The sequence below is a fragment of the Frigoribacterium sp. AC759 genome (assembly GCF_979256015.1).
The window spans coordinates 1-57,080 of sequence record NZ_CEEDMT010000014.1 but is presented as its reverse complement, the minus strand read 5'-3'; the positions used below and the strand labels follow the sequence as shown (position 1 = coordinate 57,080).

Annotated in this window: 50 protein-coding genes, 1 tRNA gene and 1 pseudogene (1 of these 52 running past the window's edge); 12 read left to right on the top strand and 40 right to left on the bottom strand. The window is 71.4% G+C overall.

The features are described from left to right. The 10 genes from ACZ6JE_RS10925 to ACZ6JE_RS10880 form a co-directional block, all read right to left on the bottom strand. On the bottom strand, positions 1-673 hold the 5' portion of the coding sequence (locus ACZ6JE_RS10925; protein WP_464318940.1) for a DNA-formamidopyrimidine glycosylase family protein. Its footprint begins 317 nt before the window's first position; the window shows 673 of its 990 coding nt (coding positions 1-673); the start codon lies at positions 671-673; the stop codon falls past the left edge of the window. Between the two features lie 3 nt (positions 674-676). Further along, positions 677-1,405, bottom strand: a complete 729-nt coding sequence (rnc, locus tag ACZ6JE_RS10920; protein ID WP_192058346.1) for a ribonuclease III — start codon at positions 1,403-1,405, stop codon at positions 677-679. Positions 1,406-1,445: 40 nt separating this feature from the next. Beyond that, positions 1,446-1,649, bottom strand: a complete 204-nt coding sequence (rpmF, locus tag ACZ6JE_RS10915) for a 50S ribosomal protein L32 (protein ID WP_043593937.1) — start codon at positions 1,647-1,649, stop codon at positions 1,446-1,448. A gap of 99 nt (positions 1,650-1,748) precedes the next feature. Next, positions 1,749-2,309, bottom strand: a complete 561-nt coding sequence (locus tag ACZ6JE_RS10910; protein ID WP_308196261.1) for a YceD family protein — start codon at positions 2,307-2,309, stop codon at positions 1,749-1,751. 11 nt (positions 2,310-2,320) lie between these two features. After that, positions 2,321-4,576 carry a transglutaminase TgpA family protein gene (locus tag ACZ6JE_RS10905; RefSeq protein WP_464318939.1) on the bottom strand — a complete coding sequence of 752 codons (2,256 nt, stop codon included), beginning with the start codon at positions 4,574-4,576 and terminating at the stop codon, positions 2,321-2,323. Further along, positions 4,569-5,912, bottom strand: a complete 1,344-nt coding sequence (locus ACZ6JE_RS10900) for a DUF58 domain-containing protein (RefSeq protein WP_464318938.1) — start codon at positions 5,910-5,912, stop codon at positions 4,569-4,571. The genes ACZ6JE_RS10905 and ACZ6JE_RS10900 overlap by 8 nt, the downstream gene beginning before the upstream one ends. A gap of 2 nt (positions 5,913-5,914) precedes the next feature. Then, the gene (locus ACZ6JE_RS10895; protein ID WP_374231426.1) at positions 5,915-6,928 is read right to left on the bottom strand and encodes an AAA family ATPase; all 1,014 of its coding nucleotides are present in this window, start codon (positions 6,926-6,928) and stop codon (positions 5,915-5,917) included. Between the two features lie 107 nt (positions 6,929-7,035). After that, a complete protein-coding gene (coaD, locus tag ACZ6JE_RS10890; RefSeq protein ID WP_192058352.1) occupies positions 7,036-7,518 on the bottom strand; it encodes a pantetheine-phosphate adenylyltransferase in 483 nt (160 codons plus the stop codon). Between the two features lie 73 nt (positions 7,519-7,591). Next, positions 7,592-9,847, bottom strand: coding sequence for an ATP-dependent DNA helicase RecG (locus ACZ6JE_RS10885; RefSeq protein WP_464318937.1), 2,256 nt, complete (start codon positions 9,845-9,847; stop codon positions 7,592-7,594). A 66-nt stretch (positions 9,848-9,913) separates the two neighbouring features. Further along, positions 9,914-11,620, bottom strand: a complete 1,707-nt coding sequence (locus tag ACZ6JE_RS10880; protein WP_464318936.1) for an acyl-CoA dehydrogenase family protein — start codon at positions 11,618-11,620, stop codon at positions 9,914-9,916. A gap of 223 nt (positions 11,621-11,843) precedes the next feature. On the opposite strand from ACZ6JE_RS10880, the gene rsmD reads away from it, so the two are divergent. After that, entirely contained in the window at positions 11,844-12,419 is a 576-nt protein-coding gene (gene rsmD / locus ACZ6JE_RS10875; protein WP_243215515.1) for a 16S rRNA (guanine(966)-N(2))-methyltransferase RsmD, read from the top strand. A 33-nt stretch (positions 12,420-12,452) separates the two neighbouring features. Here the strand turns inward: rsmD and thiL are convergent, their stop codons facing one another. Further along, on the bottom strand, positions 12,453-13,472 hold the full coding sequence (gene thiL, locus ACZ6JE_RS10870; protein WP_464318935.1) for a thiamine-phosphate kinase: 1,020 nt from the start codon (positions 13,470-13,472) through the stop codon (positions 12,453-12,455). A 23-nt stretch (positions 13,473-13,495) separates the two neighbouring features. On the opposite strand from thiL, the gene ACZ6JE_RS10865 reads away from it, so the two are divergent. Beyond that, the gene (locus tag ACZ6JE_RS10865) at positions 13,496-14,023 is read left to right on the top strand and encodes a DUF3515 family protein (RefSeq protein WP_243215511.1); all 528 of its coding nucleotides are present in this window, start codon (positions 13,496-13,498) and stop codon (positions 14,021-14,023) included. 73 nt (positions 14,024-14,096) lie between these two features. Here the strand turns inward: ACZ6JE_RS10865 and ACZ6JE_RS10860 are convergent, their stop codons facing one another. The 6 genes from ACZ6JE_RS10860 to leuC all read right to left on the bottom strand — a co-directional run bounded on the left by ACZ6JE_RS10860 (position 14,097) and on the right by leuC (position 20,620). Further along, positions 14,097-15,230, bottom strand: coding sequence for a D-alanine--D-alanine ligase family protein (locus tag ACZ6JE_RS10860; protein ID WP_243215510.1), 1,134 nt, complete (start codon positions 15,228-15,230; stop codon positions 14,097-14,099). Between the two features lie 76 nt (positions 15,231-15,306). Continuing rightward, positions 15,307-16,320, bottom strand: coding sequence for an NAD(P)H-dependent glycerol-3-phosphate dehydrogenase (locus ACZ6JE_RS10855; RefSeq protein ID WP_192059231.1), 1,014 nt, complete (start codon positions 16,318-16,320; stop codon positions 15,307-15,309). 73 nt (positions 16,321-16,393) lie between these two features. Continuing rightward, positions 16,394-17,179, bottom strand: a complete 786-nt coding sequence (locus ACZ6JE_RS10850; RefSeq protein ID WP_464318934.1) for a lysophospholipid acyltransferase family protein — start codon at positions 17,177-17,179, stop codon at positions 16,394-16,396. Between the two features lie 7 nt (positions 17,180-17,186). Continuing rightward, positions 17,187-18,554, bottom strand: coding sequence for a UDP-N-acetylglucosamine 1-carboxyvinyltransferase (gene murA, locus ACZ6JE_RS10845; protein ID WP_192058363.1), 1,368 nt, complete (start codon positions 18,552-18,554; stop codon positions 17,187-17,189). Further along, positions 18,555-19,151: a 3-isopropylmalate dehydratase small subunit gene (gene leuD / locus ACZ6JE_RS10840; protein ID WP_192058365.1), complete on the bottom strand. Its 597-nt coding sequence runs from the start codon at positions 19,149-19,151 to the stop codon at positions 18,555-18,557. It abuts the gene before it with no gap. After that, positions 19,151-20,620 (bottom strand): 3-isopropylmalate dehydratase large subunit, encoded by a 1,470-nt coding sequence (leuC, locus tag ACZ6JE_RS10835; RefSeq protein WP_243215506.1) that lies wholly within the window; start codon positions 20,618-20,620, stop codon positions 19,151-19,153. Before leuC ends, leuD begins: the two co-directional genes overlap by 1 nt. 210 nt (positions 20,621-20,830) lie before the next feature. Here leuC and ACZ6JE_RS10830 point away from each other — a divergent pair, with 210 nt between their 5' ends. Together ACZ6JE_RS10830 and ACZ6JE_RS10825 are read left to right on the top strand one after the other, a co-directional pair. Next, positions 20,831-22,321 (top strand): outer membrane protein assembly factor BamB family protein, encoded by a 1,491-nt coding sequence (locus ACZ6JE_RS10830; RefSeq protein WP_464318933.1) that lies wholly within the window; start codon positions 20,831-20,833, stop codon positions 22,319-22,321. Beyond that, a complete protein-coding gene (locus ACZ6JE_RS10825) occupies positions 22,318-23,832 on the top strand; it encodes a PQQ-binding-like beta-propeller repeat protein (RefSeq protein ID WP_464318932.1) in 1,515 nt (504 codons plus the stop codon). Before ACZ6JE_RS10830 ends, ACZ6JE_RS10825 begins: the two co-directional genes overlap by 4 nt. Positions 23,833-23,931: 99 nt before the next feature. Here ACZ6JE_RS10825 and ACZ6JE_RS10820 read toward each other — a convergent pair. Next, positions 23,932-24,007 (bottom strand) — tRNA-Glu (locus tag ACZ6JE_RS10820). 237 nt (positions 24,008-24,244) lie between these two features. Here ACZ6JE_RS10820 and ACZ6JE_RS10815 point away from each other — a divergent pair. From ACZ6JE_RS10815 to ACZ6JE_RS10805, 3 genes are read left to right on the top strand one after another with little or no spacing between them, the layout of a single operon-like run. After that, positions 24,245-25,597, top strand: a complete 1,353-nt coding sequence (locus tag ACZ6JE_RS10815) for an MFS transporter (RefSeq protein ID WP_464318931.1) — start codon at positions 24,245-24,247, stop codon at positions 25,595-25,597. Next, complete coding sequence (locus ACZ6JE_RS10810) at positions 25,590-26,576, top strand: alpha/beta hydrolase (protein WP_192058373.1); 987 nt, start codon at positions 25,590-25,592, stop codon at positions 26,574-26,576. The genes ACZ6JE_RS10815 and ACZ6JE_RS10810 overlap by 8 nt, the downstream gene beginning before the upstream one ends. 40 nt (positions 26,577-26,616) lie before the next feature. Beyond that, the gene (locus ACZ6JE_RS10805; RefSeq protein ID WP_464318930.1) at positions 26,617-27,252 is read left to right on the top strand and encodes an MBL fold metallo-hydrolase; all 636 of its coding nucleotides are present in this window, start codon (positions 26,617-26,619) and stop codon (positions 27,250-27,252) included. Positions 27,253-27,351: 99 nt separating this feature from the next. Here the strand turns inward: ACZ6JE_RS10805 and serA are convergent, their stop codons facing one another. The 16 genes from serA to otsA all read right to left on the bottom strand — a co-directional run bounded on the left by serA (position 27,352) and on the right by otsA (position 45,602). After that, positions 27,352-28,941: a phosphoglycerate dehydrogenase gene (gene serA, locus ACZ6JE_RS10800; protein WP_243213512.1), complete on the bottom strand. Its 1,590-nt coding sequence runs from the start codon at positions 28,939-28,941 to the stop codon at positions 27,352-27,354. A gap of 116 nt (positions 28,942-29,057) precedes the next feature. Then, positions 29,058-29,441 (bottom strand): hypothetical protein, encoded by a 384-nt coding sequence (locus tag ACZ6JE_RS10795; protein WP_192058379.1) that lies wholly within the window; start codon positions 29,439-29,441, stop codon positions 29,058-29,060. Next, entirely contained in the window at positions 29,438-29,884 is a 447-nt protein-coding gene (locus tag ACZ6JE_RS10790) for a hypothetical protein (RefSeq protein ID WP_464318929.1), read from the bottom strand. The genes ACZ6JE_RS10795 and ACZ6JE_RS10790 overlap by 4 nt, the downstream gene beginning before the upstream one ends. Then, positions 29,881-31,020 carry a mannitol-1-phosphate 5-dehydrogenase gene (locus tag ACZ6JE_RS10785; protein ID WP_464318928.1) on the bottom strand — a complete coding sequence of 380 codons (1,140 nt, stop codon included), beginning with the start codon at positions 31,018-31,020 and terminating at the stop codon, positions 29,881-29,883. Before ACZ6JE_RS10785 ends, ACZ6JE_RS10790 begins: the two co-directional genes overlap by 4 nt. A 104-nt stretch (positions 31,021-31,124) precedes the next feature. Further along, positions 31,125-32,150, bottom strand: a complete 1,026-nt coding sequence (ilvC, locus tag ACZ6JE_RS10780; RefSeq protein WP_320479029.1) for a ketol-acid reductoisomerase — start codon at positions 32,148-32,150, stop codon at positions 31,125-31,127. An 89-nt stretch (positions 32,151-32,239) separates the two neighbouring features. Beyond that, a complete protein-coding gene (gene ilvN, locus ACZ6JE_RS10775) occupies positions 32,240-32,746 on the bottom strand; it encodes an acetolactate synthase small subunit (protein ID WP_192058388.1) in 507 nt (168 codons plus the stop codon). Then, on the bottom strand, positions 32,743-34,629 hold the full coding sequence (locus ACZ6JE_RS10770; protein ID WP_192058390.1) for an acetolactate synthase large subunit: 1,887 nt from the start codon (positions 34,627-34,629) through the stop codon (positions 32,743-32,745). Before ACZ6JE_RS10770 ends, ilvN begins: the two co-directional genes overlap by 4 nt. 131 nt (positions 34,630-34,760) lie before the next feature. Then, entirely contained in the window at positions 34,761-36,473 is a 1,713-nt protein-coding gene (gene ilvD / locus ACZ6JE_RS10765; RefSeq protein ID WP_464318927.1) for a dihydroxy-acid dehydratase, read from the bottom strand. A gap of 54 nt (positions 36,474-36,527) precedes the next feature. Further along, the gene (gene mnhG, locus ACZ6JE_RS10760; RefSeq protein ID WP_463463040.1) at positions 36,528-37,091 is read right to left on the bottom strand and encodes a monovalent cation/H(+) antiporter subunit G; all 564 of its coding nucleotides are present in this window, start codon (positions 37,089-37,091) and stop codon (positions 36,528-36,530) included. Then, positions 37,088-37,351 (bottom strand): MrpF/PhaF family protein, encoded by a 264-nt coding sequence (locus ACZ6JE_RS10755; RefSeq protein WP_192058396.1) that lies wholly within the window; start codon positions 37,349-37,351, stop codon positions 37,088-37,090. The genes mnhG and ACZ6JE_RS10755 overlap by 4 nt, the downstream gene beginning before the upstream one ends. Then, the gene (locus ACZ6JE_RS10750) at positions 37,348-37,968 is read right to left on the bottom strand and encodes a Na+/H+ antiporter subunit E (RefSeq protein WP_464318926.1); all 621 of its coding nucleotides are present in this window, start codon (positions 37,966-37,968) and stop codon (positions 37,348-37,350) included. The genes ACZ6JE_RS10755 and ACZ6JE_RS10750 overlap by 4 nt, the downstream gene beginning before the upstream one ends. Then, positions 37,965-39,596 (bottom strand): Na+/H+ antiporter subunit D, encoded by a 1,632-nt coding sequence (locus tag ACZ6JE_RS10745; RefSeq protein WP_192058400.1) that lies wholly within the window; start codon positions 39,594-39,596, stop codon positions 37,965-37,967. Before ACZ6JE_RS10745 ends, ACZ6JE_RS10750 begins: the two co-directional genes overlap by 4 nt. After that, a complete protein-coding gene (locus tag ACZ6JE_RS10740) occupies positions 39,593-40,171 on the bottom strand; it encodes a Na(+)/H(+) antiporter subunit C (RefSeq protein ID WP_464318925.1) in 579 nt (192 codons plus the stop codon). Before ACZ6JE_RS10740 ends, ACZ6JE_RS10745 begins: the two co-directional genes overlap by 4 nt. Further along, positions 40,168-43,170, bottom strand: coding sequence for a Na+/H+ antiporter subunit A (locus ACZ6JE_RS10735; RefSeq protein ID WP_464318924.1), 3,003 nt, complete (start codon positions 43,168-43,170; stop codon positions 40,168-40,170). The genes ACZ6JE_RS10740 and ACZ6JE_RS10735 overlap by 4 nt, the downstream gene beginning before the upstream one ends. A gap of 147 nt (positions 43,171-43,317) precedes the next feature. After that, complete coding sequence (gene otsB / locus ACZ6JE_RS10730) at positions 43,318-44,097, bottom strand: trehalose-phosphatase (protein ID WP_464318923.1); 780 nt, start codon at positions 44,095-44,097, stop codon at positions 43,318-43,320. Then, on the bottom strand, positions 44,094-45,602 hold the full coding sequence (gene otsA, locus ACZ6JE_RS10725) for an alpha,alpha-trehalose-phosphate synthase (UDP-forming) (protein WP_463463046.1): 1,509 nt from the start codon (positions 45,600-45,602) through the stop codon (positions 44,094-44,096). The genes otsB and otsA overlap by 4 nt, the downstream gene beginning before the upstream one ends. 122 nt (positions 45,603-45,724) lie before the next feature. Between otsA and ACZ6JE_RS10720 the strand changes: the two genes are divergently transcribed. After that, positions 45,725-46,732, top strand: a complete 1,008-nt coding sequence (locus ACZ6JE_RS10720; protein ID WP_464318922.1) for a magnesium transporter CorA family protein — start codon at positions 45,725-45,727, stop codon at positions 46,730-46,732. Positions 46,733-46,815: 83 nt separating this feature from the next. Next, positions 46,816-47,529 (top strand): annotated as a pseudogene (locus tag ACZ6JE_RS10715) (sugar phosphate isomerase/epimerase family protein); the annotation flags it as partial. A gap of 92 nt (positions 47,530-47,621) precedes the next feature. Here the strand turns inward: ACZ6JE_RS10715 and ACZ6JE_RS10710 are convergent. Next, positions 47,622-48,776 carry an SLC13 family permease gene (locus tag ACZ6JE_RS10710; protein ID WP_463463048.1) on the bottom strand — a complete coding sequence of 385 codons (1,155 nt, stop codon included), beginning with the start codon at positions 48,774-48,776 and terminating at the stop codon, positions 47,622-47,624. A 128-nt stretch (positions 48,777-48,904) separates the two neighbouring features. Here ACZ6JE_RS10710 and ACZ6JE_RS10705 point away from each other — a divergent pair, with 128 nt between their 5' ends. Beyond that, positions 48,905-49,081 carry a hypothetical protein gene (locus ACZ6JE_RS10705; protein WP_192058414.1) on the top strand — a complete coding sequence of 59 codons (177 nt, stop codon included), beginning with the start codon at positions 48,905-48,907 and terminating at the stop codon, positions 49,079-49,081. 87 nt (positions 49,082-49,168) lie between these two features. On the opposite strand, the gene ACZ6JE_RS10700 is transcribed toward ACZ6JE_RS10705, so the two are convergent. Beyond that, positions 49,169-50,383: a mechanosensitive ion channel family protein gene (locus ACZ6JE_RS10700; RefSeq protein WP_464318921.1), complete on the bottom strand. Its 1,215-nt coding sequence runs from the start codon at positions 50,381-50,383 to the stop codon at positions 49,169-49,171. Positions 50,384-50,443: 60 nt separating this feature from the next. Here ACZ6JE_RS10700 and ACZ6JE_RS10695 point away from each other — a divergent pair, with 60 nt between their 5' ends. Further along, on the top strand, positions 50,444-51,259 hold the full coding sequence (locus tag ACZ6JE_RS10695) for an alpha/beta hydrolase (protein WP_464318920.1): 816 nt from the start codon (positions 50,444-50,446) through the stop codon (positions 51,257-51,259). A gap of 26 nt (positions 51,260-51,285) precedes the next feature. Here the strand turns inward: ACZ6JE_RS10695 and ACZ6JE_RS10690 are convergent, their stop codons facing one another. The 4 genes from ACZ6JE_RS10690 to ACZ6JE_RS10675 form a co-directional block, all read right to left on the bottom strand. After that, positions 51,286-51,522 (bottom strand): hypothetical protein, encoded by a 237-nt coding sequence (locus ACZ6JE_RS10690; protein WP_192058420.1) that lies wholly within the window; start codon positions 51,520-51,522, stop codon positions 51,286-51,288. A 230-nt stretch (positions 51,523-51,752) separates the two neighbouring features. Then, positions 51,753-52,661 carry a glycine betaine ABC transporter substrate-binding protein gene (locus ACZ6JE_RS10685; RefSeq protein WP_243213535.1) on the bottom strand — a complete coding sequence of 303 codons (909 nt, stop codon included), beginning with the start codon at positions 52,659-52,661 and terminating at the stop codon, positions 51,753-51,755. Between the two features lie 65 nt (positions 52,662-52,726). After that, a complete protein-coding gene (locus ACZ6JE_RS10680) occupies positions 52,727-53,686 on the bottom strand; it encodes an ABC transporter permease (protein ID WP_463463053.1) in 960 nt (319 codons plus the stop codon). Beyond that, complete coding sequence (locus ACZ6JE_RS10675; RefSeq protein ID WP_192058426.1) at positions 53,683-54,987, bottom strand: quaternary amine ABC transporter ATP-binding protein; 1,305 nt, start codon at positions 54,985-54,987, stop codon at positions 53,683-53,685. Before ACZ6JE_RS10675 ends, ACZ6JE_RS10680 begins: the two co-directional genes overlap by 4 nt. Positions 54,988-55,476: 489 nt before the next feature. On the opposite strand from ACZ6JE_RS10675, the gene ACZ6JE_RS10670 reads away from it, so the two are divergent. Further along, complete coding sequence (locus ACZ6JE_RS10670) at positions 55,477-57,024, top strand: amino acid permease (protein WP_243213537.1); 1,548 nt, start codon at positions 55,477-55,479, stop codon at positions 57,022-57,024. Positions 57,025-57,080: the final 56 nt, after the last annotated feature.

Here is a 57,080-nt window from a genome sequence, read left to right as displayed (position 1 = left end):
CGACGCCGCTGAGCAGCCCCTGATCGAGCAGCGCCCGCTTGACGCCGGTGCGCCGCGCGAGCAGCCGCGTCAGCACCCGGTTCTCGTCGAACGCCGGGTCGAGAGGGTCTCGGGCGATGTGCGAGACCTGCTGCGGCACCCGTCGGACCCAGGCTGCCGCGGTCTCGTCGGCTGCGGACTCGCCGTCGGAGGTGGCGCCGCCTGCGGAGGCCGGAGAGCCGAGGAGGCGCGCTCCGGAGAACCCCGCAGGTCGCCCGTCGAGGGTGGGCACCGTGTCGTCGAGAGCCATCGAGCCGAAGATGCGCTGGTCGACGAAGGCGAGCCGGACCGGCCCGTGCGCGGGGCTCTCGACGTCGAGCCGGATGCGCATCAGGCGGTCGGGCTCGGCGTCGCGACTGCGGAGCAGCACCTGACCGCTCATGCCGAGGTGGGCGACGAGGGCGAGGGGCTGCTCGTGCGGCGCCGCGGGCTCGAAGGGGAACCAGAGGAACTTGCCGCGACGGACCGCCGCGTCGATCGTGCCGCCCACGAGCCGGTCAACGAAGGCGTCGGACGGACCGCGATGACGCTTGAGCGACCGGTGGTCGAGCACGTCGACACCGGTCACGACGGCGCCCGCGACGACGGGCTGCAGCCCGGCGCGGACGACCTCGACCTCGGGGAGCTCGGGCACCGCTCAGAGACCGTCGACCGGTGTGCTGAGTCGCGTCCACGCCTCGAGGGCCGCGGACATCTCGGCCTGCTTCTTGCTGCTGCCGATGCCGGTCGCGACGTCGTCGCCGCCCAGGCGGACGCTGGCGTGGAACCTCTTGTCGTGATCCGGGCCGCTGTCGCTGACGTGATAGGTCGGCATGCCGCGCCCGAGCGAGGCCGCGAGCTCTTGCAGACTCGTCTTCGGATCCATCGCGGCGCCGAAGCGGTCGGGATCGTCGAGCAGGGGTGCGATCAAGCGGAGGACGAGAGCGGTCGCCGTGTCTCCGCCGGCGTCGAGATAGGTCGCGCCGATGATCGCCTCGACCGTGTCGGCGAGGATCGAGGGCTTGTCGCGCCCGCCGGTCAGCTCTTCGCCCCGACCGAGTCGGAGGTGGTCGCCGAGACCGATGACACGGGCGGCCTCGGCCAGCGCCACCGTGCTGACGAGACTGGCGCGTCGCTTGGCCAGGTCGCCCTCGTCGAGATCGGGGTTCGCCGTGAAGAGCATGACCGTGACGGCCTGCCCGAGGATGGAGTCACCGAGGAACTCGAGACGCTCGTTGTTGGCGATGCCGCCGTTCTCGTACGCGTACGAGCGGTGGGTCAGCGCGAGATCGAGCAGTTCGGGTCGGATGTCGATGTCGAGGCGTGACAGCAGATCAGCCCGGTCGGCGCGGAGGCGCGACTCGGGCTGATCAGAAGTCGACGTCATCTCGACACCGCCGAGGGAGACGTGATCACGACGGGAGTGCTCAGACGTCGGCGACCTTGCGGCCCTTGTACTCCATGTACAGGGCGGTGCCGGCGCTGTCCTCGACGACCTTCGCGCGGTGCGGGAGGCTGTAGGTGACCTTGCCGTTCTCGATGGTCTTGACGAGCTGGACCGGCGTCGCCTTCCACTGCGAGCGACGGGCGTGCGTGTTCGAGCGTGACTGCTTCCGCTTCGGAACGGCCATGAGCATCTCTTCTCTCTTGCGGCTCCCCCGCAGGGGGCCTGGTCTGACTGGTGGGTGACGCGGTGGTGTGATGCGGCCCGGGGAGGCCGCCGGCCACCCCTACCGACGCGAGTCGGTGTCGGGCGAGCCCTCGGCAGGTGCCGATTCAGCCTGGAACCCGGTGAGTGCCGACCAGCGGGGGTCGATGTCCTCTTCGGGCTGGTAGTCGTGGATGTCTTCGATCCGTTCACCCGTGGCGGGGTCGAGTCCAGGACAATCCGGCCGACAGACCGGCTGGAAGGGCAGTGACAGAACCACTGCGTCTCTGACCACAGGTTCAAGATCCACGTGGTCGTCGTGAACCTGATAGTCAAAAGCTTCGTCGACAGCGTACGCGAAAAGCTCGGCGAAATCGACTTCCACCGGCTCGGAGAGCGGTTTCAGGCATCGGCTGCACTCGCCGGTCGCCGTGCCCGACACGTGCGTCGAGACCAGGATGCCGTCGTGCAGACCCTCGAGCCGCACGTCGAGGCGGAGCGGATCGCCCGCCGCGACCGAGATCTGGCCCTCGCCGAGCCGCTCGGGGACCACGACGTCGAGCGTGCGCTCGCGCATCTCGCCCGGGCGGTGCATGAGGTCGTACACCGGGAGCGTGTAGGGGGTCAGGTTGAAATGAGGCACGGGAGACGAGTTTACGCCGTCGACCCGGTCTTCGCAGGGGAGGTCGCGAACAGCGATCGCGGAGCGAACCGCGCGGCGAGGCGGTCACGCGCACTCGACGCCGAACGGAGGCCGTCGACCACGAGCCGGGCGTCCGCCCTCGTGCCGTCGGGGGCGGCGACCCCGCCGTACCGCTCGCTCTGCAGGGCGGCGACCAGGCGGTCGAGGGCGACCCGCGCCTCCTCGGTCTCCGGTCGTGACGAGAGTCTCGTGCGGAGGAGCGCCGCGGCCGCGGTCGGCGTCGCCCCCGATGGGACGTGCAGCCCCAGATCGGCGGCCGTGTCGACGACCTCGTGCCAGACGGCGAGCGCGACGTCGGGCGGCGGGGTGACCCATCGACGTCGGCGGCGCCCGGCACGGAGCGCCGAGGGCACGATCAGCACGACCGCGAGCAGCACGAGGGCGATCAGACCGGCCGAGCCGAGGCCGGGGCCGCCCGTGCCCGAGGCGGAGCCCGCGGCGGTCGGATCGGACGCGTCGGCGGACGGCGTCGCGGAGGGGGTCTGGGCCGGCGCGTCGTCGGCGGAGGGCGTGGGCGTCGCGGCGTCGTCGGCCGTCGGCGCGGCGCTCGGCTCGACACCCGTGGGCTGGAGGTACGCCTGCGGGCTGCCCAGGCCGACGGTCGGCTCGAAGGGCACCCAGCCGAGCCCCTCGAAGTACAGCTCGGGCCAGGTGTGCAGGTCGTCGCTGCTCACGCGACGCTCGGCCTCAGCCCCGAAGCCCGTGGACTCGCCGGGCAGGAACCCGACCGCGACCCTCGAGGGGATGCCGAGCGTCCGCGCCATGACGGCCATCGACGAGGCGAAGTGCACGCAGTATCCGCTGCGGACCTCGAGGAAGGTCTGCACGGCCTCGAGACCGCTGCCGTCGTAGCCCTGATCGACGGGGGTCTCCTCGGAGTAGGTGAAGTCGCCGTCTCGGAAGAAGTCCTGGAGGGCCACGGCGGCGTCGAAGTCGTTGGGGGCGTCGGCCGTCACCTCGGAGGCCAGCGCGATCACGCTCTGGGGCACCCCGTCGATCGAGAGGTAGTCGGCCATCGCGGTGTCGTCGCCGGCCGACGACGCGACGACCTGGTCGCGGGTGGGGTCGACCGGAGCGCTCTCGACCGTGTAGTCGAGGCCCTGCGTGCCGGTCGTCGTGCTGCGGACGGTCACCCCCGACTCGTCCACGACCTCCCACTCGTCGCCGAGGCCCTCGATGCGGGTGGCCGGCACCGGCACCGGCAGGTAGGGGCTGCGGAGAGCGCCGACGTCGATCTCGGTGGTCACGGCCCGGCGGTCGGTGGCCTCGGCGACGCCGGGAGCGGCCGGGAGCCGGTCGAGGGTCGCCTCCGGGTCGGACTCGCCCTCGGCGGGACTCCACGAGCGACCCGAGAAGTCGACGAGGTCGACGAGCTTCAGGTACTCGCCGTCGGCGTCGGAGGACCGGTAGGTCAGCACCGTGACCGGGGCGCCACGACGCAGGTCGTCGCCGAGGTCGATGATCGGATTGACGCCGGTGGCCAGCCCGAGACCGGAGCCGCCCGTGCCGGCGAGGGGCGCGAGGCCGCCGAGGGGCACGGTGGCCGTCAGCAGGCCGGCGACGCCGAGCGCGGCCAGACCCCCGACGAGACCGCCGCGCGTGGGGTGCCTGCCGGTGGCCAGCGCCAGGAGCACGAGGAAGAGCAGCACGGTCGCCACGACGAACGGCCAGCTCGTCTCGACCCCTGGCACGAACGCCGGCACGGCGAGGACGACGACCGGCACCACCCCCGTGAACGCGGGCAGCTGCCCGACGGACGAGACGAGGTCGATCAGCACGGCCGCCGCCAGGACCGACACGAGCACCGTCGCGAGCACGCCGTCGGTGACGTCGAGGGGCGCCGCCTCGCCGACGATGGCCGCCTCGGCCTGATCGGCGAGGTCGCGCATCCGCTGGAGCGTCGCCGACGTGGGGATGACGCCGAGGACGGCCGTGCCGCCCGAGACGAAGGCGCAGGTCACGGCCGAGCCCGCGACGGCGCCCACGATCCAGCCGACCCAGGCCGGCGCCCGGAGGCCCCGGACGGCCAGCGAGACGCCGAGCACCACGGCGGAGACGAATGCGGCGGCGAACCACCAGCCCGTCCCGACGAACAGCGGATGGAGGCTCGCCAGCGACGCGACGAACACGAGCCAGGCGAAGAGGGTGGGCAGCCACGAGGCGGCGGCGACGCGCACCACCGGGCGCCGGAGCGGGGCGTCAGTCATCGAGCGGCCTCGCCTGGAGCACGACGTCGGCGACCGGATCGCCGGACGAGACCTCCACCACGCGCCAGCCGGCGTCGCGGAGGGCGGCCGCCACCCGATCGGGGCCGAGGGTCTCCGCACCGGTGACGCCGCCCCGCGATGCGGTCGTCTCGCTGAAGCCGAGGGGCGGCGAGACGACGAGTGCGACGGCGGACGAGCCGACGCCCCGCGAGCGCCCGAGCGACTCGAGCTCTCGCGGCCGGAGACCCGACACGACGGCGACGACGGGCTCACGCGGCGCGGCGGGCGCGGCCGAGCGGTGACCGGCGTCGCCCAGCCGGAGGTCGGCGAGCGACTCGAGGTACGCGGCGGTCGAGTCGGGGTCGTTGCGGGCGACGACGTCGCCCTCGGGAGTCGTCGCCTGGGCCACGGAGCCGCTGCGCCCGAACTCGACACCCAGGGTCGCGACGACCGAGACGGCCCACTCGAAGGCGTCGCTGACGGGCGAACCGTCGGAGCCCGTCCGGGCGTCGGACCAGCCGTCGACCCCCGTCGAGAGCACGAGGCGGGCGCTCGGCAGGCCGTGCTGCTCCTCCTGCCGCACCATGAGCTCGTCATGACGGGCCGAGGCCTTCCAGTGGACGCGCCGCATGGGATCTCCGCGTCGGTACTCGCGGGTGACGGGGTCGTCGTCTCCACCGGCCAGGCTGTGCTCCCGCTGACGGCGGGCGCCGTCCCCGAGGGCGCGGGACTCGGCACCGAGCCCCAGGTCGTGGACCTCGGGCACGACGAGCAGCTCGGTACTGCCGGGGGCGACGACCCGACGCCGGGCGACGCCGAACGACTCGATCAGATCGACATGCAGAGGCCCGACGCGGTGTCGCCCGCGCGGCAGGCCCTCGTGACGGAACACGGCCGAGGAGGCGCGGCCCGGCACGAGCGTGACCCCCACCGCCTCGGATGCCCTGGTGCGGCGCCAGCCGACGTCGTCGCGGATGCCGATGCGGCCCGCCGCGCCGCCGGGGGCGGTCAGGGTCACGGTCTCGTCGACGGACCAGCCGGCCATGCCGCGATCGGGCGAGAAGCGCCGGGCGACCGTGATCAGGGGGCGTCGGAACAGCAGCGAGACGAGCACGGCCACCACCAGGACGACCAGGGTCGTGCCGGCGAAGACGAGCGCCGGAGACGGGACGACGGCTCCCGTCGCGACGAGGGCGACGCCGACGCCGACGACCGCGCCGCCGCGCAGGGTCGGCCGGGGCGCTCCCCCGCGGGTGATGCCCGTCTGCGCACGCACGCCCGGCCGCGCCGGCACATCGCCGTGCGGCGTCGGCGGCGCCGCGACCCGATCGGTCACGGTCAGCGCGCGTCGCCGAGGGGGACGGGAGTCGCCGCGACGACGTCCGCCACGACGTCGTAGGCGGCCGAGACCGCCCCGGCACCGGCTCGCCCGGCGAGGATGATGCGGTGACCGAGCACCGGCCCGCTCATGGCGTCGATGTCGTCGGGCACGACGAACTCGCGACCGTTGAGCGCCGCCCACGACTTCGACGCGCGCATCAGCTGCAGGGTGGCCCGCGGGCTCGCGCCGAGTCGGACGTCGGGGTGCACGCGCGTGGCCTGGACGACGGCGACGGCGTAGCGCTCGACGGCCTCGGCCGTGTAGACGGCGCGGACGGCGGCGATCATGCGGCGGAGGTCGGTCAGCGACACGAGGGGCTTCAGGACGTCGAGCGGGCTGACCCGTTCACGCTGCTGCACCATGCGGAGCTCGCTCTCGGCGTCGGGGTAGCCGAGCGAGATGCGCGCCATGAACCGGTCGCGCTGCGCCTCGGGAAGCGAGTACGTGCCCTCCATCTCGACCGGGTTCTGCGTCGCGACGACGAGGAACGGATCGGGCAGGGGGTGCGTGATGCCGTCGACCGTCACCTGGCGCTCCTCGAGGCTCTCGAGCAGGGCGGACTGCGTCTTCGGGGACGCGCGGTTGATCTCGTCGCCGATGACGACGTTGGCGAAGACCGGGCCGGGCTTGAACTCGAACCCCCCGGAGGGCCGGTCGAAGACCGAGACGCCGGTGATGTCGCTGGGCAGCAGGTCGGGGGTGAACTGGATGCGCGTGACGGTGGCGTCGACGGCCTTGGCGAGCGCGCGCGCCAACTGGGTCTTGCCGACCCCCGGGACGTCCTCGATCAGGAGGTGCCCCTCGGCGAGCAGCACGGTCAGGGCCGTGCCGATGGCGCCGTCCTTGCCGTCGATGACGGTGCCGATGGCCTCGAGGATCCCCCGAGCGCGTCGCTGCACCTCGGCCAGCGGCATGAGGCCCTCGTCGGCGGAGGCGCTCGGCCGGTCGGCGGGACGGCTGGTCGTTGTCATCGGATCGCTTTCTGAGGAGTGATCGAGCGGTTCGGCGGGAAGAGCGTCACACGGTGTTCGGAACGGACCCCCTCGAGGAGGCGGTCGTCGCGATCACCCGGTGCGTCTCAGGTGGTCTCGAGGTACTCCGCGACGACCCTCGGCACGTACGGCGACACGTCGCCGCCGAGCCCCGCGACCTGCCGGACGAGCGAGCTCGAGACGTGCGCGTGGGCGGGGTCGGGCAGGAGGAAGACGGTCTCGACGCCGGCGAGGCTGCGGTTCATGATCGCCATCGGCGTCTCGTAGGCGACGTCGACCTGCGAGCGGATGCCCTTCACCAGCACGCTGGCGCCGACGTCGGTGCAGTAGTCGACGAGCAGACCCATGCTCCAGCTGTGCACGCTGACGGTCTCGGGCAGCCCGGCCTCACGCAGAGCGGCGGTGAGCAGCGAGACCCGCTGGGTGAGCGGGAGCAGAGCCGACTTGTCGGGGTTGTGCACCACGAGCACGTGCACCTGATCGAAGATGTTGGCGGCCCTGGCGATCACGTCGATGTGGCCGAGGGTGACGGGGTCGAACGACCCGGGGACGACGGCGATCCTGCTCATGCGGACACAGTAGCGGCCCGGCCCGGGAGGTTGGCCGAGCATCCACCGGACGTCGGGAGCGCAGGCGGAGACGTCAGTTCTTGCCCATCGCCTCGCGTCCGCGATCGTCGAGCCGTCTCGCGATGGCCGCGGCCAGGGCGGGGTGGTCGGCCAGGCGCGGGTCGTCGTCGAGCACCTCGGCCGCGTGCTCTCGCGCGAGGCCGATCAGGTCGCCGTCGCGGGCGACCCTCAGCAGTCGGAGCGACGACCGGCCGCCGGACTGCAGGTTGCCGAGCACGTCGCCCTCGCGGCGCAGGTCGAGGTCGACCTGGGCTAGCTCGAAGCCGTCGAGGGTCGACGCCACGGCGTCGACCCTCTCGCGGGCGACGGAGTCGGCCGGCGCGGACGTCACGAGCAGGCACAGACCCGCGTGACCGCCTCGACCGACGCGCCCCCGCAGCTGGTGCAGCTGCGAGACGCCGAACCGGTCGGCGTCGAGAACGACCATGGTCGAGGCGTTGGGCACGTCGACACCGACCTCGATCACCGTCGTCGCGATGATCATGTCGATGTCGCCGGCGGCGAACCGGCGCATGACGTCGTCCTTCTCGTCGGACGACATGCGACCGTGCAGCGGCTCGATGACGAGACCGTCGAGCACCGGCAGCGAGGCCGTCAGAGCGACGATGCCCTCGACGCTCGCCCGGGGCGGGGGCGCAGGCGGCTGGTCGCCCCCGTTCTGCCCGTCGGCGCCCGCCGATCGAGCGCCGCCGCCGGGCTCGGAGTCGCCGTCCGGCCCCGCCTCACCGCCCTGCCCCGTGTCGTCGCCGGGCTCCGTCGTGACGGCGTCGATCGCGGGGCAGACCACGAAGACCTGGCGCCCCGCCGCGATCTCCTCCGCGGAGCGCTGCCAGACGCGGTCGACCCAGCCCGGGTGCTCGGCGAGCGGGACGACGAACGACTCGATCGGCTGACGCCCCTTCGGCAGCTCGGCGATGGTCGAGATGTCGAGGTCGCCGAACACCGTCATCGCGACGGTGCGGGGAATGGGCGTCGCCGTCAGCACCAGCACGTGCGGCGGGGTGGCGCCCTTCTTGCGGAGCGCCTCCCGCTGATCGACGCCGAAGCGGTGCTGCTCGTCGACGACGACGAGCCCGAGGTCGAAGAACCCGACCGTCTCGCTGATCAACGCGTGCGTGCCGACGACGATGTGCGCCTGACCGCTGACGATCGAGAGGAGCGCCTTCTTGCGCTGGGCCGTGGTCATCTGCCCCGTGAGCAGGGTCGGTCGCAGTCGGGCGGCCAGGTCGGGGCCGAGGGTCGCCGTGATCGAGCGGAGGTGCTGGGCGGCCAGCACCTCGGTCGGGGCAAGCAGGGCCGACTGCCCCCCGGACTCGGCCACCGCGAGCATCGCCCGCAGCGCGACGAGCGTCTTGCCCGAGCCGACCTCGCCCTGGACGAGCCGGTTCATGGGGACCTCGGCCTCGAGGTCGCGGGTGATCTCGTCGCCGACGAGACGCTGATCGCCCGTGCGCTCGAAGGGCAGGGCCGCGTCTAACAGGTCGAGCACGCCCCCCGCGACGGCACGACGGGGTGTCGCCGCCGACCGGCGGACGAGGGCGCGCTGCTGCAGCAGGGCGCTCTGCAGCACGAACGCCTCGTCGAAGCGCAGGCTGTCGCGGGCCGTGAGGTGGTCGCGGTCGGTCTCGGGTCGATGGATGCGCTCGTACGCCTCGGCCAGGGACATCAGATCGAGCTCGGCACGGACCGCGGCCGGCACGGCGTCGTCGATCGGCGGCAGCGAGTCGAGCAGCACCTCGACCGACTTCTGCACCTGCCACGACGCCACGGAGGCGCTCGCGGGGTAGATCGGGATCGGCTGCTTCGCCCACTTCTGCGCCTCGGCGTCGCCCACACCCGCGACCGCCTCGTGCGAGGCGTCGAAGAGCTCGTAGTCGGGGTGCGCCAGCTGCCGCAGCCCGCGGTAGTCGCCCACCTTCCCGGCGAAGATGCCCCGGGCGCCCGGCACGAGGTCTTTCGCGCGCCACGCCTGATTGAAGAAGGTGAGGGTCAGGATGGCCTGGCCGTCGCCGATGCGGACCTCGAGGATCGACCCACGGCGAGCGCGCATCGTGCGCTCGCGCACGTCGAGCACCTGGGCCACGATCGTGACCGACTCGCCGAGCGGCAGCTGATCGAGCGCCGTCAGCTCGCCCCGGCGGGCGTACCGCCTCGGGAAGTGCGTCAGCAGATCGCCGACGGTGCGGAGGCCGAAGGCCTTCTGAAGGGCCGTGGCCGTGCGGCCGCCCAGGGCACCGGCGAGGGAGGCGTCGAGGGGTGAGTCGGGCACGACACCACGCTACTGCCCGCCTCCGACACCGGTGCCCGGGCTCACGCGCGCCGCGGGCGGGCGGCCTCAGAGGGCGAAGTCGTACCCGCCGGAGGCGCGGGTCGACGCCGCGAGCTCGGTCGCGTGCCGGTCGTCGTTCACCTCGAGGGCCCGCAGCTGCCGTGACACCCCGCGTGCCGACTGCTTGCAGAACCCGACGGCGAGGCGACGTTCGGCGTCGGAGTCGACCCGCGCCTCCTGCAGGGCCGTCGACGCCCGCGACAGCACGGCCGTCTGCGCGTAGATGCCGCTCGCGGCGTCGGCGAGGCGCTTCTGCACGAGCTGTCTCTCCTGCACCTTCCTGCCGTGCTTGCGGAGCGCCCCCTCGGTGCGCTCGCGCAGCCGCGACACCTGGTCGCCGAGCTCCGCGGCCTGCTTGGCGAGCTCGGGGTGCACTCCGACCGGGCGATCGGGTCGGAGCCGACGCTGCACGCGACCCGCGACGTACGGCGCCAGCACGCCCAGGGCGCGACCGGGGGCGCCGATGCTGAGCGACGCGACGTCGGGCAGCTCCTCGCTGAGCGTCTTGAGGCCGTTCAGGGCGACGAAGGCGCGCAGGACGTCGTTGGCCCCCTCGAAGATCGGGAAGATGCGGAAGTCGCGCAGCGCCTTCGACAGCGGGTGCCCCTCCATGTACGCCTCCCCACCGTGCAGCTGCACGGCCCGGTTGAGCGCGTACCAGCCGGTGTCGCTCGCGGCGACCTTCGTCATCGCCGACTCGAGCGCGAAGTCGGTGTCGCCGCGGTCGACGAGACCGGTGGTCAGATACGACATCGACTCGATGCCGTAGATCTGCTGCGTCATCCAGGCGAGCTTGTCGCCGACCATCTCGAAGTCCGCGAGCGGTCTGCCGAACTGGTGACGCGCCTCCGTGTGCTCGAGACTCAGCTGGAGGAACCTCTTCATGCCGCCCGCGATCGCCGTGCCCATCGACATGCGACCGTTGTTGAGCGTGTTCACCGCGATGCGGAAGCCGTCGCCGGGTTCGCCGAGCAGATTCTCGGCGGGCACCCGGACGTCCTTGAAGCGCACCCGCTGCAGGTGGTTGGCCTTCAGGCCGTGCGTCTCGAACCGCGGGCCGGTGCTCAGCCCGTCCATGCCCTTCTCGACGATCAGCGCGACGTGCCCGAGGTCGCTCTGCGCGAAGACCGTCAGGACGTCCTTGTCGCCGTTGCCGATCCAGCGCTTCTCGCCGTTCAGCAGCCAGCTGCCGTCGCTCTGCCGCTCGGCCCGGGTCTCGAGCGCGTAGGCGTCGCTGCCCACGTTGGGCTCGGTGAGCACGAAGGCCGCGAGCTTCCGGCCGCTCGCCAGGTCGGGCAGCCAGCGGGCCTTCTGATCGTCGGTGCCGTAGAGGTGCAGCGGCTTGGTGCCGATCGACTGGTGCACGCCCATGACGGTGGCGAGGGTGCCGTCGACCCGGCCGAACTCCTCGTAGACGCGGCAGTAGGCGCTCTGACCGAGACCGAGACCGCCGTACTCCTCCGACACGAAGAGCCCCATCAGACCGCGCTCGCCCAGCTCGCGGACCAGGTCGTCGCCGATCCAGCCCTCGCGCTCGGCCTTCAGCGGGTCGTAGCCGGCCAGCACCTCGCGCGCCGACGCCGACACCGTCTCGACCCGCGCCTTCTCGGCCGCCGACATGTGCGGGAACGGCAGCACCAGCTCGGAGGCGATCCGCCCCGCGAACAGGGACTTGGTGAACGAGGGCCGGACAGTACGATCAACGCTGGTCATGCTGCGAGATGCTTCCGAAAGCGCGACGCCCTGCCAAGTCCGTTGTGCCTCATCGACGAAGCACGACCGGGCCGGGCGCGGACGCGTTGTCGGGATGCTCGAAGCGGCGCCGCCCCCGGAGACCGGGAGGCGGGACCGACGCAGACCCGGAGGCGGACCGACGCAGACCCGGAGGCGGGCCGACGAGACGGGCGGGCCACCGCGACCTGGCATGGTTGACCTCATGTCCCGCATCATCTCCGGCTTCGCCGACAACCTGACGCTCGTCGTCCCCAAGGTCGGCACCCGGCCGACCAGCGACCGAGTCCGTGAGGCGCTCTTCTCGTCGCTCGACGCCCGCGACGAGATCCGCGGTCGACGCGTTCTCGACCTCTACGCGGGCACCGGGGGCCTCGGCCTCGAGGCGGCATCGCGCGGCGCGGCCTCGGTCACCATGGTCGAGAAGGCCCCGGCGGCGGCGAAGGTGCTGCGGCGGAACGCCGACGCCGTGCTGGCACGGGCCCCCAAGCCCCCGCGCGGCGCACCCCCGCGCGTCGACATCGTGGCGCAGACCGTGCGGTCGTACCTCACGGGCTCGGGCGCGCTCGTCGACCTGGTCTTCTTCGACCCGCCCTACGAGCTGTCGAAGGACGAGCTCGCGGCCGACCTCGCAGCGCTGCTGCCCCTGCTCGACGCCCAGGCGCTGGTCGTCGTCGAACGCGCCAGCCGCGACGGCGAGCCGAGCTGGCCCGCGGGGCTCACCCTCGACGTGAAGAAGCAGTACGGCGACACGACGGTCTGGTTCGCCCTCCGCGATTGAACCGCCGTCAGTCCCCGCTCGCGCGACCCGTCGTCAGCCCCGTTCGCCCGACCACAGGCGATACGGGTCCCAGCCGCCTTCCGGGCCGGCGTCGCCGCCGTCGACGACGACCCGCGGCTCACCGGACCCGACGGCGCGCATGACGCCGATCGCCCGGAACCCGCCCGGCAGCGCCGCACCCGGCGGGAACGTCGCGAGCAGCGAATGGTCCTCTCCCCCGGCGAGGGCCGCCGCGGGATCGCCGCCCAGCGCCGACGAGTCGAGGTCGACCACCAGACCGCTCGCCCGCGCGACCCGACCCGCGTCGAGGGCCAGACCGTCCGAGAGGTCGAGCATCGCCGTCGCACCGGCCCGGGCCGCGATCGGCCCGTCGACGATCGGCGGCGTGGGGGCGAGCTGCCAGCCCACGTCGGGGTCGCGCTCGCGCAGAGCCGTCGCGGCGGCGCGATCGGGGACCCCGTCGTGGTCGACGCCGAGACGGAAGAGCAGCTCGAGCCCACGGGCCGACCGGCCGAGCGCGCCCGACACGGCGACGACGTCCCCCTCGCGGGCGCCGTCGCGGGTGACCGGCGGCCGCCCCTCGAGATCGCCGAAGGCCGTGACGGCGATCGTCATCGTCGCCGAGACCGACAGATCGCCGCCGACGACGCCGCAGCCCGGGGCCATCACGGCGCAGGCGTCGCGCAGTGCGTCGGCGAGGGCCTCCAGATCGGACACCGGGGTGTCGCCCGGCACCGCGAGGGCCACCACGAGAGCGGTCGGGACCGCCCCCATCGCGGCCACGTCGGCCAGGTTCGAGGCGGCGGCCTTCCAGCCGAGGTCGTACGGGGTCGACCAGGCGAGACGGAAGTCGGGGCCGTGCACCATCAGATCGGTCGTCACCACGAAGCGCCCGTCGGGTGCCGAGACCACCGCCGCGTCGTCGCCCGGCCCCAGATCGGTGCGGGCCCCGCGGGGCAGTCGGGGCAGGATGCGCGCGAGGGTGGCGAGCTCGCCCACCCCCTGCACCGTGGCGAGTGGTTCGACGTCGACCGACGTGGCGGGGCGTTCCATGTGACGACGGTAGCCTGGTTGCCGTGCCCAGCCCGACCAGGCGACCTCGTCGCCGCCTCCTCCGTCTGCTCGCCGCCGGCGCCGTGATCGCCCCGGCGCTCGCCGGCTGCACGGCCGCCGTGCCGATGACGGCGGCGGCCGATGCGAACGACGCGGCCTGCGCGCAGGTGACCGTGCACCTCCCCGAGACGGTCGGCCCCGACAACTCCCCCTTCGAGCGCCGCGAGACGGATGCGCAGGCCACCGGCGCCTGGGGCACGCCGACGCAGGTCCTCCTGCGCTGCGGCGTCGAGGCACCCGCCGTCTCCGATCTGCCCTGCTACCCCGTCAGCGGCGTCGACTGGCTCGCCGATCAAGACGCCGACGACCCCGACACCTTCGTCTTCACGACCTACGGTCGCACTCCGGCCGTCCAGGTGATCGTCTCCGCCGAGGCGGGCAGCACCGCGCTCTTCGACCTGGCCGACGCGGTCGGCTACCTGCCGAACGACGGTCGCGGCTGCGTCGGCGTCGACGACCTGCCCGGCACCGAGGCGACCCCGTCCTCCTGAGCCGACCCGCGCCTCCTCGGCTGTCCCTCCCCCGAGGAGGCGCGGGTCGACTCCGCCATAAGGCCCCGGCCGGTCAGCGCTCGGTCTGCAGCCCGAGCTCGATCAGCTCGGTGATGAGCTCGGGGTAGCTGAGTCCGCTGGCCAGCCAGCAGGCCGGGAACATCGAGATCGGCGTGAAGCCGGGCATGGTGTTGATCTCGTTGATCACCCAGCCGGTGTCGGTGAGGAAGAAGTCGACCCGCGACAGCCCGGTGCCGTCGACGGACTCGAACGCGAGCGCGGCGAGTCGCTGCATCTCGGCCAGCTGGTCGTCCGTGAGGTCGGCCGGGCAGACGAGATCGGCACCGGGCGCACCCAGGTACTTCGACTCGAAGTCGTAGAAGGTGTCGCTGCCGAGCACGATCTCACCGCCGACGGAGGTGCGGGGCGACCCGCCGTCGCGCCCGCCGAGCACGGCGCATTCGATCTCACGCCCCGAGACGGCGGCCTCGACGAGCACCTTGCCGTCTTCGGCGAGCCCGATCTCCATCGCGGCCGCGAACTCCGCCTCGGAGTCGACCCGCGAGACGCCGACGCTCGACCCCGCGCGGGCCGGCTTGACGAAGACGGGGAACCCCAGGGGCGCGACGTCGGCGATCACCTGGTCGGGGTCGCTCAGCCAGGTGCGACGGCGGACGGTCCGCCACGGGGCCACCGCGATGCCGGCCTCTTGCAGCACGGTCTTCGTGAAGTGCTTGTCCATCCCGACGGACGACGCCAGCAGACCCGCCCCGACGTACGGGAGGCCGACGAGTTCGAGGAGCCCCTGGACGGTGCCGTCTTCTCCGAAGCGACCGTGCAGGATGGGGAAGACGACGTCGACGGCCCCGAGCAGGCGGACCGAGCCGTCCGGCTCGACGACCGAGAGCTCGCGAGTCGCGGCGGACTCGGGCCAGTGCACCCTCGTGCCGTTGTCGACGACGGCGGGCAGCGTCTCGCCGGTCAGCGAGAAGCTCGACGCGTCGTCCGCCTGAAGGGTGAAGGCGCCGTCGCGGGTGATGCCGACCGGGATGACGTCGTAGCGACTGCGGTCGATGGCCGAGAGGACTCCCCCGGCGGTGGCGCAGCTGATCGCGTGCTCGCTCGACCGGCCGCCGAACAGCACGACGACCGTCTGCTTGGCGCCCGCGAGGGGGGTGGGAGCGGGGCTGGCCTGATCGATGCTCATCGGGGTCACTCTCGGGGTGGTCGGCGGGCAGGCGACTCGGGGCGGCGTCGCACCGGCGCGCGCCGTCGACCCCCGGTCACTCGCCCTGGGGCTCGCTGGTCTCGGTGAGGTGCGGAGCGATGTTCCGCGGGTCAAGCGTACCGGCGAGCACTTCGGCGACCTGCTGCACGATGGGCATGTCGACGCCGCGACCGCGGGCCAGCTCGAGGATCGGCGCGACCGACGCGAGACCCTCGGCGGTCTGGTTCATCTGCCGCACGACGTCGCCGAAGGCGTACCCCTGACCGAGGAGGCGCCCCGCGGTGTTGTTGCGCGACAGGGGCGACTCGCACGTCGCGATGAGGTCGCCGAGCCCGGCGAGACCGGCGAGCGTCTCGGCCTTGGCCCCGAACGACACCGCGAACGCCGTCATCTCGGCCAGACCGCGCGTGATGATCGACGCCTTGGTGTTCTCGCCGTAGCCGACGCCGTCGACGATGCCGATGGCGACCGCGATGAGGTTCTTCAGCACGCCCCCGAACTCGGTGCCGATGACGTCGGTGTTGACGAACGAGCGGAAGTACGGGTTGGTGGCGGTCGCGGCGACGAGCGTCGCCGTCTCGAGGCTGTGCGACGACACGACCGCAGCGGTCGGCTGCCGCTTCGCGATCTCGAGCGCGAGGTTCGGGCCCGAGGCCACGGCGATGAGCGACCTGTCGATGTCGAGCTCGCTCTCGATGACCTCGCTCATGCGGAGGCCGGTGGCCTTCTCGACGCCCTTCATCAGGCTGACCACGGGCACGCCGCGCGGCACGAGCGAGCGGATCGCCGAGAGGTTGTCGCGGAGGGTCTGACTGGGCACCGACAGGTAGACCTGCTCGGCACCCGCCAGCGCGGTCTCGACGCTCGACGAGGCCACCAGGGTGCGCGGGAGGTTGATGCCCGGCAGGTAGTCGGTGTTGCGCTTGCTCTCGGTGATCTCGCGGGCGACCTCGGGGCGACGGGCCCAGAGCGTGACGTCGGCGCCGCCCTCGGCGAGGACCTTGGCGAACGTCGTGCCCCAGCTGCCCGAGCCGAGCACCGCGACCCGACGCGGCACGGAGTCCCGCATGACGATCGAGATCGCCTCGGTGGTGACGGCGCCCTCGCCGAGTGATTCGATCGCGCCTTCGCGCGACGCAGGACTACTCAAAGCGGCCGGTCTCCTTCTGGTCGTTCTTGGCGGGGTTCCAGCGCTCGACGGGTGCCTGCTCGTCTCGGAGGCGCTCGAGGAGTCCGGTGATCGCCGCCATGACGAGGGCGGTCGCCTCGGTCATGGAGGCCTGGTCGAGGGGCCGGTCGCGGTAGGCCGAGAGATCGACGGGATCGCCGACGATCACGCGGATCCGCTTCCGGGGGAACGGACGGAGCTTCGACGAGTAACGCCCCATGAGCTCCTGACTGCCCCAATGGGCGACGGGCACGAGAGGCACACCGGCGGCGAGGGCCAACCGGACGGCCCCGCTCTTGCCCTTCATGGGCCAGAGGTCGGGATCGCGGGTGAGCGTGCCCTCCGGGTAGACGATGACCCCGCCGCCCACCGAGGTGAGCCGACGCGCCGCGGCGAGCGGATCGCTGTCGTGCGTGCGACCGGCGCGCTCGACGGGGATGTGCCCCATCGCGTGCATCAGCCGGCCGAACACGGGCACGCGGAAGAGCGACGCCTTGGCCATGAACCTCGGCAGGCGCCCGAGCCCGTACATCACGCGCCCGACCACGACGGGATCGATGTTGGTGATGTGATTGGGCGTCAGCACGAACGAGCCGGAGGCGGGCAGCTTCTGCCCGTCGACGACCTCGATCTCCGCCATCAGATCGAACAACGGCGCCGCAGGGATGGCCAGGGCCCGGAAGATCGCGCCCTTGTCCATGCGGCGCCCACGCGTCGCGACCGGGACGACGGGGGCGTCCGGGTCGCCGTGGGGTGCCACGCTCCGATCAGCCCTTGAAGTCGAAGTCGGCGCCCAGCTTGCGGAGCTTCGCGATGAAGTGCTCGTACCCGCGGCTGATGATGCCGACGTTGCTGATCTTCGACTCGCCCTCGGCCGTCAGGGCCGCGATGAGGTGGCTGAAGCCGCCGCGCAGGTCGGGGACGCGGATGTCGGCGCCGTGCAGCGCGGTCGGGCCGTTGATGACCGCCGCCTGCTCGAACTCGCGACGCGCCACGCGACGGTCGTGACCGGGCAGACCCTCTTTGTGCACCGTGATGTCGGCACCCATGTCGTTGAGGGCCTCGGTGAACTGGAAGCGGTTCTCGTAGACGGTCTCGTGGACGATCGACGTGCCCTGCGCCTGCGTGAGGGCCACGATGAGCGGCTGCTGCCAGTCGGTCATGAAGCCGGGGTGCACGTCGGTCTCGACGACGACGGGCTTGAGCTCGCCGCCCGGGTGGAAGAACCGGATGCCGTCTTCGTGCACGTCGAAGTCGCCGCCGACCTTGCGGAAGACGTTGAGGAACGTCATCAGGTCTTTCTGGTCGGCGCCCTCGACGAAGATGTCGCCCTTCGTGGCGAGAGCGGCCGCGGCCCAGCTCGCTGCCTCGTTGCGGTCGTTGATGGCCCGGTGCGTGTAGCCGCGGAGCTTCTCGACGCCCTCGATGAAGATGACGCGGTTCGGCTCGACCGAGACGATGGCGCCCATCTTCTGGAGGATCGCGATGAGATCCATGATCTCGGGTTCGATGGCCGCGTTGCGCAGCTCGGTGACACCCGTGGCGAGCACGGCGGTCAGCAGCACCTGCTCGGTGGCGCCGACGCTCGGGTAGGGCAGCTCGATGTTGGCGCCCGCGAGACCGTTCGGGGCGGTCAGGTGGATGCCGTTGTACGACTTGTCGACGACGGCTCCGAACGCACGGAGGGCGTCGAGGTGGAAGTCGATGGGGCGGTCGCCGATGCGGCAGCCGCCGAGGTCGGGGATGAACGCCTCGCCGAGGCGGTGCAGCAGCGGGCCGCAGAAGAGGATCGGGATGCGGCTGGAGCCGGCGTGCGCGTCGATCTCGGCGAAGTGGGCCGACTCGACGTTCGACGGGTCGAGGATCATCTCGCCGCGGGCCGGGTCGGTGATGCGGACGCCGTGCACCGACAGCAGACCGCGGACGACGTTGACGTCGCTGATGTCGGGCACGTCGCGCAGGATGCTCGGGGTGTCGCCCAGCAGCGACGCGACCATCGCCTTGGTGGCGAGGTTCTTGGCGCCGCGCACCTCGATGCGACCGATCAGCGGCTTGCCGCCGCGGATCACGATCTCGTCGGACTTGAGCCCCACACGGGCCCCTGCTGCTGCTGCGTCTTGGATGAGCGAGTTCACTTACTTCACCGGCAATGTCTTCGGGCGCCATGCGGCGCGGCGGGTTTCGAATTCTGTGATGGCCGCTTCGTCGCGGAGGGTCAGGCCGATGTCGTCGAGGCCTTCGAGGAGTCGCCACTTAGTGTAAGCATCGACTTCGAACGGGACCGACAGGTCGCCGATCGTGGCGCGTTGCGACTCGAGGTCGACGGTGATCTCGACACCGGGGGCGGCCTCGACGGCGGCCCACAGGCGCTCGATGTCGTCTTCGGCGACCATGGCGGCGAGGAGACCCTGCTTGCCCGAGTTGCCGCGGAAGATGTCACCGAACCGGGCGCTCAAGACGACGTCGAAGCCGAAGTCGCGGAGTGCCCAGACGGCGTGCTCGCGGCTCGACCCCGTGCCGAAGTCCGGCCCGGCGATCAGGACGCGGGCGCCCTGGTACTCGGGTCGGTTGAGGACGAAGTCCGGGTCCTGGCGGGCGGAGAAGAACAGGGCGTCTTCGAAGCCCGTCTTCGTGACCCGCTTGAGGAACTCGGCCGGGATGATCTGGTCGGTGTCGACGTTCGACCGCTTCAGCGGTGCCGCCACCCCGGTGACGGTGGTGAACTTCTCCATCAGAGCGCGCCTCCTGAGGGGGTGCCGGTCAGGCGCTCGGCGAGGGCGTCGCCGATCGGGGTGTCGGAGGTGAGATCCCAGGGGGACGACAGCGTGCCGCGGACGGCGGTCGCCGCCGCGACGAGCGGCGAGACGAGGTGGGTGCGACCGCCCTTGCCCTGACGACCCTCGAAGTTGCGGTTCGAGGTCGATGCGCAACGCTCGCCCGGTGCGAGCTGGTCGGGGTTCATGCCGAGGCACATCGAGCAGCCGGCGAAGCGCCATTCGGCGCCGAAGTCGGTGAACACCTTGTCGAGACCCTCGGCCTCGGCCTCGAGGCGCACCCGGGCGGAGCCGGGCACGACCATCACGCGGACGCCCTCGGCCTTGGTGCGGCCCCGGATGATCGACGCGAAGGCGCGGAGGTCTTCGATCCGGCTGTTCGTGCACGAGCCCATGAAGACGGCGTCGACCGCGATGTCCTTCATGGCCGTGCCGGCCTCGAGCGCCATGTACTCGAGGGCACGCGACGCGGCGGCGCGCTCGTTCGGGTCGACGATCGCCTCGGGGTCGGGCACTGACTCGCTGAGCGAGACGCCCTGACCCGGGTTCGTGCCCCAGGTGACGAACGGCTCGAGCTCGTCGGCGTCGAGGAAGATCTCGGCGTCGAACACGGCGTCGTCGTCGGTCGGCAGGGTCTGCCAGTAGGCGACCGCGTCGTCCCAGTCGGAGCCCTCGGGGGCGTGCTGACGACCACGGAGGTAGTCGTAGGTGGTCTGGTCGGGGGCGACCATGCCGGCCCGGGCACCGGCCTCGATCGACATGTTGCAGATCGTCATGCGCCCCTCCATCGAGAGGGAGCGGATCGCGCTGCCGCGGTACTCGAGCACGTAGCCCTGCCCGCCGCCGGTGCCGATCTGGGCGATGACGGCCAGGATGATGTCCTTCGCGGTGACACCGGGCCGGAGGGTGCCCTCGACCGTGACCGCCATCGTCTTGAACGGCTTCAGCGGCAGGGTCTGCGTCGCCATCACGTGCTCGACCTCGCTGGTGCCGATGCCGAACGCCATCGCCCCGAAGGCCCCGTGGGTCGAGGTGTGCGAGTCGCCGCAGACCACGGTGATGCCGGGCATCGTGAGCCCCAGCTGCGGGCCGACGACGTGGACGATGCCCTGCTCGGCGTCGCCGAGAGGGTGCAGGCGCACGCCGAACTCGGCCGTGTTGCGGCGCAGCGTCTCGATCTGCGTGCGGCTGGTCAGATCGGCGATCGGCCGGTCGATCGCCAGCGTGGGCGTGTTGTGGTCTTCGGTCGCGATCGTCAGATCGGTGCGACGCAGCGGCCGCCCGGCCTGGCGGAGGCCGTCGAAGGCCTGCGGGCTCGTGACCTCGTGGACGAGGTGGAGATCGATGTAGAGAAGGTCGGGGGCGCCGTCTTCGCCCTTGACGACCACATGGTCGTCCCATACTTTCTCGGCCAGCGTTCTACCCACGGGCCCGCCTCTCTCGATGTCTGCTGCTCGGATGATCGTCGAAGTCTACGCCAGGGTCGTGCGCGAGTCCTCGGTCGAGGGGGCAACGCGCGGGGCCGGTCCGCCCATTCCCGCCGACCGGGCGAGCACCGACGCGGACGGCTCCGAATACCATGACGGCAGTCGTCGGACGCACCGGCGGCGCCGCTCGACGAGGAGGTCGATCCGCCCGTGCCCGACCCCCTGCCCGGCCCCGCGCGAGACCCGTGGCGACGACTGCGCGCCGTCCGCGGTCGACGTGCGCCGCGCCTCCTCGGGGGCTACCTGGCGCTGCTCGTGGCGACGGCGATCGTGCTGATCGCGGGGTGGGCGGCCGACCCCGACTACGGCGCGGAGCCGCCGTGGCGCGGACTCGTCGTCGACGACCTCCGCTCGGCCCCCGGCGAGACCCTCTGGTCGCTCGACCTCGCGGCGCTGCTGGCCCCCGAGGCGCCCGCGCACTGCGTGCAGCTCTGGCCGTCGGTCGCCGAGTCCGGTCTGGTCGCCGTCACCACCTCGATCGACCTCGACCTCGAGGCCGACGTGGACCTCCGAGCCGACGACCTCGCGCAGGCCGCCGAGTGCCGCACGGCGGCGTTCGCCCACGACACGAGCCGCGTCGCCCTCGTCGACGTCCGCACCGGAGCCGCGGTCTGGGTGCACGACCTCGTCGACGACGTGCCCGACGCCGACCCGACGAGCATCCCGTCGGCCCAGGTGGTGCCGGCGGCGGGCCGCGTGCTCGTGCAGACGCAGTCCGAGCGCGGGCTCGTGCAGGCGGCGCTCGCCGTCGACGACGGACGGCATCTCGAGACGGCCCGCGAGCGCCGCGACCTGCCGAGCATCAGCGTGGCCACGCTCGGTCGCCTCCAGCTGCGCTCGGCGGCGGCCGCGGTCGGCGACCCCGACGCGTACGCCCTCGTCGACGCCGCCGCGCTGACCGTGCCGGTCTGGCGCGGATCCGCGGATCGGGGCGCCGCTCCCCTGCTGGTGCCCGGCGCCCTCATCGTGCGCATCGAGGGGCGCACGGTCAGGATCGACGGGCGCACCGGCGAGATGACGCCGTACCGGTCGGACCCCGATCTGGTCGCGGCCGGCTCACCGGGGCCGGGCGGCGACGACGACCTGTTCGCCGTGCGCTCCGGTCCCGGAGGCCGCGTCGTCTCGGCCCTCGGCCCCGACGGCGCCGCCCGATGGGCGCGCCCCCTCGACGCCCGCTCGATCGCGTCGACGCCCGGCTGCCTGCTCGTGACGTCCGACGACGACACGACGACGTGCCTGCGGCCCGCAGACGGCACGACGCGCTGGTCCGTCGACGGTGCGGCCGCGACGGCGCGCGGAGTGCCCGGGCAGGTCTCCGACGACGTCTACGGCATCGCCCGCCGCGACGGTCGACCCCGACTCACGGCCCTCGACGGCCCCACCGGGCGGTCGGTGTTCGACGTCCCCGCGGGCGATCTCGAGACGGTCGTTGCGGCTTCGCGCACCGTCGTCTACCTGACGAAGGGTGCCTCGCCGCAGAGCAGGGCCGTGGCCGCCCACGACGCCGCCTCGGGACGCCCGCTCTGGACCCTCCGTTCGGCGGGCAGCGTCTCGTTCTGGGGCGGAGCGCTCGTCGAGGTCGACGGCGTGGGCGTCGCGCGACGACTCGGCGGCGGTCAGCGGATCGGGGCGACGTCATGACCCGGCCATCCGACCGACAGGCCGAGGAGGCGCGGGCCGGCACCCGACGGACCTCCCGTCGACGGGGCGGTCGCGTCGGTTCGGGCTGGCACCGCGCCTCCTCGGCCCGCCGCATCGCCACCGCCTACCTCGTCGGCGCGATCGTCACCGTCGTCGTGATCGTCGCGCTCGTGCCCGGGCAGCCGCGGTACGGGGCGGACCGGCCATGGCGCGGCGTCGCGGTCGACGACCTGCGGGAGGCGCCGACGGCCACCGGCTGGTCGATCGACCTCGGTGCCGCGCTCGCGCCCGGGACGCCGGCGGAGTGCCTGCGGTTCCGGGACGAGCCGATCGACGATCGTCGGGTGCTGCTGCGCGCGGCCGGCGCGTGGACCTACGGCTTCGCCAACGACGGCGACTGCGGCGGGGCCACGGCGGGCGTGGGCACTCGACTGGCGTCGTTCGACACCGACCTCGGGCGCGTGCTGTGGGTCCACGACGTGGCCGACGACCTCCTGGCGCTCGGGCTGCGGGGCCCGGTGGAGCTCGCGTCGGCCACGGTCGTCGACGACGCCCGCATCGTCGTGGTGCGGGCCCGGGCGGGCGGCCAGACGGTCCTCGTCACCCTCGACGCGACCACCGGTGAGCCGAGGCAGCAGACGGCCCCGGTGACGACGGTCGACTCGGAGCAGTTCCAGACGGCGGGCCGCACGGTGATGACCGGCGGGCAGACGGCGGAGGGCGCGACGTATGCATTCCAGCTGCGCGACGTCCGCGATCTCGACCTCGTGCTCTGGGCCGGCCCCGGGAGTCTCGAGGGCCAGGCCCTCGCCTTGCCGGACCGCCTCGTGGTCGCCCGCCCGGGAGGCACGGTGCAGGTCGGTCTCGACGGTCGTGAGACCCCGTGGCGCGGGGACCTCGCCGCGCTCGGGGGCTACGTCGCCCGCCCGGACTCGATCGTGGGGCCCGTCCGCGGCGTCGACCGGGGCTTCGCCGCCGTCGACCTCGACGGACGGCCGCTGTGGACCTCCACCCCGGAGGCGTCGGGCTCGTACTCGACGTCGCGGACGTGCCTCACCGTCACCGATCTGAGCGACGACCAGCTCAGCTGCGTCGACTGGGGCACCGGGGAGGTGCGGTGGTCAAGACCGGCGGACGGGGCGTCGAGCGCCGACGGGCTGCCCGGTCAGACCGACGACACGGTGTACGCCACCGTCACCGCGCCCGGCGCCGGCCCGCAATCGGTCGTCGCCCTCGACGGCGAGACCGGGGCCGCGCGCGCGACCATCGCCCTGCCGGACGGCGCGGTGGTGGTCGCCGCGTCGCGCACCGTCGGGTACGCCCTCGCCTTCGGCAGCTCGGGCGGGCGCTCGACCCTCGTCGGGTTCGACCTCGCGACGGGCGAGACGCTGTGGTCGTTCGCGGGTCAGCTGCAGATCGGCACCTGGGCCGGGCGCTTCGTCGAGGTCGACGTGGACGGGGTGGCCCGTCTGCTCGAGGGGACTACCCGGAACGTCGTCGCCACGCCGTGACGTGTCGAGCGGCCGGTGAGGCTGGGCCTCGACCTCGACCGGCGCCAAGTGCCGGGAGACGACGAAACCCGCTCAGCCTGAGCTGAGCGGGTTTCGTGGTGGTGACCCCAACGGGATTCGAACCCGTGTTACCGCCGTGAGAGGGCGACGTACTAGGCCGCTATACGATGGGGCCGTATTTGCAACTCGTCGAGTATGCCACAGCTGTCGAGCGCCGCACAAATCGGCCCGGTTGCGCGGTTCGGAGCCGAGTCGCAGGCTCTGCCGTACTGCGCCAGAGCAGCGGGAGTTCTCCTTCTGCAGCAGCCGGTGTATCGTGCACAGCACTGAGGTAAAAGGCGTCGCGCTCTGCGGCGCACCCGCACGCGGCATCGAACGAGTCGCCACTTCTTCCCAGAAGGAGTGCGCCCCCGTGTCCCCCAGTCCCTCTCCCACCCGCGGTCGGCTGCCTGCCGGCGACGCGCCTCCCCGGCTCTCCGACTCGTGGATCGCCCTGGCCGGGCTCTCCGCGGTGTTCCTCTTCGAGATGCTCGACACCTCGGTGCTGAACGTCGCCCTGCCGACGATCGGCCGTGAGCTGGGCTCGTCGACGACGGGGCTGCAGTGGGTGTCCGGCGCCTACGCGGTCGCCTTCGGCGGGCTCATGCTCCTCTTCGGCGCCGTCGCCGACCGGGTGGGGCGCCGCCGTATCATGCTCGCGGGCCTCGCGCTGCTGGCCGTGGCGAGCCTCGCCACCGTGGCGGTCACGACCACCGAGCAGCTGATCGCCGTCCGGGTGCTGACGGGCGTCGCCGCGGCGATGACCACCCCCGGGTCGATGGCGCTGGCGTTCCGGCTGTTCGACGACGAGGGCCTCCGCGTCCGGGCTCTCACGGTGATCTCGACCGCGGGGCTGGTGGGCCTCGCCGTCGGCCCGACCGTCGGCGGGTTCGTGCTCGCCGTCGCCCCATGGCAGGTGCTGCTGCTGGCCGACGTGCCGATCGCCGCGCTCGCGTTCATCGGCATCCTCGTCGGCGTCGCTCGCGACGACGCGGCGGGGTTGCGGCGTGGCCCGGTGGTGGATCTGCACCTGCTCGCCCGCCCCCTGGTGTCGAGCGGCCTGGCGTTCAAGGCAGCGTCGGGCCTCGCCGTCGCCGGACTGTCGTACCTCGTCACGCTGCAGCTGCAGTTCGCCTGGGGCTGGCCGCCGGCCCTCGCTGCCGTCGGCACGCTGCCGCAGGTCGTCGTGCTCCTGGCCGGGGGCCGCCTCGTCGGGCCCTTCGTGCAGCGGGTCGGCCTGAGCCGGGCCGCCGGGGTCAGCGCCGCCGCTGTCGTCTCGGGCCTCGCGGTCTTCGGCGCCCTGAGTCGTCAGGGGTACGTCTGGGTGCTCGTCGCGCTCGTGCTCGTCGCCGTCGGCATGCGCGTCGTCGGCGTCGTGGCCGGAGTCTCCGTGCTCACGGGCCTCCCGGCCGACCGCACCTCGGTCGGCGCGGCCCTCGTCGACACCTCGAGCGAGCTCGCCGGAGGAGCCGCCGTCGCCGCCGCGGGCACGATCGTCGCCGCGTTCGTCACCGGCAGCATCACGACCGCCCCGTGGACGGCCTCGCGGCTCGCGTCCTTCGAGAACGCCCTCACCGTCGCCGGGCTCGGTCTCGCCGCGGTCGCCGCCGTGCTCGTCGCGATCGGGATGGTCCGGGCCCGGGCCGCCGACCCCGCCCTCGGCACCACTGCACCCACCCCCTCGTCCGCTCTCACCCCCACCGCCCAGGAGTCCTCTCGTGTCTGACAAAACAGCCCTGCCCCGCCCGCCGTTCGACCCCGAGTTCGCGCCCTTCCTGGAGGCGATGGAAGCCCGCGGCCGCTTCCGCCTCGAGACCGCGATGCTGCCGCAGATGCGACAGCTGGACATGAAGGAGGCGCAGCTCGACGAAGGGCTGCGGGCCCGCGGTCTCGAGAGGCGCAGCTTCACCGTTCCCGGGCACCTCGGCGAGCCGATCGCCCTCGCGGTCGTCCAACGCATCGGCCGCACCGGGACGGCGGCCTGCGCCTACGCCATCCACGGCGGCGGGATGATGTTCGGCCACCACCTCGGCAATCTCGACTCGTACGACGACTGGCTGTTGGTGCACGACGTCGTCCTGATCAGCCCCGACTACCGTCTCGCCCCGGAGCATCCCGACCCGTACCCGGTAGAGGACTGCTACGCCGGCCTGGTCTGGGTCGCCGAGCACGCCGATGAGCTCGGCGTCGACGCCGAGCGGATCGTCCTGGTCGGCCAGAGCGCCGGAGCCGGGCTGGCGGCGGGCACGGCGCTGCTCGCCCGGGATCGGCGGGGGCCGGCCGTCGTCGGGCAGGTGCTCGTCAGCCCCATGCTCGACGACCGTGACGCGACGCTCTCCGCCCGGCAGTTCGACGGGGTGGGTGTCGCCGACCGCGAGATGACCCGGTTCGGCTGGGACGCCTACCTCGGCGACCGTCGCGGAGGTGACGACGTGTCGATCTACGCCGCCCCCGGCCGCGCGAACGACCTGACCGGGCTGCCGCCGGCCTACGTCGACTGCGGCAGCACCGAGGTGTTCCGCGACGAGACCGTCGCGTACGCCGGCGCGCTCTGGGCGGCGGGAGTGCAGGCGGAGCTGCACGTGTGGCCGGGGGCGTTCCACGGGTCCACGAGCATGATGCCGGAGGCGATCCTGTCGCGCCGGGCCGTCACCGCTCTGCGCGACTGGACCGGGCGCCTCCTCGACCCCACGCCCTCGGGATGACTCGACGGCGTCGCCTGGATCCGCGCGTAGAGTCGCGCCCATGCGCCTCACCAAACTCGAACACGCCTGCCTGATCATCGAGATCGAGGGGCGGCGCCTGGTCGTCGACCCCGGGTCGTTCGGCTCGCCGATGATCGACGTGGCCGACGTCGACGCCGTCGTCGTGACGCACGAGCACCCCGACCACTGGACGCCCGACCAGCTCGCCCACCTGCTCGCGACGAACCCCGGCATGACGATCTACGGTCCGGCCGGAGTCGCCTCCGCGGCGGCCGAGTTCGACGTCCACGTCGTCGCGGACGGCGACACGATCGAGGTCGGCCCGTTCGACCTCGCGTTCCACGGCTCGCGTCACGCCGTCATCCACGAGTCGATCCCCGTCATCGACAACATGGGCGTGCTCGTCGACGGTCGGCTCTTCTACCCCGGCGACGCGTTCACCGTCCCGCCCGTTCCCGTCGAGATACTCGCCGCGCCCGTGGGCGCCCCGTGGTTGAAGATCTCGGAGGCCATGGACTACGTCACCGCCGTCGGAGCGACCACCGTGTTCCCCACGCACGAACGCACCCTCAGCGACGCCGGGCTCGCCATGCACTTCGACCGGCTCCGGTCGAGCGCCGAAGCGGCAGGCGGGCAGGCCTTGCTGCTGGCGGATCACGAATCCCTCGAGATCTGACGCCGCGCCTCCTCGGCGACGTCTCGGCCGCTCCACGGCCGGACGACGGACCGCCCGCCCCCGGATACGGGGGCGGGCGGTCAGGGGGGTGTGGTCGGACTAGAGCGTGATGTCGATCTCGCGCAGCAGCTCGGCGTCGATCGCGACGCGGACCTTCTCGACGAGCTCGTCGGGAGCGGGGCTGTCGATCGTCAGCACGCTGAGCGCCTGGCCACCGGCGCTGCGACGTGCGATCTGCATGCCGGCGATGTTGATGCCCGCCTCGCCGAACTCGCGCCCGTAGACGGCCACGATGCCGGGGCGGTCGCCGTAGACCATGACGAGGTGGTGCTTCGCGAGCGGCACCTCGACGTCGTAGCCGTTGATCTCGACGATCTTCTCGACCTGCTTCGTGCCGGTCAGCGTGCCCGACACCGAGATCTGCGAGCCGTCGCTGAGCGAGCCGCGCAGGGTGATGACGTTGCGGTACTCGTCGCTCGCCGGGTCGGTGAGCAGACGGACCGTGATGCCGCGCTGCTCGGCGAGCAGCGGCGCGTTCACGTAGCTGACCGACTCGCTGACGATGTTGGTGAAGATGCCCTTGAGCGCGGCGAGCTTGAGAACGCTGACGTCGTACTCGACGAGGTCGCCGCGCACCTCGACGTCGACGCTCGTGAGGGGGCTGTCGGCGAGGCCGGAGAAGACCTGCCCGATCTTCTCGACGAGGCCGATGCCCGGTCGGACGTAGGGGTCGATGACTCCCCCGGCGACGTTGACGGCGTCGGGGACGAGCTCGCCGCCCAGTGCCTGACGCACCGACCGCGCGACCGAGACGCCGGCCTTCTCCTGCGCCTCGGACGTCGACGCGCCGAGGTGCGGCGTGACCACGACGTTCTCGAGACCGAGCAGCTTCTGGTCGACGGGGGGCTCGGACACGAACACGTCGAGGCCCGCACCGGCGATCTCGCCCGTCGTGAGCGCCTCGTACAGGGCGTCCTCGTCGATGAGACCGCCGCGCGCGACGTTCACGACGAACGCGCTCTTCTTCATCGCCTTCATCTGCTCGAGACCGATCATGCCGGTGGTCTCGGGGGTCTTCGGCATGTGGATGGTGACGAAGTCGGCCGTGGCCAGCAGGTCGTCGAGCGAGAGCAGCGTGACCCCGAGCTGCTGGGCTCGCGCCGGGGTGACGTAGGGGTCGTAGGCGACGACGTTCACGCCGAACGCCTGCAGACGGGCCGTGATCAGGGCGCCGATCCGACCCAGACCGACGATGCCGACGGTCTTCTCGAACAGCTCGACCCCGGTGTACTTCGAGCGCTTCCACTGACCCTGGGCGAGGGCCGCGTGAGCGGCGGGGATGTGCCGGGCGAGACTCAGGATGTGCCCGACCGTCAGCTCGGCCGCCGAGATGATGTTCGACGTGGGGGCGTTGACGACCATCACACCGGCGGTCGTGGCCGCCTTGATGTCGACGTTGTCGAGGCCGACCCCGGCACGGGCGACGACCTTGAGGTTCGGCGCCGCGGCGATGGCCTCGGCGTCGACCTGGGTGGCCGATCGGACGAGCACCGCATCGGCGTCGGCCAGCGCCGTGAGGAGGGCCGGACGATCGGTGCCGTCGACCGATCGCACGTCGAAGTCGGGGCCGAGGGCCTCGACGGTTGCGGGTGAGAGTTCTTCTGCGATCAACACGACGGGCTTTGCCACGGAGACGATGTCCTTAAAGAGAGAGTCGGGGGGACGGCCGCGACGCGCCGTGGGCGCGGCTGTCGTCACTCTATCGACTCCGCCGACGTGTGACGCCCCGGGTCGGCCCGGCGGCGTCAGACGCTCTGGACGTACGCCGTGATCGTCAGGCTGAGGGCGGCCACCGCCGCGAGACCAGCGAGCAGGACCAGCGCCACGACGGGCAGCGGCCGACGGCGGACCACGACGAGCGCGGCGACGAAGGCCGCGGGCGGCAGCGCCACGTTCGCGATCAGGGCGAACCACGGCGGCGACGCCACGAGACCGTCGAGCCCGTTCTCGGCGTAGAAGTCGTTGTTGGCGTATCGCGCCTGCCCCGGCACGGAGACCAGGTTCGTGACGGCCTCGAACAGGTCGTAGGCGAACAGCAGACCGAACAGCACGACGAGGGCGACGAACACCACCGAGGAGGCGCGGTCGCGTCGGGTGCCGACCGTCGCTCCGGCGGAGGCCCGGCTCATGCGCCCGCGCCGATCAGGAGGGGCCAGGGGGCGACGACCAGGGCGCCGACGATCATGGCGAGGATGCGTCGGCGCGTGGCCGTGGCGGGCACGAGCACGATCGACGAGACGAACCAGAGCGCCGGCGCCGCCACCGCCAGGAGCACGCCGAACCGCCACAGGCCCGTCGCGACGGGGGTGGCGAAGGTGTACCCGAAGCGCCCGACGAGCGCGACCCAGCCGACGGAGCAGAGCAGGAAGACCCCGCCGAGCACCCCGTGGGCGATCAGCGACGCCGAGCTCATCGGCCGGACGGCGTTCGGATCGTCGTCGAGGTCGCCCTCGGATCCGATCGTCGAGGCGTCGCGGGAGGGCCCGTCGATGTGGCTGGCGTCGAGCTCGTCGCCCCAGCTCAGCGCGTCGTCGTCTCCGTGGTCGGGTGCGCCGGGGCCGCTCGGGGTCATGCCGACGTCTTGGCGGCCACCGCGTCGCGCAGAGCCGGGAAGAGCGGGTGGTCGGCGAGGACGCCCGTGAGCGTCGTCGTCAGCTCGTCGACACCGAGGCCCGAGACGAGCAGGGCCTGCAGCTCGACGCTCTCGACGTCGTCGGCCACGGAGAAGTCCAGGGCGGCACCGACGGCGCGGACGAGCGCCTCGGACGGCATCCCCCGCTCGGCGAGCTGCGCCGCAGGACCGACGAACCGCTCGTGCCGACTGAGCTTGCGGAGCGGGTTGCGCCCCACCCGCTCGGTCGTGTCGGGGAGGTGCGGGTTCGCGATGCGCACCAGGTTCTTCTCGATGTAGGCCTGCTGCGCGTCGGCCTCGAGCCCGTGCTTGGCGACGAGGAGGGACTTGGTCTCGGCGAGCACGCCCCGCACCTCGGCCATGACCTCGGTGTCGTCGAGAGCCTCGCGGATGCTCGTGAGACCGCGACGGAACCCGTGGTAAGCCGCCGCCGCGTGGGCGGTGTTGACGGTGAAGAGCTTGCGCTCGATGAACGGCTCGAGGTCGTCGACCCAGGTGACGCCCTCGATCTCGGGTCGGTTGTCGCCGAACGGCGTGCTCTCGACGACCCACTCGAAGAACGACTCGATGGTGACGTCGAGGGTGCCGCCGGCCTGCTCGGGGACGATGCGGTCGATGGCGCAGTTCGCGAAGACGGCATTGTCAGCGGGGTCGTGCTCGCGCACGGCGGCGGCCAGCGAGTCGGTGGCGTTGATGGCGTTCTCGCAGGCGATGACCGCGAGGGCCGGGCGGTCGGCGTCGCGGGCGGCGAGGCCCTTCGCGATGACCGGGGCGACGAACGGCAGGATGCGGGCGCCCACCGCGGTCGTGACGATGTCGGCGGCCGCGATCTCGGCGACCAGCGCCTCCTCGTCGGAGCGGCTGTTGATCGCCCGGTAGCCGTCGACGACCGTGGTGCGGCTGTCTTCGCCGACCTCGTGCACCTCGAACGACGACTGCGACTGCAACGAGCCGATGAGGTCGTCGTTCACGTCGGCGAACACGACCTCGTATCCGCTCGCATGGAGGAACTGGGCCACGAAGCCGCGGCCGATGTTGCCGGCGCCGAAGTGGACTGCTGTCTTGCGATCTGCCATGCCTTAGATCATGCCACGGCGAGGCCGACCGGGCGGACGCCGCGAGGGCCCCGCACCGGGCGGTGCGAGGCCCTCGTGGGGTGACTCGGTGACGAGACGGGCGACTAGCGGGCGGCGCTGCCGTCGACGTAGTCGGCGTCCTGCTGCTTCCAGGCGAACAGCGCGCGGAGCTCCTGGCCGGTGGCCTCGATGGGGTGCTCCTCGCCCTTCTTGCGCAGCTCTTTGAACTCGGGGGCGCCGGCGTCCTGGTCGTCGATGAACCGCTTGGCGAACGCGCCCGACTGGATGTCGGCGAGCACGGCCTTCATGTTGTCCTTCACGTCGGGGGTGATGACGCGCGGGCCGGAGACGTAGTCGCCGTACTCTGCCGTGTCGGAGACGCTCCAGCGCTGCTTGGCCAGGCCGCCCTCCCAGATGAGGTCGACGATCAGCTTGAGCTCGTGCAGCACCTCGAAGTAGGCGATCTGCGGCTGGTAGCCGGCCTCGGTGAGGGTCTCGAAGCCGTACTGGATCAGCTGCGAGGTGCCGCCGCAGAGCACCGCCTGCTCGCCGAACAGGTCGGTCTCGGTCTCTTCGGTGAAGGTGGTCTTGATGCCGCCGGCACGCAGACCGCCGATGCCCTTCGAGTACGACCAGGCGAGGTCCCAGGCGGAGCCCGAGGCGTCCTGCTCGACGGCGACGATGACAGGGACGCCGCGGCCCGCCTCGAACTCGCGGCGGACCGTGTGGCCCGGACCCTTGGGGGCGACGAGCACGACGTCGACGCCTGCGGGCGCCTCGATGTAGCCGAAGCGGATGTTGAAGCCGTGCCCGAAGACGAGCGCCTTGCCGTCGGCGAGGTTCGGGGCGATGTCGTCGGCGTAGACGTGGCGCTGCACCTGGTCGGGCGCGAGGATGACGATGACGTCGCCCCAGGCCGAGGCCTCGGCGGGCGTCTGCACGGTGAACCCGGCCTCTTCGGCCTTGGCGCGGCTCTTCGAGCCCTCCTTCAGGCCGACGACGACCTCGACGCCCGAGTCGCGCAGGTTGAGCGCGTGCGCGTGGCCCTGCGATCCGTAGCCGATGACGGCGACCTTCTTGCCCTGGATGATCGACAGATCGGCGTCGTTGTCGTAGACGATTTCAGTCACAGTGGTGATACTCCTCGGTTGTCGACGGGTGTCGGTGGATGTCGGTTGATGGGGGCCGAGGAGGCGCGGGTCGACCGCGCCCCGCCGGTCTAGTTCTTGAAGACGCGGTCGGTGATCGATTTCGCGCCGCGGCCGATGGCCAGCAGACCCGACTGCGAGATCTCCTTCACGCCGTAGGGCTCGAGCACGCGGAGCAGGGCGTTGGTCTTGCCCGTGTCGCCGGTCACCTCGATGACGAGGGCGTCGGTCGAGACGTCGACGACCGAGGCGCGGAAGAGCGTCACGGCCTCGAGCACCTGCGATCGGGTCGTGTTGTCGACCCGCACCTTGATCAGCATGTGCTCGCGCTGCACCGACTGCGAGTAGTCGAGCTCGACGATCTTGATCACGTTGACGAGCTTGTTCAGCTGCTTCGTGACCTGCTCGAGCGGGAGCTCCTCCACGTCGACGACGACCGTGATGCGGCTGAAGCCCTCGAGCTCGCTCTTGCCGACGGCGAGGCTCTCGATGTTGAAGCCGCGGCGGGCGAAGAGGCCGGCGACCCGCGTCAGCAGACCCGGCTTGTCTTCGACCAGGAGGCTCAGGACGTGGCTCATGCGTGCTCTCCTGTCATGTCGCCGTCGCGCGTGGTGTCGGAGGCGCTCGTGCCGGGCGCCTCGTCGTCCCACTCGGGAGCGAGGGCTCGGGCGTGCTGGATCTCGGAGTTCGAGACGCCCTGGGGCACCATCGGCCACACCATGGCGTCGCGGCTGACGACGAAGTCGATGACGACCGGGCGGTCGTTCGTCTCGAGCGCCAGCTTGATGGCGGCGTCCACCTCGTCTTCACGACGCACGCGGATGCCCAGGGCCCCGTACGCGTCGGCGAGCTTCACGAAGTCGGGCACCATGCGCGTCTCGTGCCCCGTGTTCAGGTCGGTGAACGAGTGGCGGCCCTCGTAGAACAGGGTCTGCCACTGCCGCACCATGCCGAGCGACGAGTTGTTGATGATCGCGACCTTGATCGGGATGTCGTTGATGACGCAGGTGGCGAGCTCCTGATTGGTCATCTGGAAGCAGCCGTCGCCGTCGATGGCCCAGACCACGCGATCGGGCTGCGCGACCTTGGCTCCCATGGCGGCCGGGACGGAGTAGCCCATCGTCCCCGCGCCTCCGGAGTTGAGCCAGGCGTTCGGACGCTCGTACTGGATGAACTGCGCCGACCACATCTGGTGCTGTCCGACGCCCGACGCGTAGACCGCCTCGGGGCCCGAGAGCTCGCCGATCCGCTGGATGACGCCCTGGGGCGAGAGGAGGCCGTCGTCGGGTTCGGTGTAGCCGAGGGGGAACTGCTCGCGCAGCCCGTCGAGGTGCTCCCACCAGGCCGAGATGTCGGGGCGCGTGCCACCGGTGACCTCGAGGAAGGCGCTCGTGAGGTCGGGGATGACGACCTTCGCGTCGCCCACGATGGGGACGTCGGCGATGCGGATCTTCGAGATCTCGGCGGGGTCGATGTCGACGTGGACGACCTTGGCGTTCGGCGCGAAGAGATCGGCCTTGCCCGTGACGCGGTCGTCGAAGCGGGCGCCGAGCGCGATGATCAGATCGCTCTCTTGAAGACCGAGCACGGCCGGGACGGTGCCGTGCATGCCCGGCATGCCGAGGTGCTGCTGGTGCGAGTCGGGGAACGCGCCTCGAGCCATCAGGGTCGTCACCACGGGGGCGCCGGTGGCCTCGACCAGGGTCTTGAGCTCGGCGGACGCGCCGGCGCGGATGACCCCGCCGCCGACGTAGAAGACGGGCTGCTTCGCATCGGCGATCATCTGGGCCGCGGCCGTGATCTGCTTGCCGTGCGCCTTGGTCACCGGTCGGTAGCCCGGCAGGTCGACGACGGGCGGCCAGATGAAGGGCGCGCTGTTCTGCTGGGCGTCTTTGGTGATGTCGACGAGCACCGGGCCGGGTCGACCCGTGCTGGCGATCTGATAGGCCGCCGCGAGGGTGGCGGGGACGTCCTCGGGCTTCGTCACGAGGAACGAGTGCTTCGTGATCGGCATGGTGATGCCGACGATGTCGGCCTCCTGGAAGGCGTCCGTGCCCATCAGGGTCGAGAACACCTGACCGGTGATGGCCAGCAGGGGCACGGAGTCCATGTAGGCGTCGGCGATGGCCGTGACGAGGTTGGTCGCGCCGGGGCCGGAGGTGGCGATGGCCACGCCGACCCGACCCGACGAGGCCGCGTAGCCCTCGGCGGCGTGACCGGCGCCCTGCTCGTGCCGGACCAGGATGTGACGGATCGCCGTCGAGGCCATCAGCTCGTCGTAGAACGGGATGATCGCGCCGCCCGGCAGGCCGAAGACGTCGGTCACGCCGAGGTATTCGAGCGACTTGAGGATCGCGCCCGAGCCGGTCAGGACGGGAGGCGCGGTGGTGGCGTCGGGACTGGTGCCGCGCCCGGAGGCACGGGTCGTGCCGCCGGGGAGGGGCGTCGCTTCTGGAGGCATCGGGGCCGGGTTCCTCTTCGTGATGATGTGACGGTGATGACGGGGTGTCGCCGCTGCCGGTCGAGCCCTGGCCGCCGTGCCGGCGGTCTCGGTGGGCCGACCCCGACCGAGGACCGCCCGGGAGGCGCGGCCTAGTAGGTGACGGCGCCTTCCGCTGCGGAGCGGACCTGGCGTGCGTACTTGGCGAGGACACCGCGGGTGTATCGCGGCGGGAGGGGCTCCCAGCCGTCGCGGCGGGAGGCGAGCTCAGCCGGATCGACGAGTAGGTCGATCGAGCGAGCGGCGATATCGACCCGAATCAGATCACCATCGCGCACGAAGGCGATCGGACCTGCGTCGACCGCTTCGGGTGCTATGTGGCCGATGCACAGGCCGGTTGTGCCGCCTGAGAATCGTCCGTCCGTCAAGAGTAGTACATCTTTTCCGAGCCCTGCGCCCTTGATGGCGGCCGTGATGGCGAGCATCTCGCGCATGCCCGGCCCGCCCTTGGGGCCCTCGTACCGGATGACGACGACGTCGCCGGCCTCGATGCGGCCCTCCGTCAGGGCGTCCATGGCCCCGCGCTCGCGTTCGAAGACCTTGGCCGGGCCCTCGAAGACCTCGGCGTCGAAGCCGGCGGTCTTCACGACGGCGCCCTCGGGGGCGAACGTGCCGCTCAGCACGGTCAGCCCGCCGGTCGCGTGGATCGGGTTGTCGAGGGTGCGGAGCACCTCGCCGTCGAGGGGCTTCGGCTTGATCGCCTCGAGGTTCTCGGCGACCGTCTTGCCGGTGACCGTGAGGCAGTCGCCGTGCAGCAGCCCGGCGTCGAGGAGGGCCTTCATGACGACGGGCACGCCACCCATCCGGTCGACGTCGTTCATGACGTACTTGCCGAAGGGCTTGAGGTCGCCGATGTGCGGCACCCTGTCGCCGATGCGGTTGAAGTCGTCGATCGTGAGGTCGACCTCGGCCTCGTACGCGATGGCGAGAAGGTGCAGCACGACGTTCGTCGAGCCGCCGAAGGCCATGGCGACCGCGATGGCGTTCTCGAAGGCCTTCTTCGTGAGGATGTCGCGCGTCGTGATGCCGAGCCGGAGCATCTCGACGACCGCCTCGCCCGAGCGGTGGGCGAAGTAGTCGCGACGACGGTCGGCCGAGGGCGGGGCGGCGGAGCCGGGGAGGCTCATGCCGAGGGCCTCGGCGACGCTCGCCATCGTGTTGGCCGTGTACATGCCGCCGCAGGCGCCCTCGCCCGGGACGATCGCGCACTCGATGGCCTTGAGGTCCTCTTCGCCGATCGTGCCGGCCTTGTAGGCGCCGACGGCCTCGAACGAGTCGATGATCGTCACGTTCTTCTCGGTGCCGTCGCTGAGCTTGACCCAGCCGGGGGCGACGCTGCCCGCGTAGAGGAAGACGCTGGCGAGGTCGAGGCGCGCGGCGGCCATCAGCATGCCCGGCAGCGACTTGTCGCAGCCGGCGAGGAGGACCGAGCCGTCGAGGCGCTCGGCGTTCATGACGACCTCGACGCTGTCCGCGATGACCTCGCGCGACACGAGCGAGAAGTGCATGCCCTCGTGCCCCATCGAGATGCCGTCGGAGACGGACACCGTGCCGAACTGCAAGGGGTAGCCGCCGCCGGAGTGGACGCCCTCCTTCGCACCCTGCGCGAGACGATCGAGCGACAGGTTGCAGGGGGTGATCTCGTTCCAGCTGCTGGCGATGCCGATCTGGGGTTTGTCCCAGTCGGCGTCGCCCATCCCGACGGCACGGAGCATGCCCCGGGAGGTCGTGGCTTCGACGCCGTCGGTGACGACTCGGCTCCGCGGTTTGATGTCGATCCCTACCGGGGTGTCCTTCTCTGGCATGGGTCGAGTTTAGGGCGTGACGACGTGTGCTCCGTCCACCCGGGCCGGGGGCGGTCAGAGCCCGTCGGAACCGCCTCGTCGATCGTCGCCGGCCTGCCGCGGCAGGCCCTCCGAGTCGCGCTCGACGAGACCGTCGCCGTCGGCCGTGGAGTGGTCGCCCACGCCCTCGACGCGGTCCATCTCGACGGCCAGGGCGTCGGCGGATCCGACCGGGAGGTCGGTGACGTCGATGTCGGCGTCGTCGCTCTCGACCGTCTCGGCGAGCTCGCCCGCCGCACGGGCCACGGCCTCGTCGAGCTCGTCGACGACGAGCTGATCGCGCCGGAGGTCGCCGTTCCGGTAGCCGGCGCGCCCGATCATGTGAGCCGAGATGGGCGCCGTCAGCATCTGGAAGACGAGCACCACGAGGAGGGACGCGATGGTGCCGACGGTGTGCTGGTCGAGCGCGATGGCGGCGAGCACGAGGATGAGCCCGAAGATCTGCGGCTTGGTCGCGGCGTGCATGCGCGAGAGCGCGTCGGGGAACCGGAGCAGGCCGATGCCCGCGGCGAGCGAGAGCAGCGCGCCGGCGATGAGCAGGACGGACGACGCGATGTCGTAGACGGACTGGGAGATCATGACGGGTCCTGCCTGGAGACGTACCGGGCGACCGTGATCGATCCGAACACCGCCGACAGCGCGAGCACGATGATCACGGGGATCGTGCGGGTGTGCCCTGAGAAGACCATGTCGGCCGCGAGCACGCAGATGAGCGTCGTCAGCAGCATGTCGGAGGCGATCATGCGGTCGAGGATCGACGGACCCCGGACGATGCGGATCACCGAGGCGAGACCGGCGAAGGCGAACAGCGCGCCCACGACGTATTCGACGACGATCATGAGGGACCCCCTTCGGAGGACGAGGACGGGGACACCGGGTCGTGCACCTCGGCGGCGGCCGGCGTGCCGTCCGCGATCCGCCGGAGATCGTCGGTGCTGCCCAGAACACGGGCGATCCTCTTCTCGACGACCAGCACGCCCGAACGGACCGCCTCGACCTCGTCGGCGTCTCGGACGCCGAGAGCGTGCAGGTAGAGGATCGACCGCTCGCGATCGGCCTCGACGACGAGCGAACCGGGGACGAGCGAGATCGCCTCGGCCACCAGCGTCATGATGAAGTCCGATCGCGTGTGCAGCTGGACGGCGACGATGGCGTTCGAGTGGACCCCCCGGGGGCCGACGGCCTGCCAGGCCACCTGCACCGACGCGCGCACGAGATCGACGACGAAGTGCGCCAGGAACACGAGCGCGTACCAGATGTTGAACCGGCCGCTCAGCTCGACCGGGGGCAGGAAGAACACCCGGGTGACCAGGAGGGCCACCGCGACACCCGTGACGAAGGCGAGCACCGTGAACTGGCTCCACAAGCACATCCACAGCACGACGAGGCCGATCAGCAACGGCATCTGACGGGCGAGGCTGCGACCCACCTCGCGGCGGGACGGACGACCGGTCATGGCGTGCTCCCCTCGTCGACCGGTCCCCCGGCGGGTGTCGGTGCCGGCGACGAGTCGTCGCCCCGGGTCTCGCCCTCTCCGGAGGGGAAGACGAGCTGCACGTACTCGTTCGACCCGTACACGCGACCTGCCGCCCGCTCGGCCACGCCGTAGAGCGGCCCGGCCGCGAAGGTGAGCACGAGCGACACGAGGACCATCCCGGCCGTCGCGCCGACCATCGTGCGGGGGTTGGTGCGCTTCTGCTGCACGGCCACGCGACCCGGCGCCTCCTCGAGGTGCTCGGTGAACGGCGACTCGTGGTCGTCGACGTCGGCCTTCGGACGCCAGAAGGCGAGGTTCCAGGCCCTCATGAGCGCGTAGAGGGTCAGCAGCGACGTGAGGGCGCCGGCGCCGATCAGCACGTAGACGAGCGGATCGTCCAGTCGCGCGCCGGCCTCGAAGAGCGCCACCTTGCCGATGAAGCCCGAGAACGGCGGGATGCCGCCCAGATTGAGCGCCGGGATGAAGAACAGCACCGCGATGATCGGGGCCGCCTTGAGGAGCCCGCCCAGTCTCGTGATGGAGGCCGTGCCTCCTCGGCGCTCGATCAGCCCCGCCCCGAGGAACAGCGTCGTCTGGACGGTGATGTGGTGCACCACGTAGTAGATGGTGGCCGCCAGCCCCTCGACCGTGCCGAGGGCGATGCCGAAGATCATGTAGCCGATGTGACTGACCAGCGTGAACGAGAGCAGACGCTTGATGTCGGCCTGCGCGACCGCGCCGAGGATGCCGACCACCATCGTCAGCAACGCGATGATCAGCAGGTAGACGTTGACGTTGCTCTCGACGAAGAGCACGGTCTCGGTCCGGATGATCGCGTAGACGCCGACCTTCGTCAGCAGACCCGCGAACACCGCCGTCACGGGCGCGGGCGCCGTCGGATACGAGTCGGGCAGCCAGAACGACAACGGGAAGATCGCGGCCTTGATGCCGAACGCGGTCAGCAGCATGACGTGGATGATCGTCTGCACGTCGGCCGGGATGGTGTCCATCCGCTGGGCGATGTCGGCGATGTTCACCGTGCCGAGCGCGCCGTAGATCATCGCGATCGACGCGAGGAAGAGCACCGACGAGACGAGGCTGACGACGATGTAGACCACGCCGGCGCGGATGCGCTGCTCGGTGCCGCCGAGGGTGATCAGCACGTAGCTGGCCACCAGCAGGATCTCGAAGCCGACGTAGAGGTTGAAGAGGTCGCCCGCGATGAAGGCGTTGAAGACCCCCGTCGCGAGGATGAGGTACGTCGGGTTGTAGATCGAGACCGGAGCCTCGCCGTCGCCGTCGGCCTGCCCCTGCCCGACCGAGAAGACGAACACGGCCAGCAGCACGATCGACGAGATGCTGAGCATCAGGGCGGCGAGGCGGTCCACCACGAGGGTGATGCCGTACGGGGCCTCCCAGCCGCCGACCTGCACGGCGATGGCGCCCTGCGTGTCGACGACCACGAGCAGCACGAGGCTGATGACCACCACGATGCCGAGGGCGACGATCGAGAGGATCGACTGCAGCCGCGGGCGACGACCCGTGATCAATGCGGCGGCCGCGCCCAGGAGCGGGACGAGGACCACGAGGGGGACGAGGAAGCTCATGCGTTCTCGCTCTCGTCGGGCTGGTCGGTGCGGTCGGTGCGGCGGCGGCCGGTGCGGCCTGAACCGGCGGGGTCGGTGCGGCTCCCGGCGGGGTCGCCGGGGGCCGCCCGACGGAGCGCCTCGGTCGACACGGCGGCCTCGGCGCGATCACCGAACTCGGTGTCACCGCCGGCGACGTCGTCGCCGTCGCTCTGCGAGTCCTCCTCTTCGGCGGGGACGCCGCGGCGCCCGATCTCGAGGTCCTCGACGTCGTCGACGACCGTGTCGACCTGGGCCAGGCGCCACGACCGGTAGATGAGCGCGAGCATGAAGGCCGAGATGCCGAAGGTGATGACGATCGCCGTCAGCACGAACGCCTGCGGCAGCGGATCGGCGAAGTCGACCGGCGCGGCCTGGCCGTCGACGATGGGAGCAGCCCCCCGGCGGCCCGACATGATGAGGATCAGGATGTTCGTCGCGTTTCCGACGAGCAGGAACCCGAGCAGCACCCGGGTCATGCTGCGCTCCAGCAGCAGGTAGACGCCGCAGGCGTAGAGCGCCGCCATGACGACGATCAGGACGAGCGAGACGCTCATGCGCGGCCTCCGTCGGTCGAGGTCGGGCCGGAGACCGAGACGGGGAGCGTCTCGCCGGCGTCGTCGGGCTGCGGCACCGGCGAACCGGTGTCGTCCTCCTCCTCCTGTCGATCGACCTCGGCGCCGAGGCTCCGGAGGACGTCGAGCACGAGCCCGACGACGACGAGGTACACGCCGATGTCGAAGAAGGTCGAGGTGACGAACTCGAGGTGCCCGAGCAGCGGGACCTCGCCTTCGACCCAGGTGGACGTCAGCGCGTCGGCCCCGAAGAAGAGGGGGACGAGCGCGGTCGCGCTGACCGTGAGCAGACCGGCGCCCAGCAGCTTGCCGGCGTCGAGCGGTGCGGCCGCACCGAGCTCGTACCGACCGCCGGCGAGGTAGCGGGCGACGAAGGCGAAGCCAGCGACCAGCCCGCCGGCGAAACCGCCGCCCGGCGTGTTGTGCCCCGCGAAGAGCAGGTAGATCGAGACGACGATGATGGCGTGGAAGATGAGCCGGACGACGACTTCGAGCAGGATCGATCTGTTCTGCGGCGCCAGCTTGCGACCGGCGAGGAGCCAGGCGCGACGATCACCCTCCGTGCTGTCGCCGATCTGCACGGTCGAACCGCCGTCGGGCACGACGGGTGCCGGCTCGCGCAGGGGCCGGACACGGGCGAGGAAGCGCTGCGCCCGTGTGCGACGCGCGGGTCGGGGCAGGATGTCGGCCCGCGAGGTGATGAAGACCAGGCTGGCGACACCGGTGGCCGCGACGATGAGCACGGCGATCTCGCCCATGGTGTCCCAGCCGCGGATGTCGACGAGGGTGACGTTCACGACGTTCTTGCCGTGACCGCCGTCGACGGCGAGCGAGGGGAACGCCCCCGAGATCGTCGCACCGGGCCGGGCGCCGAGCGCGACCACGGCGATGGCCGCCATGACGGAGCCGACGGCCACGCCGATGACCGCGCGCGCGACCCGGTGCGTCCGGCCGTTGCGGTCACCGAGACGGGCGGGCAGGCGCCGCAGCACGAGCACGAAGGCGATGAGCGTGATCGTCTCGATGAGCGCCTGCGTCAGGGCGAGGTCGGGCGCCCCGTGGAGGGCGAACAGGGCGGCCATGCCGTAGCCCGTCACCCCGACCAGGACCACGGCCTGGAAGCGCTTGTTCGACAGCGCCGCGGCGATGGCCCCGACGATCATCAGGACGCCGATCGCGAGCTGAGCGGGATAGTCGAAGAGCACGGCCGAGCTCGGCCACGTGCGGTTCAGCGACAGCGTCACGATGGACGAGGCGATGAACACCACGAGGATCGTCGCCAGGTAGAACGGCAGCGAACCGCGCTGGGTCGTCGCCGTCGTGCGCGAGGCCGTGCGGTCGATGCCCGCCATGATGCGGACGTACCCGTCGGAGGCGCGGGGCAGGAACGAGACCGCCTTCTGGAAGGCGGACACCCGGTCGCGCCGCCAGAACAGCAGCGCGCCGACCGCCAACGAGATGGCGGTCAGCCCCAGGGCGGGCTCGAGACCGTGCCACAGCGCCAGGTAGTACGGCTCGTGGTCGCCGCCGCCCGCCGGGAGGGTGTCGGCGTAGCGGGCGAACACCGGGTCGACGGGGTGTGCGAGGAGACCGAGCACGAGACCCGCGACGGCGAGGACGACGGGGGCGAACAGGAAGTCGATGTGCTCGCGGACGAAGTCGACCGGTTCGACGCCCTTCTTGCGGGCGAAGGCCCCCCAGAGGAACCGCAGGCTGTAGGCCGTGGTGAGGATCGATCCGACCACGACGCCCACGAGGGCGATGACGCCCCAGACGGCACCGGACTCGGCGTCGTGCAGCAGGGCGGTGAGCACGGCTTCTTTCGCGACGAACCCGAAGGTCGGCGGGACGCCCGCCATGGAGGCGAGCGCGAGCACCGTCACGACGAGGAGCACCGGCGTCTGACGACCGAGACCGCTGAGCTTGCGGAGATCGCGGGTGCCCGTGCGGTGGTCGATGACGCCCACCACGAGGAAGAGCGTCGACTTGAACAGCGCGTGGGCGACGAGAAGCGCCAACCCGGCGAGGGCGGCGTCGCGGGTGCCGTAGCCGACGACGATCGTGAGGAACCCGAGCTGGCTGACCGTGCCGTACGCGAGGACGAGCTTCAGGTCGTGCTGCCGCAGAGCGCGATAGCCGCCGAGCACCATCGTCACGACACCGACGGTGACGATGATCTCCTGCCAGCCGGGCGAGTCGTGATAACCGGGCGCCAGTCGGGCGACGAGGTAGATGCCCGCCTTGACCATGGCGGCGGCGTGCAGGTAGGCGCTGACCGGAGTCGGGGCGGCCATGGCGGCCGGCAGCCAGAAGTGGAACGGCACGAGGGCGGACTTCGACAGGGCGCCGACGAGCACCAGCACGACGGCAACCGTGACGGCCGTGCCCGAGGGGGGCTCGGCGACGAGTGCGGCGAGGGAGCTCGTCCCGCCCTGCACGGCGAGGATGACCAGGCCCACCAGCATCGCGAGACCGCCCGCGGTGGTGACGATCAGGGCCTGCAGGGCGGCGCCGCGACTGGCCTGCTTCGACGTGTAGTGGCCGATCAGCAGGTACGAGAAGACGCTCGTGGCCTCCCAGAACACGAAGAGCACGAAGACGTCGTCGCTCGTGACGAGGCCGTACATGGCACCGGCGAACGCGACCAGGACGGCCGCGAATCGCGCCAGCCCGGCCTCGTCGCTGTGGAAGTAGCGCGCGCAGTAGACGAGCACGAGCCCGCCGATGCCGGTCACGACCAGGGCGAGGACCCAGGCCAGGACGTCCATCCGCAGGGTGAGCGAGATCGCCAGCTGCGGGATCCACGGCACGGTCTCTTCGGGGACCTCCCCCGACAGGACCGCGGGCCCCTGCAGGGCCGTGAAGACGAAGACCGCGAACGGGACGAGCGAGGCCCACAGGAACAGCGACGTGCCGAGGCGGCGTCCGATGCCCGCGACGACCACGGCGGCCACCGCGAAGGCTGTCAGGGCTACGATCACGACGACCTCCGTCGGCTGGCGACCTCGTCTACCGATCGGGATGAACGGGCGCGGGGAGTCGGGCGGAGAGTCCAGACTACCTTGCAGGCACCTGGGAACGCCCGGTCGCGTTCGCCTCGGAGCCGACCCCGGCCGACCCCGGAGACCTCAGGAGTGCCCGAGGTGCGCCCGGAGATCCGCCAGCTCGGTCAGCAGTCGCGCGACGGCCTGCGGGTCGGCCACCCGGTGCCCCGCTCGCGACTCCCCCGGTCCGACCTTGACGGCCAGATCGCCCTCCCCGAGGGCCGCGAAGCCGTCCTCGTCGGTGACGTCGTCGCCGGCGTAGAGCACCCCGGTCGCGCCCACGATGTCGCGCAGCCGATCGATGCCGTCGTTCTTGCCCGTGGACCGGACGGCGTACTCGAGCACGTTCTTGCCCGTCCGCGCATGGATGCCGTCGAGCGCGCCGACCGTGCGCCGCGCCTCCGCCAGGACCGTCTCGGTGGTCTCGTCGTCGGCGAGGCGCGTGTGGAGGGCGAGACCGGCGGGCTTCTCCTCGACGAAGACGCCCTCGTGCCCCGCGGCCGCCGCGTGCACGGCGTCCGAGAGGCGGGCGCGCGCCGCGACCTCGTCGGGGGTGAGCGAGGTCTCGTGGCCGTCCATCCGCAGCTCGATGCCGTGCGAGCCCACCAGAAGCACCTCCTCGGGCGTCTCGCTGATCGCGCTCAACGAGGCGAGATCGCGCCCCGAGACGAGGGCCACCGTGGTCGACTCGGCCGCCGCGAGTCGTGAGATCGCGGCGAGCGCCTCGGGCAGCGCCCTGGCCTCGAGGGGCGCGTCGACCTCGGGCGCGAGCGTGCCGTCGAAGTCGAGGGCGACGAGGAGGCGCGGGGTCGTCGCGAGACGACCGAGCGCGTCGGACAGGGCGCGGGGGTCTTCGGAGGTCATTCGGCGGGGCTCTCTTCGGTCGTTCCGGTGGACACGGCGTCCGCCGGGGTGATCTGCTGGCCGGGGCGCACGTTCTCGAGCGCCTGCAGGAACGACGCCGACCACTTGGCCACGTCGTTGTCGAGCACCCGGCGACGCAGGGCCCGCATGCGGGTCGTGCGATCGCGGCGCGGCATCTCGATCGCCCGCATGATGGTGTTCTTCAACCCGCCGATGTCGTGCGGGTTGATCAGCAGCGCGGTCTTGAGCTCGTCGGCGGCGCCGGCGAACTCGCTGAGCACGAGCACGCCGTCGTTGTCGCGGCGGACGGCGACGTACTCTTTCGCGACGAGGTTCATGCCGTCCCGGAGGGCCGTGACGAGCATGACGTCGGCCGCGAGGTAGAGGGCGACCATCTCTTCGCGCGGATAGCCGTGGTGGTGGTAGCTGATGGCGGTGTGGCTCATCGTGGCGTAGTCGCCGTTGACGCGGCCGACGGTCAGCTCGATCTCGTCGCGCAGCTGCTTGTAGGTCTCGACCCGTTCGCGGCTCGGGCTCGCGACCTGCACCAGCGTGGCGTCCTCGACGCTGAGGCGACCGTCGGCGAGCAGCTCGCCGAACGCCTTCATACGGTGGCGGATGCCCTTCGTGTAGTCGAGGCGGTCGACCCCGAGCATCACGGTCTTGGGGTTGCCGAGCCCCTCGCGGATCTCGCGCGCCCTGGCCTGGATGTCGGGCCGCGCGGCGAGCTCCTCGTAGCTCGCGGCGTCGATCGAGATCGGGAAGTGCTTCGCGAGCACCCGGCGGACCTTCTTGCCCCGCTTCGACACGGGAGCCGACTCGTCGTCGACGGGCACCTCGACGTACGGGCGGGTGGTGCCGTAGCCGAGCAGATGCCGGACGGCGCGGGAGAAGTTCGACGCGTCGTCGGCGCGCTGGAACCCGATGACGTCGGCGCCGAGCAGCCCCTCGAGGATCTGCTTGCGCCACGGCAGCTGCGAGAAGATGCCGAGCGGCGGGAACGGGATGTGGTTGAAGAAGCCGATGGTGAGGTCGGGGCGGGCCTCGCGGAGCATCCGCGGCACGAGCTGCAGCTGGTAGTCCTGAACCCAGATGGTGCCGCCCTCCTCCGTGATCTCGGCGGCGCGGTCGGCGAAGCGCTGGTTGACCTGCACGTAGGCCTCCCACCAGACGCGGTGGTAGGTCGGGGCGGCGATGACGTCGTGGTAGAGCGGCCACAGGGTGTCGTTGCTGAACCCCTCGTAGTACCGCTGCACCTCTTCGGCGCTGAGCGGCACCGGGACGATCGAGATGCCCTGGTCGTCGAACGGCTCGAACTCGAGGTCCGGCTGACCGGCCCAGCCGACCCAGGCGCCGTCGTTGGCCTTCATGACCGGCTCGAGGGCGGTGACCAGGCCGCCGGGCGAGTGCTGCCAGGAGGCGCTGCCGTCGTCGGCGATCACCCGGTCGACGGGGAGGCGGTTGGAGACGACGACGAAGCCGTAACGTTCGGAAGAGTCGGGCATGAGGTGGGTCAGCTCCTGTCGGATCACCCGCACGGACGCGGGACGGCCAGATTATCAGCGGGGGTCGTGGGGGCGCCGGGGTTCCGCCCGGTGTCCGAGGCCACGGGAATAGCATTCGCCTCATGACCGACACGCGACCCGCCAGCACCAGCAGCAGCACCGCGACCGTCACGAGGGCCTACCGCCGCGGCGAGCTCATCGCGCACGGGTTCCCGCTCGCCGAGGTGAGCGACCACCTCGAGGACGGCGACTGCACCGTCTGGGTCGACTTCACCGATCCCTCGGCTGCCGATCTCGGGGAGCTCGAAGACGAACTGGGCCTGCACGAGCTGGCGGTCGAGGACGCCCTGCACGACGGACAGCGCCCGAAGATCGACCGGTACGACGGCCATCTCTTCACCGCGCTGTACGACGTGGACTTCGACCGGGACTCCGGCGTGCTCACCACGAGCGAGGTCAAGGCGTTCGTCACGTCCCGGGCGCTCGTCACGATCCACCACCCCGAGTTCGACGTGTCCCGGCTCGAGAGGACCTACGACGACAACGTCGACCTCACGACGCACGGCGTGACCTACCTGCTCTGGGGTCTGCTCGACAGCGTCGTCGACCGGCACTTCGACGCGACCGACGCGCTCGACGACGAGATCGAGGGGATCGCCGACGATCTCTTCGACCCGAAGCCGAGGACCCTCGACGTCCAGAAGCGCTCGTTCGCCCTGCGCAAGAGCCTGGTGCAGCTCCGCCGGGTGTCGTCGCCGATGCGCGAGGTGCTGAACACTCTGCTGCGTCGCGACCTGAAGGAGGTCGACGCCGAGATGCAGCCGTACTTCCAGGACGTCTACGACCATGTGCTGCGCGTCTCCGAGCAGAACGACTCGCTGCGCGACCTCGTCTCGACGATCCTCGACACGAACCTCAACCTGCAATCGAACCGGATGAACCTGATCATGAAGAAGGTCACGAGCTGGGCCGCCATCATCGCGGTGCCGACGGCGATCACCGGCTTCTACGGCCAGAACGTACCGTACCCGGGGTTCCAGTCGACGACCGGGTTCGTCACCTCGTGCGTGCTCATCGTCGCCATCGGCGGCGTGCTCTGGTGGCAGTTCAGACGCCGCGACTGGCTGTGACCGGTCGTTCGCGAACTGTTCACCCGGCCCGCCCCGAGCGCCGGGTGCGTCGGACGTAGCCTGGCCGCGTGATCACGGTCGGAATGAGCACGTCCTGCGTCTTCCCGATGTCGACCGACGAGGCCTTCCGGCTCGCCCGGCTCACCGGCTTCGACGGCGTCGAGGTGATGGTGACCGCCGACCGCGGCACTCGTCGCGCCGACCTGCTCCGCGCCTCCTCGGCCCGCTGGGGTCTGCCGGTGCTCTCTGTGCACGCGCCGGTGCTGCCGATCGCCCACTTCGCGTTCGGTCGCGATCAGCGCGACAAGCTGCTCCGCTCGGCCGAGCTGGCCGCGGACCTCGGGGCCTCGACGGTCGTCGTGCATCCCCCGTTCCTCTGGCAGCGGCGGTACTCGGCCGGGTTCGTCGAGACCGTCCGCGAGATCGCCGGGTCGACCGGGGTGACGCTCGCGGTCGAGAACATGTTCCCGTTGCGCGTCGGGCCGCTCGGGGTCGACGTCCACCGGCCCGGCCACGACCCCTCGGGCATCGACGTCGACGCCGCGACCCTGGACTTCTCGCATGCCGCGGTGGCGGGGCGCGACGCGCTCGATCTCGCGCTGGCGCTGGGGCCGCGCCTCCGGCACGTCCATCTGACCGACGGCCTCGTCTCGCAGCGGCCCGGTGGACTGCACGACTCGCATCTCGTGCCGGGTGACGGCACCCAGCCGGTGGCCGAGGTGCTCACGCACCTGGCCCGCTCGGGATGGTCGGGCTCGATCGTCGCCGAGGTGCACACCGGCACCGCCGGTCGGGCCGAGGAGGCGCGGGTCGAGCAGCTGCGGCGGACCGTCGCCTTCGCACGTCGGCACCTCGGATCCGCCGACCCGGCTTCCGCGCCGGCGCCGGGTCAGAGCACGAGCACGGTCGCCACGACGGCGAGCGGCACCGCGACCACCGCGATGCCGAGGCCGGCCAGCATGAACCGGCCCCAGGACACCTCGACGCCCATCGACGAGAGCCGCGAGTGCCAGAGCAGCGTGGCGAGCGACGCCCACGGCGTGACGAGGCAGCCGATGTTGACGCCGATGAGCACCGCCACCAGACGGAGCGGAGACCCGGCCACGGGTTCGAGCGCCAGGTAGGCCGGCAGGTTGTTGGCGAGGTTCGCGGCGGCGGCGCTCCCGCCGGCGAGCCGCAGCAGGTCGGGCAGCGAGTCCCCTCCGCCCACGACCGACCCCAGCAGGTCGGCCAGCCCCAGCGAGTGCGCGGCCTCGACGACCACGAACAGCCCGCCCGCGAAGAGGATCGTGCTCCACGGGACGATGCCCGGTCGGAGCACCGCGCGACGGCGGACGGCGAACGCGACGACGAGCACGAGCGCCGCGCCGGCGGCGGGGATCCAGACCTCCACCCCCGACACCAGCGCCGGCACGAGCAGGGCGGTCACGATCGCCGCTGCACGGAACAGCACGCGGTCGGCCGGCTCCTCCGATTCGGGAGGCGCGAACCGCCCGGTCAGCTGGCGGCGGTACCGCAGGCCGATCGCCGCCACCGGCACCACGACTCCGACGGCCGCCGCGGGTGCCACGAGCGCCGCGAAGGTCAGGGGCGCGGGCGAGCCGAGCTGCCCGAGCGCCAGCAGGTTGGTGAGGTTCGACACGGGCAGGAGCATCGACGCGCAGTTGGCCAGCCACACCGTCGTCAGGGCGAACGGCATCGCCGGCAGGCCGACGTGACGCGCCACGAGGACGACGACGGGCGTCAGCAGCACGGCTGTCGTGTCGAGCGACAGGAACACCGTGCAGGCCACGGCGAGGACGACGACGTACAGCCACAGCACGACGACGCGCCCGCCGGCGAGCCGCGAGCAGGTGCGCGCCAGCCACGAGAAGAGCCCCGCCTCGGCGGCGAGCTCGGCGACGACGGTCAGCGCGACGACGAACCCCAGCACGGGCGCGACCCGCTCGACGAGGGCGACCAGCTCGGCGCCGGTGAGGACACCCGCCAGGAACGCCACGAGACCCATGGCGAGGAACACGGCGCCGAGCACGGCAGTGCGCACGGGGACTCCTTCGGAGGGGACGGGACCGGCGATCCGTCCGAACCGGGCGTCGGACAGCTCAACCTACAACCGCCGGACACGACGGGCCGCACCGGATAGCGTGATCACAACGAACACGGGAGCGAACCTTGCGCAAATTCCTTTTCAACGGAGCCATCCTCAGCGCCACCTTCTCGGGCTTCAGCCTGCTGAAGAGCATCACCGCCGGTCCCCGCGACTGGCGACTGCTCCTCACGGCGGTCGCCTGGGCCGCGACGACGGCCATCGCAATCGGCAACGTGGTCGACGCCGCGAACGACGACTAGGTCGAGCGAGCCGATCCGAGCGATCGATTCGAGAAGGAGGCGCGCCCCGGGTGATCGGGGCGCGCCTCCTTCGTCGTCCTCGCGGGGTCAGCGGTCGGGTCGTCCGACCGGGCGCCCGTCGGGTCGGCCGTCGCCGTCGTCGTCCGGGTACTGGACCGGGATCGCCGACGTGAACAGCGCGGTGCGTTCGGTGTCGGCGTTCTCGCCGCTGAAGAGGCCGCCGGCCTCGGACGTCGACCGCTTCGGCCGCGCGGGGGCGACCGGCTCGTCGCCGACCATCTGCACCCGCGCGCGCGGGATCGACACGGTGCTCGAGGCGTGCAGCCAGGCGATGAGGTCCTCGCGCACCAGGCAGCGGAGGTCGAACAGGGTCGGGGCGTCCTTCGCGGTGACGAGCACCCGAACCCGCACGTAGCCGCCCGTCGCATCGGTGACCTGCAGCACCTTGACCCGGCCGTCCCAGAGGTCGGTGCCGGCCAGCACCCGGTCGAGCTCGTCGCGCATGTCGCCGGGCTGCACGCGCCAGTCCAGGTCGAACTCGACGGCGCCGAGCAGCTCGCTGTTGCGCCGCGTCCAGTTCTCGAACGGGGTCGTCGTGAAGTACGTCGACGGGAGCACGAGCCGTCGGTCGTCCCAGATGTGCACCACGACGTACGACAGCGTGATCTCCTCGATCAGGCCCCACTGGCCCTCCACCACCACGACGTCGTCGATGCGGATGGCGTCGCTGAATGCGAGCTGGATCCCCGCGAACACGTTGGCCAGGGTGGACTGCGCCGCGAGACCGGCCACGACCGAGACGAGCCCGGCGCTCGCCAGCACGCTCGCTCCGACGGCCTCGACCCCCGGGAACCCCAGCAGGAGGGCGCCGGCCGCGACGATCACGATGAGGGCGACAGTCAGTCGGCGGAGGATCAGCACCTGGGTCCGCACCCGCCGCGCGACCCGGTTGTCGGGCGTGTCGACCCGGTACCGCGACAGACCCAGGTCCTCGAAGAACAGGGCCAGGGCACCGACGAACCACGCGATGACGACGATGACCGTGCAGCGGAACAGCTGCGAGACGGCCTCCTGCCCCGGGTAGTCGGCCCCGAGGAGGCGCGGGAGCGTCGTCGAGAGCGCGATCGTGAGCAGCACCACCAGCAGCGACCATCGGAAGGGGCGGCGCATCCGCGTCACGAACGCCTTGGCCCAGTCTTTCCGGCGGGCGACGAGCGAGAAGACCCAGGCCACGAGGGCGGAGACGACGAAGGTGAGGACGACGGCGACGAGCACCGCGACGGCGAGTTCGATCCAAGGCATCGCACCAGCTTGGTCGACGCCGGCGAGCGGCGCGACCAGGAAGCGGCCAGAATGTCAGGCGTGAGACAACGCACCGACACCCGTGACGAGCCCGCCGACCGCGTCCCCGCATTCCATCGGGGATCACGCTCGCGACGCCTCGTCAAGATCGTCGCGTCGGTGCTCTTCGCCGTCGTCGTCCTGGCCGCGACCGGCTTCTTCACCTGGGCCAAACTGCCCATGTCGGCCACCGCCTCCTCGATCGCCGCCGTCGCGGCCGACCAGGCCGTGACCGTCACCGACCGACCCGACACCGTGGTCATGCGACCGGCCGAGACGCGCCCCCGCGACCAGGGCCTCGTCTTCGTCGCCGGGGCGCGGGTCGACCCGCAGGCCTACGAGCAGGTGCTCTCGGGCGTCGTCCGCACCGGTGTGACGGTCGTGATCGTGCGTCCCGTGCTCGGCTTCGCGATCTTCGACTGGCGGGCCCTCAGCGACTTCACCGCGGTCGCCCCCGAGATCTCGCACTGGGCCGTCGGCGGGCACTCGCTCGGCGGGGTCCGGGCCTGCGGCTACGCCGAGAGCGACCCCCGGGTCGACGGTCTCGTGCTGCTCGGGTCGTACTGCGCGACCAACGACCTCTCGGACGACTCCGAGCTGCCCGTGCTCAGCCTCGGCGGCAGCGAGGACGGCCTGAGCACGCCGGAGGACATCGAGCGCTACCGTGCGCAGCTGCCCGACGACGCCACGATGGTGCAGATCGAGGGCTCGAACCACGCGCAGTTCGGCGACTACGGCGAGCAGTCGGGCGACGGCACGGCGACCCTGTCGGACGAGGAGGCGCGCAGCCGGATCGACCGCGAGCTGCGGTCGTTCTTCGCGACGATCGGCCCGTAGGGCGGACGCCTCAGCGCCTCAGCGCCTCAGACGGAGCGCTTCCGCAGTCGCAGCGCCTCGAGCGCCATGCCCTGCGTGGCGTAGCGGCCCACCTCGTCGCCCCAGTGCGGGTTCGCGCCCCGCAGCGCGACGTGCGAGCCGTTCTCGACGCGGATGTGGCCGAGCACGCGGTCGGGCGTCGACACCTGCACGAGGTCTGCGGCGATCGATCGGGTGCTGACCCGGGCGTTGCGGCGGACGGCGTCGATGCTGGTGATGCTCACGGGTGGTGCCTCTCATGCTGATCCCCGGGATGTCCGGGGTGATGGTGCTGACGCATGCTGCGATCGCGACGAGACAGACGGTAGTCGCGCCTCCTCGGCAAGGCCCTGACGGTTCGCTGTGCGTAACCCCCGGCCGGGCTGCGTGATCCCGGTGTCCGCCGGGGCGGCGCACGACGAGGGCCCCGGGCGATGTCGTCGCCCGGGGCCCTCGCACAGGCGATGCGGTCGGATCAGCTGGTCAGGCCGTCGACGTACTCCTGGTTGTCGTCGATCCAGGCGTCGACGACCTCGGTGTAGTCGCTGCCGTCGACACCGCTGTTGAACATGGCGTTCTCGAGCGACGACAGACGGTCGTTGTCCATCTCGAAGCCCTCGAGCCACTCGGCGAACTGCGGGTGGCTGTCCGTGAAGCTCTTGCCGCCGAACGAGTGGATCCCCTCGGCGTCGCCCAGGGTGCCCTTGGGGTCTTCGAGGTCCTTGATCGGGAACGCGTCGTAGGCCCAGTGCGGGCTCCACAGCGTGACGGCGATGTTCTCGCCCGCGTCGGTGGCGCTCTTCAGCTCGGTGAGCATGGCGGCCGTCGACGAGGTCTGCAGGGTCAGGTCGTCGATGCCGTACTCGGGGATCGTCGCGTTCTCGACGGCAGAGGTCAGACCTGCGGCCGGCTCGATGCCGACGATGGTGCCGCCGAAGAGGTCGGCGTTCTCGTTCAGCTCGTCGATCGAGTCGATCGGGGCGTCGGCGTTGACCGCGATGGCCAGCTTGGCGCCGTCGTTCCAGGCGCCGAGGTCGGTGAGGTCGTCGCCGAACTTGTCGATGTACTCCTTGTGCGTGACGGGCAGCCAGGTGTCGAGGACGACGTCGTAGTCGTCGGTCGTGAGGCCCTGGTAGACCGGTGCGACGTCGGCCATCTCGAGGTTGACCGTGTAGCCCTGCTCTTCGAGCACGGACTTCCACAGCCAGGATGCGGCGATGCCCTCGTCCCAGCCGTTGAAGACGGCGATGTCGACGACGCTCTGGTCGCCGTTCTCGAGGGTCTCGGTCGACGACGAGCTGCCGGGGGGCGAGCAGGCGGCCAGGCCGAGGACTGCGGAGGTGCCCAGGGCGACCGAGGCTGCGATGGTGGTGCGCTTGTTCATGTGATCCTTTCGGGTGGTGCAGGAGGTGCGGGTCGGCCGATGACGCCGGCCGACCCGCCGGGGTTCTAGACCGACGCGGTGGCGCGCTCGGGCGCCGGTGCGTCGGGGAGCGGGGTGGCGTCGACCTCGGTCTCGGCACCGCCGGAGGCGGCGGGAGCGCTGCCGGCGGCGCGCGTGGAGCGCGACGGGCGACGACGGCGGTCCGCGCCGAGGGCCGCCGTCATGCGGTCGAGGATGATCGCGAGGATCACGACCGAGACGCCGGCCTCGGCCCCCAGGGCGACGTCGATGCGGTTGAGGCTCGCGACGATGTCGCCGCCGAGTCCGCCGGCTCCGACCATGCCCGCGATGACGACCATCGAGAGCGACAGCATGATGACCTGGTTGACGCCGGCCATGATGCTCGGCTTCGCGAGGGGCAGCTGGATCTGTCGCAGGATCCGCCACGGCGACGAACCGAACGCCTGGCCGGCCTCGACCACCTCGGTGTCCACCCCTCGGATGCCCAGCTCGGTCAGTCGCACGCCGGGTGCCATGGCGAACACGATGGTGGCCACGATGCCCGGCACGACGCCGACCCGGAACAGCAGCAGAGCCGGGATGAGGTACACGAACGCCGGGGTCGTCTGCATGAAGTCGAGGACGGGGCGGATGATCTGCGACGCGATGGTCGACTTGGCCGCGAGCACGCCGAGGGGGATGCTGATCGCGATCGCGATGGCACCGGCGACGAGCACCAGGGCGAGGGTCGCCATGGCGTTCTCCCACTGGTTGACCGAGCTGATCAGCAGCAGGCCGACGGCCGAGCCGACGGCGAACTTCCAGCCGCGGGCGAAGAACGCCAGAGCGGCGACGACGATCACCACGGCCCAGAACGGAGGCGCGCTGAGGATGTACTCCATCCACTCGTAGAAGAAGAGGAAGACGGCGCGCACGACGTCGAAGAAGCCGCCGAGGTTGTCGGTGATCCAGTCGACGACCGACGACACCCAGCTGCCGAAGGGGATGCGGAGGATGTCGTTCATCGGGTGGCTCCTTCGGTGACCGCGACGGGGGTCTCCTCCGTCGCGAGGGTGGCGTCGAGCTCGCTCTCGGAGAACCGCGTGACGGGTTCGAGCACGGGGATGGGCGAGGTCGTCGTGTCGACGTTGCCGAGGGCGGCGAGCAGCGTGACCCGCGGGATGACGCCGATCAGGCGATCGCGGTCGTCGACCACGGCGATGGGCAGCGGACTCTCGACGGCGAGTTCGAAGAGGTCGACGAGGGCGGCGTCGGGGCCGACCTTGGCGAACTCGGTGTTCACGATCGCCTCGAGGTCGGTGTCGTTCGTCTTGACCTGACGCATGACGTGGCGGTCGCGGACCCAGCCGAGGAGCTTGCGGTCTCGGCCGAGGACGAACAGGGCCGCGGTCTGCAGATCGCGGAGGGTGCGGAGCGCACCCCGGGGGCCGGCGGTCAGCTGCACGACGGCCCGGGCCGGCTCCATGACGCTCGACGCGGTGAGGACCCGCGCCCGGTCGACGTCCTGCACGAACTGTGCGACGTAGTCGTTGGCCGGGTCGGTGAGGATGTCCTCGGGGCTGCCGATCTGGACGATGCGGCCGTCGCGCATGACCGCGATGCGGTCGCCGAGGAACATGGCCTCGTTCAGGTCGTGCGTGATGAAGACGATGGTCTTGCCGAGCTTCGCCTGCAGCTCGAGCAGCTGCTCCTGCATCTCGCGACGGATCAGCGGGTCGAGAGCGCTGAACGCCTCGTCCATCAGCAGGATGTCGGTCTCGGCTGCGAGCGCTCGGGCCAGGCCGACGCGCTGCTGCATGCCGCCGGAGAGCTCGCTCGGGAGCTTGTCCTCCCAGCCGGCGAGACCGACGATCTCGGTCACCTCGCGGGCCTTGGCCAGACGCTTCGCCTTGGCGACGCCCTGCACCTCGAGGCCGTAGGCGACGTTGTCGATCACGGTCCGGTGCGGGAGCAGCGCGAAGTGCTGGAACACCATGGAGACGTGCTTCCGCCGGACGGCGCGCAGCTCCTTCGCGGGGACGTCGGAGATGTTCGACCCCGACACCTCCACGGAGCCCGAGGTCGGCTCGAGCAGGCCGTTCAGCATGCGGATGAGGGTCGACTTGCCGCTGCCCGACAACCCCATGACGACGAAGATCTCGCCGGGCTGCACGTCGAACGACGCATCGATGACGGCTGCCGTGCCGAAGGCCGAGGCGTCGGCGCGGCTGGCGCCGGACTCGAGGCGGGTGACCGCTTCTCGGGGGCGGCGTCCGAAGACCTTGTAGAGGTTCTTCGCACGCACGGCGGGTGGTGTCGTTGTCATGGGCTCTCCGCGGGCACGCCGGTGGACGCCTTCCGCTCGGGCAGGCGCGCCGTCGGCGGCGTTCTGGTCGGGCGGACGGGTCGACGGCGCATGCGGGACGGTCCGGCTCAAGCATCGTGATCCGAGATGCGAACCTGTACCCCACTGGTGCGGTCATGGGACCGGCACCGGCGCCACCAGACCATACGGCGACCGGGATCCGATACTGCCGGACCGCCGATCAACGCGTCCTGATGATGACGGGCCCACCGGAGCGGGCCTCGACGACCGTAGCGAACATGTGTCGCTCATCCCAACCCGCACCCCCCTCCGGAGGGACCGGACGTGTACCCCGATCCCCTCCGATCGCCGTGTTCATGGGCATCGACATCGTGGCCGTTTCGTTACACGCACTGCACCTCCGAGGGCCGTCGTCCGCAGAGCGAGGGTCCCCCGACATGCCGACCTCTCGATGTGCGCGAACTGCAGACTCGGGCCTACCCTCTCGGCATGAGCGCATCAGACGGAGACCGCGGCTCGGCCGCGCACCCGGACACCGTCCCCCAGGACTTCAGCCACGAGCAGGAGGGGTTCCAGCACGGTCTGAAGCCCCGGCAGCTGCAGATGATCGCCATCGGCGGCGCAATCGGCACGGGGTTGTTCCTCGGCGCCGGCGGTCGACTCGCCACGGCGGGGCCCTCTCTCGCGATCGTGTTCGCGATCTGCGGCGTGTTCGCGTTCTTCATCCTGCGCGCGCTCGGCGAGCTGGTGCTGCACCGCCCCTCCTCGGGATCCTTCGTCTCGTACGCCCGCGAGTTCTACGGCGAGAAGTTCGCCTACGCGGCGGGCTGGATGTACTTCCTGAACTGGGCGATGACGGCGATCGTCGACGTCACCGCGGTCGCCCTGTACCTGCAGTACTGGAAGGCCTTCACGGCCGCCCCCGAGTGGCTGCTGGCCCTCGTGGCCCTGGCCGTCGTGCTGTCGGTGAATCTGCTGGCCGTGAAGGTGTTCGGCGAGATGGAGTTCTGGTTCGCGATCGTCAAGGTCGCCGCGCTCGTGATCTTCCTGGTGGTCGGGGTCGTCTGGCTCGCCGCGGCGTTCCCGGTGACCCACGACGGCGCGGCCGTCGACACCGGCTGGTCGGTGGTGGCCGCGAGCGGGATCCTGCCGAGCGGTCTGCTGCCGGCGGTGCTCGTCGTGCAGGGCGTCGTCTTCGCGTACGCCGCGATCGAGCTGGTCGGAACCGCGTCGGGCGAGACCGAGAACCCGGAGAAGGTGGTGCCGCGGGCGATCAACACGGTGATCATCCGGATCGCGGTCTTCTACGTCGGCTCGCTGGTGCTCCTGTCGCTGCTGCTGCCCTACACCGCGTACGCCGAGGGCGAGAGCCCGTTCGTCACGTTCTTCAGCAGCATCGGCAGCCCCGAGGTGGGTCGCATCGCCGGGTCGATCATGAACTTCGTGGTCGTGACGGCCGCGCTGTCGAGCCTGAACGCCGGGTTGTACTCGACGGGTCGCGTGCTCCACTCGATGGGGATGAACGGTTCGGCCCCGAAGTTCACGACGAAGATGTCGAAGGGCGGGGTGCCGTTCGGCGGGATCCTGCTGACGGCGTCCATCACGCTGCTCGGCGTCGGCCTGAACGCGATCGTCGGCGCGAGTGCGGCGTTCGAGATCGTGCTGAACATCGCGTCGCTCGGCATCCTGACCGCATGGGGCACGATCATCCTCTGCCAGATGCGCCTCCGCCGTTGGGCGAAGGAGGGCAAGGCGAAGGAGCCCTCGTTCCGCCTGCCGGGCGCCCCGGTCACGAGCTACCTGACGTTGGCGTTCCTCCTCGCCGTGGTCGTGCTGATGGCGATCGACTGGCCGATCGGCTCGTTGACGGTGATGTCGCTCGTGGTGATCATCCCGCTGCTGATGCTCGGCTGGCACCTGCAGCGCGATCGCATCCTCGCCGCCGCGCGCCTCCGCGAGGGCATGACCGGCCCGTATCCCGTCACGGGCCGCGACGCCGCGGCGCAGCACCCCCGTCCGGGCGACGACCGCCCGTAGCGCCACTCCCCCGCCGCGAGCGGGACGGACTCCGCCCCCTCCGTCCCGCTCCCGCG

Bases quoted from the DNA above. Each gene is read 5' to 3' on its own strand.
- mnhG (WP_463463040.1), bottom strand. From the start codon at position 37,091: ATGATCTCCCAGTCCGTCTACGACATCGCGTCGTCCGTCCTGCTCATC.
- ACZ6JE_RS10790 (WP_464318929.1), bottom strand. From the start codon at position 29,884: ATGACCCCGAGCGGCCCCGGCGCACCCGACCACGGAGACGACGACGCG.
- ACZ6JE_RS10720 (WP_464318922.1), top strand. From the start codon at position 45,725: ATGACCGACACGCGACCCGCCAGCACCAGCAGCAGCACCGCGACCGTC.
- ACZ6JE_RS10795 (WP_192058379.1), bottom strand. From the start codon at position 29,441: ATGAGCCGGGCCTCCGCCGGAGCGACGGTCGGCACCCGACGCGACCGC.
- ilvD (WP_464318927.1), bottom strand. From the start codon at position 36,473: ATGCCAGAGAAGGACACCCCGGTAGGGATCGACATCAAACCGCGGAGC.
- ACZ6JE_RS10680 (WP_463463053.1), bottom strand. From the start codon at position 53,686: ATGAACGACATCCTCCGCATCCCCTTCGGCAGCTGGGTGTCGTCGGTC.
- leuD (WP_192058365.1), bottom strand. From the start codon at position 19,151: ATGGAGAAGTTCACCACCGTCACCGGGGTGGCGGCACCGCTGAAGCGG.
- ACZ6JE_RS10700 (WP_464318921.1), bottom strand. From the start codon at position 50,383: ATGCCTTGGATCGAACTCGCCGTCGCGGTGCTCGTCGCCGTCGTCCTC.
- ACZ6JE_RS10740 (WP_464318925.1), bottom strand. From the start codon at position 40,171: ATGAGCGTCTCGCTCGTCCTGATCGTCGTCATGGCGGCGCTCTACGCC.
- ACZ6JE_RS10750 (WP_464318926.1), bottom strand. From the start codon at position 37,968: ATGACCGGTCGTCCGTCCCGCCGCGAGGTGGGTCGCAGCCTCGCCCGT.
- ACZ6JE_RS10675 (WP_192058426.1), bottom strand. From the start codon at position 54,987: ATGACAACGACACCACCCGCCGTGCGTGCGAAGAACCTCTACAAGGTC.
- otsB (WP_464318923.1), bottom strand. From the start codon at position 44,097: ATGACCTCCGAAGACCCCCGCGCCCTGTCCGACGCGCTCGGTCGTCTC.
- ACZ6JE_RS10880 (WP_464318936.1), bottom strand. From the start codon at position 11,620: ATGACCAGCGTTGATCGTACTGTCCGGCCCTCGTTCACCAAGTCCCTG.
- ACZ6JE_RS10770 (WP_192058390.1), bottom strand. From the start codon at position 34,629: ATGCCTCCAGAAGCGACGCCCCTCCCCGGCGGCACGACCCGTGCCTCC.
- ACZ6JE_RS10855 (WP_192059231.1), bottom strand. From the start codon at position 16,320: ATGCGGGACTCCGTGCCGCGTCGGGTCGCGGTGCTCGGCTCGGGCAGC.
- ACZ6JE_RS10805 (WP_464318930.1), top strand. From the start codon at position 26,617: ATGCGCCTCACCAAACTCGAACACGCCTGCCTGATCATCGAGATCGAG.
- rnc (WP_192058346.1), bottom strand. From the start codon at position 1,405: ATGACGTCGACTTCTGATCAGCCCGAGTCGCGCCTCCGCGCCGACCGG.
- coaD (WP_192058352.1), bottom strand. From the start codon at position 7,518: ATGAGCAGGATCGCCGTCGTCCCCGGGTCGTTCGACCCCGTCACCCTC.
- ACZ6JE_RS10685 (WP_243213535.1), bottom strand. From the start codon at position 52,661: ATGAACAAGCGCACCACCATCGCAGCCTCGGTCGCCCTGGGCACCTCC.
- ACZ6JE_RS10670 (WP_243213537.1), top strand. From the start codon at position 55,477: ATGAGCGCATCAGACGGAGACCGCGGCTCGGCCGCGCACCCGGACACC.
- rpmF (WP_043593937.1), bottom strand. From the start codon at position 1,649: ATGGCCGTTCCGAAGCGGAAGCAGTCACGCTCGAACACGCACGCCCGT.
- ilvN (WP_192058388.1), bottom strand. From the start codon at position 32,746: ATGAGCCACGTCCTGAGCCTCCTGGTCGAAGACAAGCCGGGTCTGCTG.
- ACZ6JE_RS10785 (WP_464318928.1), bottom strand. From the start codon at position 31,020: ATGGCAGATCGCAAGACAGCAGTCCACTTCGGCGCCGGCAACATCGGC.
- ACZ6JE_RS10755 (WP_192058396.1), bottom strand. From the start codon at position 37,351: ATGATCGTCGTCGAATACGTCGTGGGCGCGCTGTTCGCCTTCGCCGGT.
- ACZ6JE_RS10860 (WP_243215510.1), bottom strand. From the start codon at position 15,230: ATGAGCATCGATCAGGCCAGCCCCGCTCCCACCCCCCTCGCGGGCGCC.
- rsmD (WP_243215515.1), top strand. From the start codon at position 11,844: ATGTCCCGCATCATCTCCGGCTTCGCCGACAACCTGACGCTCGTCGTC.
- ACZ6JE_RS10745 (WP_192058400.1), bottom strand. From the start codon at position 39,596: ATGAGCTTCCTCGTCCCCCTCGTGGTCCTCGTCCCGCTCCTGGGCGCG.
- thiL (WP_464318935.1), bottom strand. From the start codon at position 13,472: ATGGAACGCCCCGCCACGTCGGTCGACGTCGAACCACTCGCCACGGTG.
- ACZ6JE_RS10905 (WP_464318939.1), bottom strand. From the start codon at position 4,576: ATGACTGACGCCCCGCTCCGGCGCCCGGTGGTGCGCGTCGCCGCCGCC.
- ACZ6JE_RS10825 (WP_464318932.1), top strand. From the start codon at position 22,318: ATGACCCGGCCATCCGACCGACAGGCCGAGGAGGCGCGGGCCGGCACC.
- ACZ6JE_RS10895 (WP_374231426.1), bottom strand. From the start codon at position 6,928: ATGACAACGACCAGCCGTCCCGCCGACCGGCCGAGCGCCTCCGCCGAC.
- otsA (WP_463463046.1), bottom strand. From the start codon at position 45,602: ATGCCCGACTCTTCCGAACGTTACGGCTTCGTCGTCGTCTCCAACCGC.